50 protein-coding genes and 2 pseudogenes (2 of these 52 cut by a window edge) are annotated in these 57671 nt (G+C 71.9%); 20 read left to right on the top strand and 32 right to left on the bottom strand.

Features of this window, described 5'->3' with window-relative positions:
* Positions 1-421, top strand: partial view of an ABC transporter ATP-binding protein gene (locus HJD23_RS28515; protein ID WP_171112317.1) — the final stretch only. The gene continues 605 nt to the left of window position 1, outside the view; only the last 421 of its 1026 coding nucleotides appear in the window; the start codon falls outside the window, past its left edge; the stop codon is at positions 419-421.
* Entirely contained in the window at positions 418-1350 is a 933-nt protein-coding gene (locus HJD23_RS28510) for a dihydrodipicolinate synthase family protein (protein WP_171112319.1), read from the top strand. The genes HJD23_RS28515 and HJD23_RS28510 overlap by 4 nt, the downstream gene beginning before the upstream one ends.
* 10 nt (positions 1351-1360) lie before the next feature.
* Here HJD23_RS28510 and HJD23_RS28505 read toward each other — a convergent pair whose 3' ends face one another.
* From HJD23_RS28505 to leuA, 6 genes are all read right to left on the bottom strand, one after another.
* Positions 1361-2560, bottom strand: coding sequence for a sialidase family protein (locus HJD23_RS28505; RefSeq protein ID WP_171112321.1), 1200 nt, complete (start codon positions 2558-2560; stop codon positions 1361-1363).
* 57 nt (positions 2561-2617) lie between these two features.
* Positions 2618-3283, bottom strand: a complete 666-nt coding sequence (locus tag HJD23_RS28500) for a response regulator transcription factor (protein WP_171112323.1) — start codon at positions 3281-3283, stop codon at positions 2618-2620.
* A complete protein-coding gene (locus HJD23_RS28495) occupies positions 3280-4500 on the bottom strand; it encodes a histidine kinase (protein WP_180687283.1) in 1221 nt (406 codons plus the stop codon). Before HJD23_RS28495 ends, HJD23_RS28500 begins: the two co-directional genes overlap by 4 nt.
* Before the next feature lie 47 nt (positions 4501-4547).
* Positions 4548-6623 (bottom strand): MMPL family transporter, encoded by a 2076-nt coding sequence (locus HJD23_RS28490; protein WP_171112328.1) that lies wholly within the window; start codon positions 6621-6623, stop codon positions 4548-4550.
* A gap of 142 nt (positions 6624-6765) precedes the next feature.
* Positions 6766-7464: a TerB family tellurite resistance protein gene (locus HJD23_RS28485; protein WP_171112330.1), complete on the bottom strand. Its 699-nt coding sequence runs from the start codon at positions 7462-7464 to the stop codon at positions 6766-6768.
* A 172-nt stretch (positions 7465-7636) separates the two neighbouring features.
* Positions 7637-9358: a 2-isopropylmalate synthase gene (leuA, locus tag HJD23_RS28480; protein WP_171112332.1), complete on the bottom strand. Its 1722-nt coding sequence runs from the start codon at positions 9356-9358 to the stop codon at positions 7637-7639.
* Positions 9359-9702: 344 nt separating this feature from the next.
* Between leuA and HJD23_RS28475 the strand changes: the two genes are divergently transcribed.
* From HJD23_RS28475 to era, 11 genes are all read left to right on the top strand, one after another.
* Positions 9703-10755 (top strand): M4 family metallopeptidase, encoded by a 1053-nt coding sequence (locus tag HJD23_RS28475; RefSeq protein WP_171112334.1) that lies wholly within the window; start codon positions 9703-9705, stop codon positions 10753-10755.
* Positions 10756-10765: 10 nt separating this feature from the next.
* Entirely contained in the window at positions 10766-11032 is a 267-nt protein-coding gene (locus HJD23_RS28470) for a protealysin inhibitor emfourin (protein WP_171112336.1), read from the top strand.
* Positions 11033-11089: 57 nt separating this feature from the next.
* Positions 11090-12394: a GH1 family beta-glucosidase gene (locus HJD23_RS28465; RefSeq protein WP_171112338.1), complete on the top strand. Its 1305-nt coding sequence runs from the start codon at positions 11090-11092 to the stop codon at positions 12392-12394.
* Positions 12391-13638 carry an MFS transporter gene (locus tag HJD23_RS28460; protein ID WP_171112340.1) on the top strand — a complete coding sequence of 416 codons (1248 nt, stop codon included), beginning with the start codon at positions 12391-12393 and terminating at the stop codon, positions 13636-13638. The genes HJD23_RS28465 and HJD23_RS28460 overlap by 4 nt, the downstream gene beginning before the upstream one ends.
* Positions 13639-13773: 135 nt before the next feature.
* The gene (locus HJD23_RS28455) at positions 13774-14841 is read left to right on the top strand and encodes a PhoH family protein (RefSeq protein WP_171112342.1); all 1068 of its coding nucleotides are present in this window, start codon (positions 13774-13776) and stop codon (positions 14839-14841) included.
* A 15-nt stretch (positions 14842-14856) separates the two neighbouring features.
* Complete coding sequence (gene ybeY, locus HJD23_RS28450) at positions 14857-15354, top strand: rRNA maturation RNase YbeY (RefSeq protein WP_141310606.1); 498 nt, start codon at positions 14857-14859, stop codon at positions 15352-15354.
* On the top strand, positions 15351-16658 hold the full coding sequence (locus HJD23_RS28445; protein WP_171112344.1) for a hemolysin family protein: 1308 nt from the start codon (positions 15351-15353) through the stop codon (positions 16656-16658). The genes ybeY and HJD23_RS28445 overlap by 4 nt, the downstream gene beginning before the upstream one ends.
* A complete protein-coding gene (locus HJD23_RS28440; RefSeq protein WP_171112346.1) occupies positions 16655-17014 on the top strand; it encodes an MmcQ/YjbR family DNA-binding protein in 360 nt (119 codons plus the stop codon). Before HJD23_RS28445 ends, HJD23_RS28440 begins: the two co-directional genes overlap by 4 nt.
* Positions 17015-17084: 70 nt before the next feature.
* A complete protein-coding gene (locus HJD23_RS28435; RefSeq protein ID WP_171112348.1) occupies positions 17085-17438 on the top strand; it encodes a cytidine deaminase in 354 nt (117 codons plus the stop codon).
* A 256-nt stretch (positions 17439-17694) separates the two neighbouring features.
* Positions 17695-18171: a hypothetical protein gene (locus tag HJD23_RS28430; RefSeq protein ID WP_171112350.1), complete on the top strand. Its 477-nt coding sequence runs from the start codon at positions 17695-17697 to the stop codon at positions 18169-18171.
* 109 nt (positions 18172-18280) lie between these two features.
* A complete protein-coding gene (gene era, locus HJD23_RS28425) occupies positions 18281-19234 on the top strand; it encodes a GTPase Era (RefSeq protein ID WP_171112351.1) in 954 nt (317 codons plus the stop codon).
* A gap of 51 nt (positions 19235-19285) precedes the next feature.
* Here era and HJD23_RS28420 read toward each other — a convergent pair whose 3' ends face one another.
* Together HJD23_RS28420 and HJD23_RS28415 are read right to left on the bottom strand one after the other, a co-directional pair.
* A complete protein-coding gene (locus HJD23_RS28420) occupies positions 19286-20398 on the bottom strand; it encodes a PfkB family carbohydrate kinase (protein ID WP_171118566.1) in 1113 nt (370 codons plus the stop codon).
* Between the two features lie 429 nt (positions 20399-20827).
* Positions 20828-22138, bottom strand: a complete 1311-nt coding sequence (locus HJD23_RS28415) for a glucarate dehydratase family protein (RefSeq protein WP_171112353.1) — start codon at positions 22136-22138, stop codon at positions 20828-20830.
* A gap of 91 nt (positions 22139-22229) precedes the next feature.
* On the opposite strand from HJD23_RS28415, the pseudogene HJD23_RS28410 reads away from it, so the two are divergent.
* Both HJD23_RS28410 and HJD23_RS28405 read left to right on the top strand, forming a co-directional pair.
* Positions 22230-22638, top strand: a pseudogene (locus HJD23_RS28410) (IclR family transcriptional regulator C-terminal domain-containing protein).
* A gap of 185 nt (positions 22639-22823) precedes the next feature.
* Positions 22824-24008, top strand: a complete 1185-nt coding sequence (locus HJD23_RS28405) for an MFS transporter (RefSeq protein ID WP_171112355.1) — start codon at positions 22824-22826, stop codon at positions 24006-24008.
* Positions 24009-24023: 15 nt separating this feature from the next.
* Here the strand turns inward: HJD23_RS28405 and HJD23_RS28400 are convergent, their stop codons facing one another.
* The 5 genes and pseudogenes from HJD23_RS28400 to HJD23_RS28380 form a co-directional block, all read right to left on the bottom strand.
* Positions 24024-25013: an adenosine deaminase gene (locus HJD23_RS28400; RefSeq protein WP_171112357.1), complete on the bottom strand. Its 990-nt coding sequence runs from the start codon at positions 25011-25013 to the stop codon at positions 24024-24026.
* Positions 25014-25050: 37 nt separating this feature from the next.
* On the bottom strand, positions 25051-25956 hold the full coding sequence (locus HJD23_RS28395; protein WP_171112359.1) for a ribonuclease Z: 906 nt from the start codon (positions 25954-25956) through the stop codon (positions 25051-25053).
* A gap of 6 nt (positions 25957-25962) precedes the next feature.
* On the bottom strand, positions 25963-26316 hold the full coding sequence (locus HJD23_RS28390; protein ID WP_171112361.1) for a histidine triad nucleotide-binding protein: 354 nt from the start codon (positions 26314-26316) through the stop codon (positions 25963-25965).
* Between the two features lie 57 nt (positions 26317-26373).
* Entirely contained in the window at positions 26374-29571 is a 3198-nt protein-coding gene (locus HJD23_RS28385) for a S41 family peptidase (protein ID WP_171112363.1), read from the bottom strand.
* Between the two features lie 61 nt (positions 29572-29632).
* Positions 29633-30147 (bottom strand): annotated as a pseudogene (locus HJD23_RS28380) (hypothetical protein).
* A 115-nt stretch (positions 30148-30262) separates the two neighbouring features.
* Between HJD23_RS28380 and HJD23_RS28375 the strand changes: the two are divergent.
* A complete protein-coding gene (locus tag HJD23_RS28375; RefSeq protein ID WP_171112365.1) occupies positions 30263-31909 on the top strand; it encodes a hypothetical protein in 1647 nt (548 codons plus the stop codon).
* A 10-nt stretch (positions 31910-31919) separates the two neighbouring features.
* Complete coding sequence (locus tag HJD23_RS28370; RefSeq protein WP_171112367.1) at positions 31920-32315, top strand: hypothetical protein; 396 nt, start codon at positions 31920-31922, stop codon at positions 32313-32315.
* On the opposite strand, the gene HJD23_RS28365 is transcribed toward HJD23_RS28370, so the two are convergent.
* The 5 genes from HJD23_RS28365 to hrcA form a co-directional block, all read right to left on the bottom strand.
* Positions 32257-32649 (bottom strand): VOC family protein, encoded by a 393-nt coding sequence (locus HJD23_RS28365; protein ID WP_171118568.1) that lies wholly within the window; start codon positions 32647-32649, stop codon positions 32257-32259. The two genes, HJD23_RS28370 and HJD23_RS28365, sit on opposite strands and share 59 nt — an antisense overlap.
* Positions 32650-32669: 20 nt before the next feature.
* On the bottom strand, positions 32670-33419 hold the full coding sequence (locus HJD23_RS28360; protein WP_171112369.1) for a 16S rRNA (uracil(1498)-N(3))-methyltransferase: 750 nt from the start codon (positions 33417-33419) through the stop codon (positions 32670-32672).
* Positions 33419-34492, bottom strand: coding sequence for a nitronate monooxygenase (locus HJD23_RS28355; protein ID WP_171112371.1), 1074 nt, complete (start codon positions 34490-34492; stop codon positions 33419-33421). Before HJD23_RS28355 ends, HJD23_RS28360 begins: the two co-directional genes overlap by 1 nt.
* 213 nt (positions 34493-34705) lie before the next feature.
* Positions 34706-35845 carry a molecular chaperone DnaJ gene (gene dnaJ / locus HJD23_RS28350; RefSeq protein ID WP_141310637.1) on the bottom strand — a complete coding sequence of 380 codons (1140 nt, stop codon included), beginning with the start codon at positions 35843-35845 and terminating at the stop codon, positions 34706-34708.
* Positions 35846-36862, bottom strand: a complete 1017-nt coding sequence (hrcA, locus tag HJD23_RS28345) for a heat-inducible transcriptional repressor HrcA (RefSeq protein WP_171112373.1) — start codon at positions 36860-36862, stop codon at positions 35846-35848.
* A gap of 184 nt (positions 36863-37046) precedes the next feature.
* Between hrcA and HJD23_RS28340 the strand changes: the two genes are divergently transcribed.
* Together HJD23_RS28340 and HJD23_RS28335 are read left to right on the top strand one after the other, a co-directional pair.
* Positions 37047-37781 (top strand): MBL fold metallo-hydrolase, encoded by a 735-nt coding sequence (locus HJD23_RS28340; RefSeq protein ID WP_171112375.1) that lies wholly within the window; start codon positions 37047-37049, stop codon positions 37779-37781.
* 29 nt (positions 37782-37810) lie between these two features.
* Complete coding sequence (locus tag HJD23_RS28335; RefSeq protein WP_171112377.1) at positions 37811-38629, top strand: DUF3097 domain-containing protein; 819 nt, start codon at positions 37811-37813, stop codon at positions 38627-38629.
* Here HJD23_RS28335 and HJD23_RS28330 read toward each other — a convergent pair.
* The 5 genes from HJD23_RS28330 to lepA form a co-directional block, all read right to left on the bottom strand.
* Positions 38607-39197 (bottom strand): Uma2 family endonuclease, encoded by a 591-nt coding sequence (locus HJD23_RS28330; RefSeq protein WP_171112378.1) that lies wholly within the window; start codon positions 39195-39197, stop codon positions 38607-38609. The genes HJD23_RS28335 and HJD23_RS28330 overlap by 23 nt on opposite strands.
* Positions 39198-39302: 105 nt before the next feature.
* Positions 39303-40535, bottom strand: a complete 1233-nt coding sequence (gene hemW, locus HJD23_RS28325; protein ID WP_171112380.1) for a radical SAM family heme chaperone HemW — start codon at positions 40533-40535, stop codon at positions 39303-39305.
* 27 nt (positions 40536-40562) lie between these two features.
* Positions 40563-42839 carry a SpoIIE family protein phosphatase gene (locus HJD23_RS28320; RefSeq protein WP_240980836.1) on the bottom strand — a complete coding sequence of 759 codons (2277 nt, stop codon included), beginning with the start codon at positions 42837-42839 and terminating at the stop codon, positions 40563-40565.
* 223 nt (positions 42840-43062) lie between these two features.
* Positions 43063-44937 (bottom strand): AMP-dependent synthetase/ligase, encoded by a 1875-nt coding sequence (locus tag HJD23_RS28315; RefSeq protein ID WP_171112383.1) that lies wholly within the window; start codon positions 44935-44937, stop codon positions 43063-43065.
* A gap of 276 nt (positions 44938-45213) precedes the next feature.
* On the bottom strand, positions 45214-47082 hold the full coding sequence (lepA, locus tag HJD23_RS28310; protein ID WP_171112385.1) for a translation elongation factor 4: 1869 nt from the start codon (positions 47080-47082) through the stop codon (positions 45214-45216).
* A gap of 229 nt (positions 47083-47311) precedes the next feature.
* On the opposite strand from lepA, the gene rpsT reads away from it, so the two are divergent.
* Complete coding sequence (rpsT, locus tag HJD23_RS28305) at positions 47312-47578, top strand: 30S ribosomal protein S20 (RefSeq protein ID WP_171112387.1); 267 nt, start codon at positions 47312-47314, stop codon at positions 47576-47578.
* A 214-nt stretch (positions 47579-47792) separates the two neighbouring features.
* Here the strand turns inward: rpsT and HJD23_RS28300 are convergent, their stop codons facing one another.
* The 9 genes from HJD23_RS28300 to leuS form a co-directional block, all read right to left on the bottom strand.
* A complete protein-coding gene (locus HJD23_RS28300) occupies positions 47793-48188 on the bottom strand; it encodes a nuclear transport factor 2 family protein (RefSeq protein ID WP_171112389.1) in 396 nt (131 codons plus the stop codon).
* Between the two features lie 119 nt (positions 48189-48307).
* Positions 48308-49297 (bottom strand): DNA polymerase III subunit delta, encoded by a 990-nt coding sequence (gene holA, locus HJD23_RS28295; protein ID WP_206326251.1) that lies wholly within the window; start codon positions 49295-49297, stop codon positions 48308-48310.
* 74 nt (positions 49298-49371) lie between these two features.
* Entirely contained in the window at positions 49372-49617 is a 246-nt protein-coding gene (locus HJD23_RS28290) for a hypothetical protein (RefSeq protein WP_171112392.1), read from the bottom strand.
* A 43-nt stretch (positions 49618-49660) separates the two neighbouring features.
* Positions 49661-50512, bottom strand: a complete 852-nt coding sequence (locus HJD23_RS28285; protein ID WP_171112394.1) for an arylamine N-acetyltransferase — start codon at positions 50510-50512, stop codon at positions 49661-49663.
* Positions 50513-50516: 4 nt separating this feature from the next.
* Positions 50517-53015 (bottom strand): ComEC/Rec2 family competence protein, encoded by a 2499-nt coding sequence (locus tag HJD23_RS28280; RefSeq protein WP_171134087.1) that lies wholly within the window; start codon positions 53013-53015, stop codon positions 50517-50519.
* Entirely contained in the window at positions 53012-54055 is a 1044-nt protein-coding gene (locus tag HJD23_RS28275) for a ComEA family DNA-binding protein (RefSeq protein WP_171112396.1), read from the bottom strand. Before HJD23_RS28275 ends, HJD23_RS28280 begins: the two co-directional genes overlap by 4 nt.
* 189 nt (positions 54056-54244) lie before the next feature.
* The gene (locus HJD23_RS28270; protein WP_171112397.1) at positions 54245-55090 is read right to left on the bottom strand and encodes a DegV family protein; all 846 of its coding nucleotides are present in this window, start codon (positions 55088-55090) and stop codon (positions 54245-54247) included.
* A gap of 126 nt (positions 55091-55216) precedes the next feature.
* Positions 55217-55951 (bottom strand): hypothetical protein, encoded by a 735-nt coding sequence (locus HJD23_RS28265; RefSeq protein ID WP_171112399.1) that lies wholly within the window; start codon positions 55949-55951, stop codon positions 55217-55219.
* A 219-nt stretch (positions 55952-56170) separates the two neighbouring features.
* On the bottom strand, positions 56171-57671 hold the 3' portion of the coding sequence (gene leuS / locus HJD23_RS28260) for a leucine--tRNA ligase (RefSeq protein WP_171112401.1). Its footprint extends 1412 nt past the window's final position; only the last 1501 of its 2913 coding nucleotides appear in the window; its start codon lies off the right edge, out of view; its stop codon occupies positions 56171-56173.

The raw sequence follows: 57671 nt of genomic DNA, 5'->3' as shown, positions 1-57671 counted from the left end.
GCGGCTGGGGCTTGCGCTGGTGTTCGTCTCGCACGACATCCAGACGGTACGGCGGATGAGCGACCGGGTGATCACCATGTACCTCGGCCGGATCGTGGAGGTGGCCCCGGCCGACCGGGTGACCGACCGGGCCCGGCACCCGTACACCCGCGCCCTGTTCTCCGCGACGCCCGGCCTGCTCGACCCGATCGACCCGATCCCACTGGTCGGCCCCGTCCCGTCGGCGACTCGCCCGCCGAGCGGGTGCCCGTTCCGCACCCGCTGCTGGAAGGCCGACGGGGTGTGCGCGGAGTCGATGCCCGAATTTTCCGTTGCGTCCACTCCAGTGCATCGTTTCCGCTGCCATCATCCGGTGGGAGAGGAAGAGTCGACCCGTGAGCTCGTCGGCCAGGCTCAGGCACCACCCAAGGAGCCCGCATGAACCTCCCCACCCCGCTGACCGGTGTCGTCCCGCCCGTCTGCACGCCCCTGACACCGGACCGTGAGGTGGACGTCCGCTCGCTGCTCAGGCTGGTCGATCATCTGGTCGCCGGTGGTGTGCACGGGCTGTTCGTGCTCGGCTCGACCTCCGAGGCGGCCTTCCTCACCGACCGGCAGCGCGCCCTCGTCGTCGAGAGCGTGGCCGGTCACGTCGGCGGGCGGCTCCCGCTGGTCGCCGGGGCGATCGACATGACGACCCCGCGCGTGCTGGACCACGTCACGGCCGTCACCGGGGCGGGCGCGGACGCCGTCGTCGTCACCGCGCCCTTCTACGCCCGCACCCACCCCGCGGAGATCGCCCGCCACTACCGGCTCGTCGCCGCCGCCTCCCCGGTCCCCGTCCTGGCCTACGACATCCCGCCCGCCGTCCACACCAAGCTCCCCGCCGACCTGGTCCTGGAACTGGCCGCCGAGGGCGTGCTGGCCGGGCTGAAGGACTCCAGCGGGGACCTCGCGGGCTTCCGTCAGGTCATCACCGGCCTGCACGCGCACGGCGTCTCCGGCTTCAGCGTGCTGACCGGCTCCGAGACCGTCGTGGACGCGGCCCTCGCGCTGGGCGCGGACGGGGCGGTGCCCGGCCTGGCCAACGTCGACCCGCACGGCTACGTCCGGCTCGACCGCCTGTGCCGGGCCGGCGACTGGGCCCGCGCCCGCGCCGAACAGGAGCGGCTGTGCGCCCTGTTCGGCCTGGTCGGCGTCGGCGCCCCCACCCGGATGGGCGGCAGCTCCTCGGCGCTGGGCGCCTTCAAGGCGGCACTGCATCTGCGCGGGGTCATCGACTGCCCGGCAACGGCGGAGCCGCAGGTGCCGCTGTCGCCGGACGAGGTGGAGAAGGTGGGCAAGTTCCTCGCGGCGGCGGGGCTGCTCTGAAGCACGCCGGCTAGGACACGTCGGCGAGCGGGATCAGCCGGAACTCGATCCTCTCGTACGTCCCCGTCACCCCCGTCTCGTACAGCACGCCGAGCGTGTCCTTGCCGAGCTGCACCAGGTCGGAGTAGGCCGCCGGGTGCCGGGACAGCGTCAGCGCCTTGGTGAAGGTCCTCCCGGCGTCCGTGCTGCGCCAGATCGTCATGGCCTCGCGGGCGGTGGGCACGGAGGGCCCCGAGAAGAGCAACGGGGCAGTCCGATCACCGGGCTGGAGGACGCTCGCCTGGACGATGGGCACGTCGTTCAGGGTGGGCTGGACGGCGTAGGGGCGGGCGAGGGTGCGGCCGCCGTCGGTGGAGCGGCTGTCGAGGCGGTGGCCGGAGCTGGTGCCGTGCTGGTCGCGGGCGGAGAAGTAGAGCGTGCCGTCGGGGAGTTCGGCGGCCGTGCTCTCGTTGGCGTTGTCGTGGCCGTCGTAGGAGGCGTCCACGAAGCCCAGCCGCCAGGTGTTGCCGCCGTCGTCGCTGTAGACGGCGTGGGCGCCGTAGTACTTGGGTTCCTGCCCGGTGTCGGCGGAACCGGCGGGCGGGGCGGCGGAGTGGTTGGCGGGGACCAGCAGACGGCCGGCGTGCGGGCCGCGGGTGAGGGCGAGGGCGTGGCCGGGGCCGGTGGCGTACCAGCGCCAGCCGGTCCGCTTGACCGCCGCCGTGATCTCGCGCGGCTCGGTGAAGGTGCGTCCGTCGTCCTTGCTGCGCTGCACGAACACCCGGCGGCTCTGCTCCGGCGTCACCTCGCCCCGCATGATCTGCGCCTCCGTCACGGCGCCGCTGTTGGAGGTGGTGAGCAGCACGACGGTGCCGGTGCGCGGGTCGATCACGGGTGCCGGGTTGCCGCGGGTGTCCCCCTTCCCGGCGGCCACCACCGTGAGCGGGCCCCACGTGCAGCCGCCGTCGGTGGAGCGGCGTGCCACCACGTCGATGTCGCCGGAGTCGCCCGCGCCGCCGCGCCGCCCCTCGGCGAAGGCGAGGACGGTACCGGCGCCGGTGGTGACGGCCGCCGGGATGCGGTAGGTGGCGTAGCCGTCCGTCCCGGCGGTGTACGGCACGGAGGACGTGCAGCGGGCGGCGGAGGCGGGCGGGCCGGAGGTGAGCTGGCCGAGCGCCAGCGGGGCGAGGGTGGCGGCGGCGGTCAGCAAGGCGCGTCCGGGACGTCTCATCGGGCGGTTCCCTCAGGGTCGGTGACGGTGCGTCAGTCATCGGTGACCGACTGTCCGTCACATCGTCCCCGGAGTCACCAGCCCGCTCTCGTACGCCACGATCACCAGTTGCGCCCGGTCCCGTGCCCCCAGCTTGCCCATGATGCGGCTGACGTGGGTCTTCGCGGTGAGCGGGCTGAGTCCCAGCGACTCCGCGATCTCGGTGTTGTTCAGGCCGCGCGCGACCAGCGTGAGCACCTCGCGCTCACGCTCGGACAGGCATTCGGGTCCGGCCGCCGGAGGAGCCGAGGGGCTGCGCAGCAGACGGGCGATCAGCCGGGCCGTCGGGCCGGGCGACAGCAGTGCCTCACCGGCGGCCACCGTGCGGATGGCGGCGAGGAGTTCGGCCGGACGGGTGTCCTTCACCAGGAACCCGGAGGCGCCCGCGCGCAGCGCCTCCACGATGTTCTCGTCGGTGTCGTAGGTGGTCAGGACCAGTACCTTCACCCCGGCCAGATCCTCGTCGGCGGCGATCAGCCGGGTGGCCTCGATGCCGTCCAGGTCGGGCATGCGGATGTCCATCACGACCAGGTCGGCGCGGGCGCTGCGGGCCAGTTCCACCGCCTCCCGTCCGGTGCCCGCCTGGCCGACGACCTCCATGTCCCGGGCCGACTCGACGAGCATGGCGAACGCGGCCCGTACGAGGGTCTGGTCGTCGGCGAGCAGTACACGGATGGCGCTCATCGGGCTCCTTCGCTTCCCAGGGGCAGTACGGCGGTCACCTCGTAGCCGCCCGCGCGGCCCGGCCCGGCGTCCAGCGTGCCGCCCACGCTGCGGGCCCGTTCCCGCATGCCGACGAGACCGAAGCCGGGCGTGCCGGTGCCGACGCCGGTCCCGTCGTCGGTGACGTCGACGCGGAGAGCACCCTCACCCTCGTACACCCGCACGCGTACGGTGACGTCGTCGCGCCCGCTGTGCCGTACGGCGTTGGTGAGCGCCTCCTGCACGATCCGGTAGGCGGCCGCCCCGACGGCGGGCGGCACCTGATCGGCCCGCACCGTCAGCTCCACGTTCGCCCCGGCGCCGCGCGCGGTGTCCGCGAGGTCCTTCAGGCCGTGCAGGTCGGGCAGCGGGCCGCGCGCCTCGGCCGGGGTGTGCTCGCGCAGCACCTCCAGGGTGGTGCGCAGTTCACCGCGGGCCGTGCGGCAGGTCTCGGCGATGTCGTCGAGGGCCTTGGCGACGGCGGCGCGGTCGAGGCGTTCGGGGTCGGCGGTCAGCACGTGCGCGGCGACGGAGGTCTGCACACCGATCAGGGTGATGCTGTGCGCGAGCAGGTCGTGCAGGTCGCGGGCGATACGCAGGCGTTCCTCGGCGACCCGGCGGCGGGCCTCCTCCTCGCGCGTGCGCTCCGCGCGTTCGGCGCGTTCGACGATGGCGGCGACGTACTGGCGGTAGTACCGGACGTCGACGCCGAGGAAGAGGACGGCGATCACCCAGCCGGAGATGCGCAGCAGTTCGAGGGCCTGCTTGGTGTCGACGCTGAGCATCACCGCCATGGAGATGCCGAGCACGGCGGCGCCGGTGAGCAGCGTGCGCAGCGGGCGGCTGGTGGCGGCGACCGTGTAGAGGGCGACGTAAGCGGCCGGGGTCGGGGCGGCATGGTTGAAGTCCAGGGCGTGGTACGGCCCGACCAGCGCGACCACCGCGGCCAGCACCGGCATCGGGTGGCGCCGCCGCCACACCAGGGGGACCTGAGCGGCGAGCAGCAGCGTCCAGCCGAGCACGTCGGGCCGTCGGCCCTCGTCGGTGACCAGGGCCACGACCACGGCGTGGGCGGTGGTGGCGAGGGCGAGCAGGGCGTCGTTGCGGATGGCGTGCGGGGCGGTGAGCGGATCACGGTTGACCGCCGCCATGATCCGCTCGCCCAGGCGGGGCTTGTGAGGTGCGGGCACGGGCCTCATCTTCCGGGAGGAGGGCACCCCTCCGGCAGGGAAAGGCGCCCCACGGCTCATACGGGTTCCGGCTGCCGCTGCGGCCGTACCGGTTCCCCGGGTGCCTTGGACAGCCGTCCCGGCCACCACACCTTCCGGCCCAGCGCCACGCTCGCGCTGGTCACCAGGTAGGTGCGGACGAGGAAGGTGTCCAGCAGCACCCCCACGGAGATGACGAAGCCCAGCTCGACGAGAGCCACCAGCCCCATGTTCAGCAGCACCCCGAAGGTCGCGGCGAGCACGAGCCCGGCGGAGGCGATCACGCCGCCGGTGGTGCGCAGCGCGGTGAGCGCGGCGGTGACCGGTTCGGCGCCGCGCATGGCCTCCTCGCGCATCCGGTGCAGGAGGAAGATGCCGTAGTCGACGCCGAGGGCGACCAGGAACACGAAGGACAGCAGCCCCAGCCCCGGATCGGTGCCCTGGAAGCCGAACAGCGGCTCGAACACCAGCCCGCCGATGCCGAGCGTGGCGCCCCACACCGCGACCACGGCGGCCACCAGGATCAGCGGCGCGACCAGGGACCGCAGCAGCGCGATGAGGATGAGCAGCACGGAGACCAGCACGATCGGCACGACGACCGCGGTGTCCCGGGCGTTGGTCTCCTTCAGGTCGAGCTGCTGGGCGCTGGGTCCGCCGACGTAGGAGCCGTCGAGCCGGTCGCGCAGTGCCTCGATGGTCCGGGTCTCCCCCGGCGTCTGGGGAGCGTCCTCGGCGATGACGACGACCTCCGTCCAGCCGTCTCCGGTACGCCCCTTCTCCGCGCTGTCGACGCCGTCGGTGCCGCGCGCGGCGGCGAGGGTGGCGTCGGCGCGGTCGGCCGGGGTGAGCACGGTGATGGGCTGGCTGGAGCGCTCCGGGTAGGCCTCGGCCAGCGTCTGCAGGGCGGCGACCGACTCGGGCTTGTCGACGAAGGAGTCCTCCTGCTTGAGCGTGCCGGGCAGGTTGAGGGCGCCCAGCGCGAGCGCGCCGAGCAGCACGGCACCGCCGGCCAGCACGGTCACCGGGCGCCGCCCCGCGGAGCTGCCCATCGCGGCGAACAGCGACCGGCGGACTTTGGGCGTGGAGCCGTACGCCGGGACGAGCGGCCAGAAGACGCGGCGGCCCAGCAGGACGAGGAGCGCGGGCAGCAGGGTCAGCATGGCCGTGAGGGCGCACAGCACACCCACTGTCCCCAGCGGCCCCATCCCCCGGTTGGAGTTGAGGTCGGCGGCGAGCAGGCACAGCAGCCCTGCTGCGACCGTCCCGGAGGAGGCGAGCACGGCGGGTCCGCAGCCGCGCAGCGCGGCCCGCATGGCGTCGTACGGCCGCTCGATCCGGCGCAGTTCCTCGCGGTAGCGGGAGATGATCAGCAGGGCGTAGTCGGTGCCCGCGCCGAAGACGAGGATCGTCATGATGCCGGTGCTCTGCCCGGACACCTGCGTCCCGAAGGCCTCGTGCAGCCCGTAGGCGACGCCCAGCGACAGATAGTCGGCGAGCCCGGCGACGACGAGCGGCACCAGCCACAGCACCGGGCTGCGGTAGATGAGGATCAGCAGGACGGCGACGACGGCGACGGTGGTGTAGAGCAGCGGCCCGCCGAGCTGGTCGTACACCTTGCTCGCGTCCGTGGTCATCGCGCTGGGCCCGCCCACCTGGACGGTCAACCCGCCCTCGCTGTGGGCGACTTCGCGCACGGCGTCCACGAAGGCGTCGCGTTTCTCCTCGTCGTCGCCTGGTTCGTTGGTGGCGACGGGATACATGAGGGTGGTCCCGTCCTTCGACGGCACGCCCTGCGGCTCACCGGCCAGCTCATGCTCCCCGGCGATCCGCGCGACCTGCTCCCCCGCCGTCTGTCGGTCGGCGGCGGTGAGCCCGGCGTCCCGGTGGTAGACGAGCACCAGTTCGGTGGTCTCGCCGCCCGGCAGCCGGTCCTGGATCTCGGCGACCTGCGTGGAGTCGGCACTCGCCGGCAGATAGTCGGTGATGCGGTCGCGCTGTACGTCCCCCAGCTTCGCCGCGAACGGCGAGGCCACCGCCAGCACGCCGACCCACAGCGCGAGCAGCAGCCACGGCACCGCGCGGCGCCGCGTTCGTATCGTTTCTCCGGCCCCCATGGACAGGGCCCTCCCTCCGGCACGGATGACTGGATGCGGCTTCCAGACTTCCGGCGCGAGGGCGGGAACACGTCGCGCGCGAGGGCGAGTTCGGCGGTACTGCCGGAGATGACCCGACGGCCGTATTACTCCCCGGGGAGTATCAGGACGGTGTCCGGGCGGCGGCCGTCAGCAGGCGGGTCACCTCGTCCGAGGTGATGGTGAGGGCGGCGCCCACGGTGGCGAGCACCTCGCGTTCGGCGGCGGTGTAGGGGCCGTCGGCGAGGGCGATGCGGGCGCCCTGGAGGAGGATCGACTCACGGCCGCCCGGGGCGAGGTGCGGGGCGAGCGGGTCGAGGGCCTCGTGCAGCTCTATGGCCAGACCCGGGCCGCAGGGTGCGCCGAGGACCCGGCCGGTGTCCGCGGCCAGCGCCTCGACGAGGGCGTTGAGCTGCTCCTCCGTGCAGTCCTCGAAGCCGGCCGCGCGGACCGTGCCGGCGGCCGCGGTGAGCGACGGGCGGGTCCGGGTGCCGCCCGCCGCCAGCACCGCGAGGGCGACGGTGTGCACGGCGTCGCGGAGCATCGCGGAGAAACGGGTGGTGGTGGGGTGGTCCAGGACGTCGGTGCCGAAGTGGCGGCGACAGGCCGCGCATTCCACGACCGGGCCGGTGTCGCCGCGTGGCAGCACGGGCAGGCCGAGCAGGGTGAAGCGGCGGCGCCCGGTCAGCCGCTGGTAGTTGCGGTCGCCACCGCAGCCCGGGCAGAAGAACTCGCCGTCGCCGACGGCCGTCCACGCGGTACGGGTGCCCAGAACGCGCGAACGCCTGGTGGCACGGCCGTTTCGTCCCGGGACTGGCAGCACGTCGCACCTCCGTAACCCCACGGCAACATCGCCGCGCTGGCGTGATGTTAGCCACATCCGTGAGGTGGAGTAAGTACCCCGGACGAGACCTCTCCGTGACCTGGCTGGTAACCGACGGGGCCCCGCCCGCCGGAAATCGGCGGACGGGACCCGAAACGCCCGGTCAGAGGGGTCAGCGGGCCGCCCGGTTGACGGCCGAGACGACCGCCTTCAGCGACGCACGTGTCGTGTTCGCATCGATACCGATCCCCCACAGGACCTTGTCGTCGATCGCGCATTCGATGTACGAGGCGGCCTGCGCGGACGCGCCCTCGCTCATCGTGTGCTCCTGGTAGTCCAGCAGCCGGATGTCGATCCCGATGCCCTGCAGCGCGTGGAAGAACGCGGAGATCGGGCCGTTGCCGGTACCGATCAGCGTCACCTCGGCGCCGTCGACCTCGGCCTCGGCGGTCAGCGTGTCCACGCCGTCCTTGTCGGTGGTGGACTGGCCGTTCTTCAGCTGGATCCGGCCCCAGGGGTTGTCCGGGTTCGGCAGGTACTCGTCCTCGAAGATCGCCCAGATGTCCTTCGGCGTGACCTCGCCGCCCTCGGCGTCCGTCTTCGCCTGGATGATTTTGGAGAACTCGATCTGCATCCGGCGCGGCAGGTCCAGCTTGTGCTCGTTCTTCAGCACATACGCCACGCCGCCCTTGCCGGACTGCGAGTTCACGCGGATGACCGCCTCGTAGGACCGGCCGACGTCCTTCGGGTCGATCGGCAGGTACGGCACCGCCCACTCGATGTCGTCGACGGTGACGCCCTTGGCCTTGGCCTCGGCCTCCATGGCGTCGAAGCCCTTCTTGATGGCGTCCTGGTGGGAGCCGGAGAAGGACGTGTAGACCAGGTCGCCCACGTACGGGTGGCGCGGGTGGACCTCCATCTGGTTGCAGTACTCCCACGTACGACGGATCTCGTCGATGTCGGAGAAGTCGATCTGCGGGTCGACGCCCTGCGAGAACAGGTTCATGCCCAGGGTGACCAGGTCGACGTTGCCGGTGCGCTCGCCCTGCCCGAACAGACAGCCCTCGACGCGGTCGGCACCGGCCATCAGCGCCAGCTCGGCCGCGGCGACGGCCGTACCGCGGTCGTTGTGCGGGTGGACCGACAGGCAGACGTACTCGCGGCGGGACAGGTTGCGGCCCATCCACTCGAAGCGGTCCGCGTGCGTGGAGGGCGTGGAGCGCTCGACGGTGGCCGGCAGGTTGAGGATGATCTCGCGGCCCGGACCGGGCTGCCAGACGTCCATGACCGCCTCACAGACCTCCAGCGCGAAGTCCAGCTCGGTGTCGGTGAAGATCTCCGGCGAGTACTGGTAGCCGAACTCGGTCTCCGGCCCCAGCAGCTTCTCGGCGTACTCCATCACCAGCCGCGTCCCGTCGACGGCGATCTGCTTGATGTCGTCCTTGGAGCCGCGGAAGACGACCCGGCGGAAGACCGGCGCGGTCGCGTTGTACAGGTGGACGGTGGCGCGGCGGGCGCCCTTCAGCGACTCGACGGTCCGCTCGATCAGGTCCTCACGGGCCTGGGTGAGGACGGAGATCGTCACGTCCTCCGGGATCGCGCCCTCTTCCTCGATGATCGACCGCACGAAGTCGAAGTCGGTCTGACCGGAGGCCGGGAAGCCGACCTCGATCTCCTTGTAGCCCATCTTCACCAGCAGGTCGAACATCGCCCGCTTGCGTACCGGTGACATGGGGTCGATCAGGGCCTGGTTGCCGTCGCGCAGGTCGGTGGAGAGCCAGCGGGGGGCGGCGGTGATGCGGTTCTCCGGCCAGGTGCGGTCCGGGATGTCGACCTGCTCGTAGCGGCCGTACTTGTGGATCGGCATGGAACTGGGCTGCTGGCGATGTGCCATGGTGGCGTGGGCTCCTCGAAAAATCCGGTCGGATCCGGGGTCCGGAAGGACGGCCGACGACGCAACGCCGAGCTCCGCGGGGAGGGAGTCGGCCTCGACTACAGGCCCTCGCCGCGGCAGCTAAGAAGAAGCAGCCCAAAACGCATGATGCAGAGCATGCTAGCCGAGCCACTAGCGGATGCGCGGTTCCGTATCAGTATGCGGGATTCACAGATACCTCAGGGGCGCGGGGCCGTGTCGATGAATAACACAGTGCAACCACCCACGACCCACACATCCACACATTTCACCAATCAAGGTTGCGGATAGTGACAGGTCTCTGACTCAGTGCCAAGGTGCGAAGCATGACTCCCGTCTTCTGCACGATCGTCCCCCCGCACATCCTCGACAAGCTCGCCCAGTCCGAGGACCCCGCCCTCTCCGGCCCCGCCCGCCAGACCCTCCAGCGCGACGCCTACGAACGCACCCACCGCCGCCTCACCACAGTCCTCGGCGCCCCAGTCACCCCACCGTCCCCAGCCGCCGCAGGCACCCCGCACCGCACGATCTACGACGCCCAGCACAGGACGAGCCTGCCCGGCAAGAAGGTCCGCGGCGAGGGCGACGACCCCGGCAAGAACGCCACGGTCAACCGCGCCTACGCGGGCCTCGGCGCCACCTTCGACCTGTTCCTCAAGGCCTACGGCCGCGACTCGATCGACGGCGGCGGCCTCCCCCTCGACGCGACCGTGCACTACGACGAGCAGTACAACAACGCCTTCTGGAACGGCGAGCAGATGGTCTTCGGCGACGGGGACGGCGAGATCTTCCTCGACTTCACCATCCCCATCGACGTCATCGGCCACGAACTCGCCCACGGCGTCACCCAGTACACGGCCAACCTCACCTACTTCGGCCAGCCCGGCGCGCTCAACGAGCACGTCTCCGACGTCTTCGGCTCGCTGATCAAGCAGTACACGCTCGGCCAGACCGCCGCCGAGGCCGACTGGCTGATCGGCGCCGGCCTGCTCGCCCCGCGCGTGAGCGGAGTGGCGCTGCGCTCGATGAAGGCCCCGGGGACGGCGTACGACGACGATGTGCTCGGCAAGGACCCGCAGCCCGCGACGATGGAGGACTATGTGCGCACCGGCCGCGACAACGGCGGCGTCCACATCAACTCCGGCATCCCCAACCACGCCTTCCACCTCGCCGCCACCGCCCTCGGCGGACACGCCTGGGAGCGGGCCGGGCAGGTCTGGTACGACGTGCTGACCGGCGGCGAGCTGAAGGAGGACGCCATGTTCGCCGAGTTCGCCACGCTGACCGTCTCCGCCGCGAAGGCACGGTTCGGAGACGGCAGCGACGAGCTCCGTGCGGTGGCGAAGGCCTGGGAGCAGGTCGGGGTGCGGACCCTGTAGACAGGAACCCATGCGTATTCAGGTGCGGCGCACGGGCGGATTCGCGGGCATCGAGCGGCACGCCGAGGTGGACACCTCGGGGCGGCCCGACGCGCACGAGTGGCATGCCCTGGCCGAGCAGGCGCTCGCGGCGGGCCGGGGCACGCCACCCGTCGGCGTTCCGGACGGCTTCAGCTACCGGATCACCGTGGACGGCCGAACGGTGTACTGCGCGGACCCCCGGCTGACCGACGAACAGCGCAGGCTGATCTCCAGGGTGCTGAAGGAAGGAGCGTAACTCCCGGTTCACGCCAGGGCGTTGACTTCCGTTACCGGCGGTACGGATGATCCGCGCATGGCGACGAACCCCATACCCCAGTTCCCGGCCGGCTTCCTGTGGGGCGTCTCGACGTCCGCGCACCAGATCGAGGGCGCGGCGGAGATGCGCGAACCGTCCGTGTGGGACGCCTTCACGGCCGAGCCGGGACGGGTGAAGGACGGCTCCACCGCGGCGGTGGCCTGCGACCACTACCACCGCTACCGCGAGGACGTGGCGCTCCTGGCCGACCTGGGCGTGGACGCGTACCGCTTCTCGATCTCCTGGCCGCGCGTGCGCTCGCCCGAGGGACTCGACTTCTACGACCGCCTGGTGGACGAGCTGTGCGCGGCGGGCGTGCGGCCGGTCCCGACGCTCTTCCACTGGGACCTGCCGGTGGGCCTGGACTGGCTGGAGCGGGACACCGCGTCGCGGTTCGCGGAGTACGTGGCGGTGGTCGCGGAGCGGCTCGGCGACCGTGTCGGCAAGTGGATCACCCTCAACGAGCCCGCCGAACACACCCTCCTCGGCCACGCGCTCGGCGTGCACGCGCCGGGCAGGCAGTTGCTGTTCGACGCGTTGCCGGTCGCCCACCACCAGCTCCTGGCGCACGGACTGGCGGTACGGGCGCTGCGCGCGGCCGACGCGACGGACATCGGGATCGCCAACTCGCACGGCCCGACCTGGCCGGCGTCCAGGGAGAGCGCCGATGTGGAGGCGGCGGACTTCTACGACGTCCTGCTGAACCGGCTGTTCGCGGACCCGCTGCTGCTCGGTGAGTATCCGTCGGGGATCGGCGAGTTGATGCCGGGGGATGTGGCGTCCGACCTGAAGGTGATCGCGGAGCCGGTCGACTGGTACGGGATCAACTACTACGCGCCGACGCGGGTGGGCGCCCCGGAGGGCACGGAGATCGACTTCGGCGGGATCCGGATGCCGGCCGAACTGCCCTTCTCGGTACGGGAGATCGAGGGCGTGCCGGTGACGGACTTCGGCTGGCCGGTGGTGCCGGAGGGACTGACCGAGCTGCTCACCGGCTTCCGGGACCGGTACGGCGAACGGCTGCCGCCGGTGGTGATCACCGAGAACGGGTGCTCGTACGAGGGGCTCGACGACCAGGAGCGGATCGCCTACCTGGACGGCCATGTGCGGGCGCTGCACGCCGCGTTGACGGCGGGCGTGGATGTGCGCGGGTACTTCGTGTGGTCGTTGCTGGACAACTTCGAGTGGGCGGAGGGGTACGCGCGGCGGTTCGGGCTGGTGCATGTGGACTACGAGACGCTTCGGCGCACGCCGAAGGCCTCGTACCGCTGGTTCCGGGACGTGCTGCGGGCACAGAGATGAAGGTGGAGTCGGCTGCTCTCGCCGAGCCTGCCGCACGGGTCGGCCGCGGCTGGACGGCGTCGCTCGCGCTGGCCAACGGGGCGATCTGGGTGGGCTGGTACGGCCCGTTGCAGATCCTGCTCGCGATGCAGGCGGAGGACTTCGCACCCGGCGCCGGGATGTCCAAGGAGACGCTGCTGGCCTGGGTGACGGGCGTGGGCGCGGCCGTGTCGCTGGTGGCGAACCCGGTGTGGGGCGCGCTGTCCGACCGGACGACGTCCCGGCTGGGCCGCCGTACGCCGTGGATCGTGGCGGGAGCTGTGGGCGGCGCGCTGTCGTTGCTGGTGCTCGCGGGGGCGGGTGGGCTGTGGGCGATGGTGGCGGGCTGGTGCCTGGTGCAGCTGACGCTGAACGCGGCGTTCGCGGCGGTGACGGCGGCGGTGCCGGACCGGGTACCGCGGCTGCAACGCGGTGCGGTGGGCGGCTGGCTGGGGGCGGCGCAGATCCTGGGCGTGGTCGGCGGGACGGGGCTGGCGACGGTGGCGGGCGGCGTCGGGGCCGGGTATGTGGCGTGCGCGGTGTTCGTGGTGGCGGGGGTGCTGCCGTATGTCCTGACCTTCCCCGATCTGCGGCTGACGGTCGGGGACCGGCCGCCGTGGTCCTGGCGAGGCTTCCTCGCGGGCTTCTGGCTGAGCCCACGCCGCCACCCCGACCTGGGCTGGGCCTGGCTGACCCGCTTCCTGATCAACCTCAGCAACGCGCTCGTGCTCCTCTACCTCCTCTACTACCTGCGCGACCGGTTGCACCACGAGGACCCGGAGGCCGGGGTGCTGATCCTGACGGCGGTGAACGGTGTAACGCTGCTGGCCACGGTCGTCGTCGCCGGGGTGTGGTCGGACCGGGCCGGGCGGCGCAAGCCGTTCGTGATCTGGTCGGGCGTGCTGATGGCGGCGGCCACGGCACTGCTGTCGGGCTGGCAGACCTGGCCGGGCGCGATCGTCGCGGCGGCGCTGCTCGGCGTGGGCTTCGGGGTGTTCACATCCGTCGACTTCGCCCTGATGACGGACGTATTGCCGAAGGCCCTGGACCGCGGAAAGGACCTGGGCGTGATCAACGTGGCCAACGCACTGCCACAGGTCACGGCCCCGGTACTGGCGGCCCCGATCGTGACGTACCTGGGCGGCTACCGGGTGCTGTATCTGGTGGCCGCCGTGATCGGGCTGGCGGGGGCGGTGCTGGTGGGGCGGATAAGAGGGGTGAGTTAGACCCTGTGTGCGGCACAGCGCATCGAAAAGGCCTACGGCGATGTCAGCCCCCCGGCGTACCCTGGAAACCGCCAGGCCGCCCTTGTGGCAGGCGAGTCGCATCAAGGAGGACATGCAGGCCTTAAGCGCCGGCCCATGACTCAGACACCCACAGCTCACACCCCCGCGCAGGGGCAGGCACGAGTGCAGTTCACCGTTCCGGCGGCCCACCCCATGGTGACCGTGCTGGGTTCCGGCGACTCCCTCCTGCGCGTGATCGAGAAGGCCTTCCCGGGGGTCGACATCCACGTCCGGGGCAACGAGATCAGCGCGGTCGGCGACTCGGCTGAGGTCGCCCTCGTCTCGCGCCTGTTCGACGAGATGATGCTGGTGCTCCGCACCGGGCAACCGATGACGGAGGACGCAGTGGAACGCTCGATCGCCATGCTCCGGGCGACTGAGACCGGCGAGGGGCCGCAGGAGACCCCGGCCCAGGTGCTCACCCAGAACATCCTGTCCTCACGCGGCCGCACGATCCGCCCCAAGACCCTCAACCAGAAGCGGTACGTCGACGCGATCGACAAGCACACGATCGTCTTCGGCATCGGCCCCGCCGGCACCGGCAAGACCTACCTGGCCATGGCCAAGGCGGTGCAGGCCCTGCAGTCCAAGCAGGTCAACCGCATCATCCTGACCCGGCCGGCGGTGGAGGCGGGCGAGCGGCTCGGATTCCTCCCGGGCACGCTCTACGAGAAGATCGACCCCTACCTGCGCCCTCTGTACGACGCGCTGCACGACATGATCGACCCGGATTCGATTCCGCGGTTGATGGCGGCGGGGACCATTGAGGTGGCGCCGCTGGCATACATGAGGGGCCGGACCCTCAATGACGCCTTCATCATCCTGGACGAGGCCCAGAACACCAGCCCCGAGCAGATGAAGATGTTCCTCACCCGGCTCGGCTTCGACTCGAAGATCGTCATCACCGGTGACGTGACCCAGGTCGACCTCCCGGACGGCACCAAGTCCGGTCTGCGGCAGGTACGGGAGATCCTGGAGGGCGTGGAGGACGTCCACTTCTCCCTGCTCTCCTCCCACGACGTCGTACGGCACAAGCTGGTCGGCCGTATCGTCGACGCGTACGAGAAGTACGACAACAAGCACGGCACCCAGAACGGCACGCACAAGGGCCGGGGCGGCAAGGCCGCGCACAAGGGGAAGTAGAGAACAAGCAAGGACATGTCGATCGACGTCAACAACGAGTCCGGAACCGAGGTCGACGAGCAGGCGATCCTCGACATCGCCCGCTACGCGCTCGCACGGATGCGCATCCACCCGCTCTCCGAGCTCTCGGTGATCGTCGTGGACGCCGACGCCATGGAGCAACTGCACATCCAGTGGATGGACCTGCCGGGTCCGACCGATGTCATGTCGTTCCCGATGGACGAGCTGCGCCCGCCGTCGAAGGACGACGACGAGCCCCCGCACGGGCTGCTCGGCGACATCGTGCTGTGCCCGGAGGTCGCCGCCAAGCAGGGCGCCGAGGCCCCGACGCAGCACTCCATGGACGAGGAGCTCCAGCTGCTCACCGTCCACGGAGTGCTGCACCTGCTCGGGTACGACCACGAGGAGCCGGACGAGAAGGCCGAAATGTTCGGTCTGCAGGCCGCCATCGTGGACGGCTGGCGTGCAGAGAAGGGTCTCACCGGTCCCTCCCCGGCCCCGACCGTGTCATGAGCATCCCGCTGATCACCGGCGCCGTCGCGCTGGTCGTCGTCGCCTGGCTCGCGGCCTGCGCGGAGGCGGGCCTCGCCCGTGTCTCCAGCTTCCGCGCCGATGAGGCCGTACGCTCCGGCCGGCGCGGCAGCGCCAAGCTCGCCCAGGTCGCCGCCGACCCCACCCGCTATCTCAACGTGGCGCTGCTGGTCCGCGTCGCCTGCGAGATGGCCGCGGCCGCGCTGATCACGTACGCCTCCCTGAACCAATTCGACAGCACCACCGAGGCGCTGCTGATCGCGATCGCGGTCATGGTCCTCGTCTCGTATGTCGCCGTAGGCGTCTCTCCGCGCACCATCGGCCGCCAGCACCCCCTCAACACGGCCACCGCGGCGGCGTACGTACTGGTCCCGCTCGCCCGGATCATGGGCCCGGTCCCGTCCCTGCTGATCCTCATCGGCAACGCCCTCACCCCGGGCAAGGGCTTCCGGCGCGGCCCCTTCGCGTCCGAGGCGGAGCTGCGCGCGCTGGTCGACCTGGCCGAGGCGGAGTCCCTCATCGAGGACGAGGAGCGCCGTATGGTGCACTCGGTCTTCGAGCTGGGCGACACCCTCGTACGGGAGGTGATGGTCCCGCGCACCGACCTGGTCGTCATCGAGCGCTTCAAGACCATCCGCCAGGCCCTCACCCTCGCGCTCAGGTCCGGTTTCTCGCGGATTCCGGTCACCGGTGAGAGCGAGGACGACATCGTCGGGATCGTGTATCTGAAGGACCTGGTCCGCAAGACGCACATCAGCCGGGACGCCGAGACGGAGCTGGTGTCGACGGCCATGCGGCCGGCGTTCTTCGTGCCGGACACCAAGAACGCCGGTGACCTGCTGCGCGAGATGCAGAAGCAGCGCAACCACGTCGCCGTCGTCATCGACGAGTACGGCGGCACGGCCGGGATCGTCACCATCGAGGACATCCTGGAGGAGATCGTCGGCGAGATCACCGACGAGTACGACCGCGAGCTGCCGCCCGTGGAGTCCCTCGGCGAGGACCGTTACCGGGTCACCGCCCGCCTCGACATCGGCGACCTCGGCGAGCTGTACGGGCTGGAGTCCTACGACGACGAGGACGTGGAGACGGTCGGGGGGCTGCTGGCCAAGGCGCTGGGCCGGGTGCCCATCGCCGGGGCGTCCTCCGTGGTCGAGCTGCCGGACAGCCGGGAGCTGCGGCTGACCGCCGAGGCCGCCGCCGGGCGCCGGAACAAGATCGTGACCGTGCTGGTGGAGCCGGTGGCCCCGGTGGCTTCGCCTCAGGAGGAGGCGAAGCCGGAGTGACGCCCCAGGAGCTGCGCGCGTTCTGCCTGTCCTTCAACGCGGCGGTCGAGGACTTCCCGTTCGGGCCGGAGGCCTCGGTGTTCAAGGTGCGGGGCAAGATGTTCGCCCTGAGCATCCTGGACGCCCGCCCGCTCACGGTGAACCTCAAGTGCGACCCGGAGGACGCGGTACGCCTGCGCGCGGACCACCCCGGCCTGATCGCCCCGGGCTGGCACATGAACAAGCGGCACTGGAACACCGTCACGGTGGACGGCTCGCTCCCCGCGCGCCTGGTCCGGGAGCTGATCGAGGACTCCTACGACCTGGTGGTGGCCGGCCTGCCCCGCGCCGACCGGCTTCGCCTGGACCGCCCCTGAACCGGGCCGCCCGGCTAGGGCCCGCGACGCCGGTGTGATCCATACGACAGGCCCTACGTATGCTCGGGGCATGACCGACACCAACGCGCTTGATCCCGAGGACCGCAAGATCGTCACCCTGGCCCGCTCGGCCCGGGCCCGCAATGGTGTGCCCGAGGGGGCTGCCGTACGGGACGAGACGGGGCGTACGTATGTCGCCGGGACCGTCGACCTGGACTCGCTGAAGCTCAGCGCCCTGCGGACGGCAGTGGCCATGGCGGTGGCGTCGGGGGCGAAGTCGCTGGAGGCGGCGGCGGTGGTGACCGAGGCCGAGGAGGCGTCGGCCGAGGACCGGGCGGCGGTACGGGATCTTGGTGGGCCGCGGACGCCGGTGCTGGTGGCCGGGCCGAACGGCGTGGTGCGGCTGACTGTTTCCGCTGGTTGAGGTGGTGGTGCTGGGGGCTGCCGCCCCCAGGTCCCCGGGCGCTGACCGGCGCCCGAAACGAGCCGGTCGTTGAAGGCCGGAATTACCCTTGCCGTCGCTTGTCTCACATTGCATCAATGGGACCGTAAGTTCCGACGGACCGTCAGATCCTGGGTTCGCGCAGCGCGTCCGCACCCCGCTGCCCGACGGGGCGGTCCCTCGGTCTCCCGTCCATCCCCACATGGCATTCCCCACACGGGAAGGGAACCCCACCCCTATGAGAGGCAAGCGCTTTGCAACCGGTGCGGCACTGACCGTCGGGGCCCTCGCGGTCACCGGCGTCGTTCTCGCGCCCGCAGCCGTGGCCGTCGCGCCGACGTCGGCGACCCTCACCGCCGACTGCGGCTTCTTCGGCGGCGGCCAGGCCACCCTCACCGCCACCCAGAACGGCACGGCGGCCACCCTGACCCTCACGTCCTCCGAGATCACCGCCCCCATCGGTCTCGGCGCGGACTCGATCGCTTCCACGCTCACCATGGTCAAGGGCAGCGGCGGCACCGCCGTCTTCAGCGGCACGGAGAACCCGGCGATGTCCGCCGGCGATCCCGTCACCGTGGGCCCGCTCAACGGCACCGTGGCCTCCGGTGACAGCCTGGAGGCCTTCGGCGGCTCGTTGCGGATGACCGTCTTCGGCATCACCATCACCTGCACGGCGACGGGCCCGCAGTCACCCGGCCCGTTCGTGTTCGACTGAGCCATCGGGTGGGCGCGGCCCCGGGCGCACAGGGTGCCGGGGCCGCGCTCGCCGGTCCGCCCGGTATCGCGGTACGGCAGGGCTTCGGCGATCAGGGAGAATGGGCGCCATGAGCGTTCGTACCCCGTCATCCGAGCAGCCCGCCGAGAGTGTTCACCGGGCCGGCTTCGCCTGCTTCGTGGGCCGCCCCAACGCGGGCAAGTCCACCCTTACGAACGCACTGGTCGGGCAGAAGGTCGCGATCACCGCGAACCAGCCGCAGACCACGCGGCACACGGTACGGGGCATCGTGCACCGGCCCGACGCCCAGCTGATCCTGGTGGACACACCGGGCCTGCACAAGCCGCGCACGCTGCTCGGTGAGCGGCTGAACGACGTGGTGCGCACCACCTGGGCCGAGGTGGACGTGATCGGCTTCTGCCTTCCCGCGAACGAGAAGATCGGCCCCGGTGACCGGTTCATCGCCAAGGAACTCGCCGGGATCAAGAAGACACCGAAGGTCGCGGTCGTCACGAAGACCGACCTGGTCGACAGCAAGGCGCTCGCGGAGCAGCTGATCGCGATCGACCGGCTCGGCAAGGAGCTGGGCATCGAGTGGGCGGAGATCGTGCCGGTGTCGGCGGTGGGGGACAAGCAGGTGAGCCTGCTGGCGGACCTCCTCGTCCCGCTGCTCCCGGAGGGCCCGGCCCTCTACCCCGAGGGCGATCTGACCGACGAGCCCGAGCAGGTCATGATCGCGGAGCTGATCCGGGAGGCCGCGCTGGAGGGCGTACGCGACGAGTTGCCGCACTCCATCGCCGTCGTCGTCGAGGAGATGCTCCCGCGCGAGGACCGCCCCGCCGACAAGCCGCTCCTCGACATCCACGCCAACGTCTACATCGAACGCCCCAGCCAGAAGGGCATCATCATCGGCCCCAAGGGCAAGCGCCTGAAGGAGGTCGGCATCAAGTCCCGCCGCCAGATCGAGGCGCTGCTGGGGACGCCGGTCTTCCTGGACCTGCACGTGAAGGTGGCGAAGGACTGGCAGCGGGATCCGAAGCAGCTGCGCAAACTGGGGTTCTGAGAGGACTGGAGCCGCCTCCGCCGCCCCGGGCCTCTGTCAGGGGCGGCGGAGTCAGGCGTAGCGGCGGAAGCCGATCGTCGGGACCGCGCGGCGCAGGGGCCAGGGGCGGGCCGTGGCGGGGACGAGGTCTTCCAGGAAGGCGTACCGGCGCAGGGCCGCGGGGTCCTGGTCGTCGTACGCCTGGACCTTGCGCCACCAGGCGCCGATCTCGGACCAGCCGGGGGCCGAGAGGGAGCCGCCGAATTCCTGGACGGACAGGGCGGCCGTGAGGCCCGCGAAGGCGAGGCGGTCGGCGAGGGGCCAGCCGGCCAGGGTGCCGGTGACGAAGCCGGCCACGAAGACGTCTCCCGCGCCGGTGGGGTCCAGGGCCTCGACCGCGATCGCCGGGACCTCGGCGCTCTCGCCGGTGCGCCGGTCCACGGCGTAGGCGCCCTCCGCACCGAGGGTGACCACGGCGAGCGGTACGTGTTCGGTGAGGGCGTGCGCGGCGGCGCGGGGGCAGGTGGTGCCGGTGTAGCGCATCGCCTCCTCGGCGTTGGGCAGGAACGCCTCGCAGTGCCGGAGGTCGGCGAGGGCGGCCAGGTCCCACGCGCCGGTGTCGTCCCAGCCGACGTCGGCGAAGACGCGGGTGCCCTTGCTCGCGGCCTGCGCGATCCAGGGGGCGCGTTTGCCGGGGACGAGTGAGGCGACGGCGGCACGCGCGCGTGGGGGGCAGTCGGGGGCGGGTTCCTCTGGGGGCGGCTCGTGGCCGTGGGAGACCATCGTGCGCTCGCCCTCGTACGCCATCGAGACGGTGACCGGCGAGTGCCAGCCGCGCACCGTGCGTGAGGGGGTGAGGTCGATGCCCTCGCCCTGCTCCAGGGCGTCCCAGCAGTAGTCGCCGTAGTGGTCGTCGCCGAAGGCCGCCGCGAGGGACGTCTTCAGACCGAGCCGGGACAGCGCGGTCGCCATGTTGGCGACGCCGCCGGGGCTGGACCCCATCCCGCGCGCCCAGGACTCGGTGCCGCGCACCGGGGCGGAGTCGAGCCCGGTGAAGATGATGTCGAGGAAGACGGTGCCGGTGAGATAGACGTCCCAGGGCGGCTCGCCCTGCCCGCGCAGGGCGGCCAGGGGGTCGACGTGGGCATGGCAGTACCGACCCTCGCGGATGGCCGGTACCGCCATCGCGGTGGGCTGCGGCCCCTCTCCGGTGGACGCGGTCACAGTGCGCTCTCCCTGACGTGGTGCTGGTCTGGCCAGTGTGCACCACGTCACTGACAACGGTTGCGCGGTCAGGGGGAGGAGGCTGCGTCGGGTGTGCGGGGGCCTGGTGTTGGGCGTGCGCGGGGCGGCGTGCGGCCTGCGGCGGGGCTTGGGGGGGGCGGCGGGCTGGCGCGGGCGGGCGGCCGTCAGACCGGGTGCGGGCCCCGGGTGGGACGTGCGCGAGGCCGCGTGCCCTGCGAGGCGCCGACCTTCACTCCGGGGACGGGCCCCGGCGTCACCAGCGGGGCACGGCGGGGGTTGACCGGCAGGGCATGACGGGGTCTACCAGCGGGGCACGGCGAGGACTACCGGCAGGGCACGGCGGGGACTACCAGCGGGGCACCGCGGGGACTACCAGCGGGGCATGGCAGGGCTGACCCACTCCGGGTCGGCGATCCGCATCGCGGCCGCGTCGTCGCGGTCGCGCAGTGTGCCGTCGTCGTCCAGCCAGCGCCGGTGCAGCAGGGCGAGCCGGACCTGGTCGAGTTCGACGCCCAGGCCGGGGGCGTCGGGGACCCGCACGGAACCGTTCTCGAAGACCAGCCGCTCGGTGAGCACGTCCTCGGACTGCCAGGGGTAGTGGGAGTCACAGGCGTGGTGGAGGTTGGGGACGGTGGCCGCCACGTGGGTCATCGCGGCCAGGCTGATCCCCAGGTGGGTGTTGGAGTGCATGGACACCCCGACGCCGAAGGTCCGGCAGATGGCGGCGAGTTGCTGGGTGTTGCGCAGCCCGCCCCAGTAGTGGTGGTCGGAGAGGACGACCTGGACGGCGCCCCGTGTGAACGCCTCCCTGATCTCGGCGAACGTCGTCACGCACATGTTGGTGGCGAGCGGGACGCCGGTCCGCTCGGCGACCTCGGCCATGGCGGGCGTGCCGAGCGCCGGGTCCTCCAGGTACTCCAGGACGGCACCGAGTTCCTGGGCCACCTTGACCGACGTCCCCACGGACCAGGCCCCGTTGGGGTCGAGCCGCAGCGGATGCCCGGGAAAGGCCCGCGCCAGCGCCCGTACGGCCGCGATCTCCTCGTCGGGCGGGAACACCCCGCCCTTGAGCTTGCACGACGAGAACCCGTACCGCTCCTTGAACTTCCGCGCCTGGTCCACGACCCCGGCGGGGTCGAGGGCGGCACCCCAGTCGTCCTGCTCGGACCGGACCCCGGCCGGGTGCTCGGCCCACTTGTAGAACAGGTACGCGCTGTACTCCACCGCGTCCCGCACCTTGCCCCCGAGCAGCGCGTGCACGGGCAGTCCGAGCGACTTGCCCAGCGCGTCGAGAAAAGCCACCTCGAAGCCGGAGACGACGGACAGCCGCAACTTGTCCGCGGTCTGCACACCGCGCAGCCCACCGACGTCCACGGCCTCGGAGACCCGCGAGGCGTCCACGGCCACCTCGTCGGCGACGGCGAAGAGGCCGTTCAGATCACTGACCTGCCGCCCCTTCAGCTTCTCCGCGAAGGGCCGTGCCAGCTCCAGGTACTTGGTGTCCCCGTAGGTCTCCCCGACCCCGGTCACGCCGTCCGCCGTCACCACCTCCACGATCAGCCGGGGCGTGTACGGCTGGTGGACGCCCTGCGTGTTCAGCAGCGGCGGGTCGGCGACCAGGATGGGGGTCAGTCGTACGTCCGTGACGGTGAGGCTCACGCCATCCCCCCATGTAGACATTATCCATGTATGAGGACAAAGATTAGATAGGCGAACAGCGGCCGTCAATGATTCGCGCACAGCAGGGCACACCCCCAGGGAGCACACAGAGTTGCTGGAGTTGCTGGCCGCGCGCGGCGACCGTCCGGTACGGCTGCAAGAGCTGGAGGCGTCGGAGGCGCTCGGCGAGACCATCCCCATGGGCCGGCTGGACGGCCGGGACGTGGCGTATCTGGCGACCCGCGAGTCGCACGAGTACCTGCGGACCATCAGCCGGGTCGGGCGCCGACTGCCCGCCCACGTGGGCGCCCTGGGCAAGGCCCTGCTCGCCGAACGCCCCGACACCGACCTGCCCGACAGCCCGTACGAGGCGCTCACCCCCAACACCCACACCACGCGCGCGCCCCTCGCCGCCGACCTCGCCGAGGTGCGCTCACGCGGCTACTCGGTGGACCGCGAGGAGCAGGGCGAAGATCGAGGCGACGGCGCCCGCGGCGGGCGGGGCCGTGCACTGGCGTTAGCCGCTCGGGAGGCGCTCGTTTACCCGACTTGGCCAGCCCCAAACAGAAGGTGACCCAGATCACCCAATCTGGCCTCCCGTCGCCCTCCCCCCGCTTGATACAAATTGCCCGCGCGTTCCTGTCCGTCGACGGTCGTCGCCCAATCCCCTTTTTTGTGCCGTCCTTCCGCATGCCCTGGAACGCCCGTGTTCGCCCCCCGCACCATTCCCTGGTCCCTCGTCGCCCTTTTCACGGCCGGGTACCTCGCCCCGTACCTCCTCCCGACCGTCGTCGGCAGGCTGGACGCCGGGCTCCCCGTCTCCGCCACCCAGGCCGGGGCCATCGGCAGTGCCCTCCTGCTCAGTTCGGCGACGGCCGGGTTTCTCCTGGCCTCCCGCGTCGACCGGATCGGCCCGCGCACCCTGGCCCGCGTCGGTCTCGCCCTCGCCGTGCTCGGTTACGGCGGCGCCACCCTCACCACCACCGTCCCCGCGGTCGTCGCCGGTGCGATGGTCGGCGGCTTCGGGTCGGGTACGGCCACCGCGGTCGCCGCCACCGGGATCGCCGCCCAGATCGACCCGCACCGCGTCACCACGCTCGGGCTGCTCAGCGTCTCCGCCCTCGCCGGCGTGGTCTATCTGACGGTCCCGCACCTCGGCCCCGGCCACGGCCTCCCGCTGGCCGCGATCGCCCTCACCGCGCTCGCCGTCTGGCCGCTGACCGCCCGCCTCCCGGTCCGTACGGCCGCCCGCCACATCCGCCGGGAGTCCACTTCCCTCCCCCACCCCCGCGCGGGCCTGATCCTGGCCGCCACTCTGCTGTGCTGGTCCCTCGCCCAGAACTCGCTCTGGGGCGTCAGCGGCCGCATCGGCCTCACCCAGGCCCACTTGTCCGAGGCCACGGTTGGCGTGGTCTTCGCGGTGGCGCTCGGGGCGGGGCTGCTGGGGGTCGTCGGGGCGGGCGCGCTGGGCCCACGGCTCGGCCGGGCGCTGCCGATCGGGGCGGGCACGGTGCTCATCGCCGCGTGCATCGCGCTGAGCGCCTCCGCGACCGACCTGGCGACCTTCGCGACCGGCGAGATCGCGTGGAACCTGCTCTACCCGATCGTCCTGTCGTACGTCATCGGTCTCGCCGCCTCTTTGGACCCGCGTGGCCGCTGGGCGGTACTCGTCGGTTCCGCGTCCTCCCTGGGCACGGCCGCGGGGCCGCTGGCCGGGAGCCTGCTGTCGGCGCAGGCCGGTTTCCCGGCGATGGGCGCGGTGCTGGCCGTCGGGCTGCTGGTGATCGCCGTGCCGATGACGGCGGTCGCGCTGGGCGCGGGCAGGCGCTCGCTTCCGGTGGTGGAGATCCCGGTGGAGACACCTGCCTACGACAAGGCGACGGCCGCGTAAGCACCCCACGAGCACCTAGAACTCGTACGCCTCCACCTCCGCGAGGCACCGCGCCCGCCGCTCCTCGTCGTGCTCCAGGAACGACGCGAGGAAGGAGTTGCGGGCCAGCTCACGCAGCCGCTCCTCGCTCAGGCCCAGCGCCGAGCGCACCGCGTCGAAGTTGTCGCCCACGTACCCGCCGAAGTAGGCCGGGTCGTCGGAGTTGACCGTGCACAGCAGCCCGGCGTCGAGCATGGCGGGCAGCGGGTGGTCGGCGAGGACGTCGACGGCGCGCAGCCGGACGTTGGACAGCGGGCACAGCGTCAGCGGGATCCGCTCCCGCACCAGCCGCTCCACCAGCGCCGGGTCCTCCATGCAGCGCAGCCCGTGGTCGACGCGCTCGACGCCGAGCACGTCGAGGGCCTCGGCGATGTACTCCGGCGGCCCCTCCTCCCCGGCGTGCGCCACCCGCCGCAGCCCGAGGGCGGCGGCGGCCTCGTACACCTCGCGGAACTTCACCGGCGGATGCCCGACCTCGGCGGAGTCCAGCCCGACCCCGGTGATCCGGTCCAGAAACGGCTTGGCCGCGTCCAGCGTCGCCATCGCCGACCCGGCGGACTCGTCCCGCAGGAAGCACATGATCAGCTGGGTGGACACGCCGTGCTCGCGCTCGCTGTGCTCCAGCGCCCGCCACAGGCCCTCGACCACCGTGTCCATCCCGACGCCCCGGGCGAGGTGCGCCTGCGGGTCGAAGAAGATCTCCGCGTGCCGCACGCCCTGCGCGGCGGCCCGGGCGAGGTAGGCGTTCGCGAGGTCCGCGAAGTCCCGCTCGGTGCGCAGCACGGCCATGAGCTCGTAGTACAGGTTCAGGAAGGACTGCAGGTCCTCGAACTGGTACGCCTTGCGCAGCTCGTCGGTGTCCGCGTAGGGCAGCCGCACTCCGTTGCGCCCGGCGAGCTCGAAAGCGAGCTCCGGCTCCAGGGTGCCTTCGATGTGGAGGTGCAGTTCGGCTTTCGGGAGGGGCATCAGTTCATCGTACGACCGTTTCACCGACGCTTCTGTTTCACCGACGCTTCGGAAGCGGCACTCTCAGTAGGTCGTGCGCCACGCTCAGCTCACCCTCGAACCCGGCGGCCCGCGCCTGCCGCTCGAACTCCTCCGGCTCCGAGTAGCGCTGGCTGAAGTGAGTGAGCACGAGATGCCGTACGCCGCTCTCCCCGGCCACCCGCGCCGCCTGACCGGCCGTCAGGTGACCGTGTTCCACGGCGAGTTCCTCGTCCTCGTCGAGGAACGTCGACTCGATGACGAGCATGTCGCAGCCCTCGGCGAGCGCGTACACGCCGTCGCACAGCCGGGTGTCCATGACGAACGCGAACCGCTGCCCGCGCCGCACCTCGCTGACCTCTTCGAGGGCGACCCCGCCGAGCGTGCCCTCCCGCTGGATCCGGCCCACGTCGGGGCCCTCGATGCCGTGCGCGGCGAGCCGCTCGGGCAGCATGCGGCGCCCGTCGGGCTCGACGAGGCGATAGCCGTAGGACTCGACGGGGTGGGAGAGCTTGCGGGCCTCAAGCGTGTAGGTCCCCGACGAGGCGAGCACGCCGTCGCGGTCCACCGGGGACTCGGTGAGCTGCACGGTCTCGCGGTAGGCGGTGGCGTACCGCAGCCGGTTGAAGAAGCGCTGCCCGGAGCGGGGGTAGTGCGCGGTGACCGGGTGGGGCACCTGGTCGAGGTTGATGCGCTGGATGACTCCGGCCAGGCCCAGCGAGTGGTCCCCGTGGAAGTGCGTGACGCAGATCCGGTCGATGTCGTGGGCGGCGACCCCGGCGCGCAGCATCTGGCGCTGGGTGCCCTCGCCGGGGTCGAACAGGATGCCCTCGCCGTCCCAGCGCAGCAGGTAGCCGTTGTGGTTGCGGTGCCGGGTGGGGACCTGGCTGGCGGTGCCGAGGATCACCAGTTCACGTACGGACACGATGGCTTACCCGGGCGGCCATTCCATGCCGCGGCCGCCCAGGACGTGGGCGTGCGTGTGCCAGACGGTCTGGCCGGCGCCCGGGCCCTTGTTGAAGACGACGCGGTAGCTCTCCAGCTTGTCCTCGTCGGCGACCGCCTGGGTCTCGCGCAGCACGTCCGCGGCGATCTCGGGCGCACCGGCGGCGAGCGCGGCGGCGTCCCGGTAGTGCGCCTTGGGGATCACCAGGACGTGGGTGGGCGCCTGGGGGTTGATGTCCCGGAACGCGACGGTCGTCTCGGTCTCCCGCACGATCGTCGCCGGGATCTGCCCCGCGACGATCTTGCAGAACAGACAGTCGTCCTGCGGCTCCCCGGCCATACGTGTGCCTCCTCACGCCAGCTGATCAGATACGAGGGCATGGTATCGACACAGGGCTCAGTCCAGGCTCGGCGGTGTTTTCGCCGCGCTCTCCTCCAGTGCCTCCAACGCCAGCCTTATCGCCTCGTCCAGCTGGACGTCCCGGCCCGCCGCGTAGTCCTGCGGGCGTTGTACGACCTCCACGTCCGGGTCCACGCCGTGGTTCTCCACGCCCCAGCCGTAACCGTCCAGCCAGAAGGCGTACTTCGGCTGGGTGACCAGCGTGCCGTCGACCAGGCGGTAGCGGCTGTCGATGCCGATCACGCCGCCCCATGTCCGCACCCCGACCACCGGACCGAGCCCGAGTGCCTTGATCGCCGCGTTGACGATGTCGCCGTCCGACCCGGAGAACTCGTTGGCGACGGCGACGACCGGCCCGCGCGGCGCGTCCTGCGGATAGCTGTACGGGCGCATGCCGCGCGGCACCGCCCAGCCGACGATCCGCCGGGCCAGCTTCTCCACCACCAGCTGGGAGGTGTGCCCGCCCCGGTTCTCCCGGAGGTCCACGACGAGCCCCTCCCGGCCCACCTCCACCCGCAGGTCCCGGTGGATCTGTGCCCAGCCGGGCGCCTGCATGTCCGGCACATGGAGATAGCCGAGCCGCCCGCCGGACCGCTCGTGCACATACGCCCGCCGGTCCGCGACCCACGCGTGGTAGCGCAGCGGCTCCTCGTCCGCGATGGGTACGACCACCGCGTGCCGGACCTCGCCCCCGCCGGACGGCGAGACGGTCAGCTCGACCGGCTTGTCCGCCGTACCGACCAGCAGCGGCCCCGGCCCGGTCACCGGGTCCACCGCCCGTCCGGCCACCGCCACGATCGCGTCCCCGGCGCGCACCGCGACCCCGGGGGCGGCCAGGGGTGAGCGGGCGTCGGGGTCGGAGGTCTCCGAGGGCAGGACGCCGTCGATGCGCCAACTGCCGTCCGGGTGCCGGGAGATGTCCGCGCCGAGCAGTCCCTGCCGGGCGCCGCCTCCGTGGCCGCCGCGCGGAATGACGTAGGCGTGCGAGGTGCCCAGCTCACCCTGCACCTCCCACAGGAGGTCCACCAGGTCGTCGTGGGTGGCGACCCGGTCGAGGACCGGCCGGTAGCGGTCGAGGACGGCGTCCCAGTCGACGCCGTTCATGTCCGGGCGCCAGAAGTGGTCGCGCATGATGCGGCCGGTCTCGTCGTACATCTGCCGCCACTCGGCCGCCGGGTCGACCGTCTGGCGGACGCGGGTGAGGTCGACGGTGACGTTGGTGTCGCTGTCGTCGTCGCCGGAGGCGCGCCGGTCGCTCGGTACGACCTTCAGGCGGTCGCTCGTCCAGAGCAGCACCCGCTTGCCGTCCCCACTGACCTCGAAGTGGTCGGCGTCGGCCGCGAGGTGCTCCAGGCGCTGCTGGGCGAGGTCGTAGCGCTCCAGCTCGGTCTTGGGGTCGGGGTCGTCCGGGGTGGCCCGGGAGGAGCCGAGGACGCCCTCGACGGGGTGCCGCAGCCACAGCACACCGTCCTTCGCCGCGCGCAGGTTGGAGTAGCGCCCGGCCTCGACGGGGAACGGCACGATCCGGTCGGCGAGCCCTTCGAGGTCGATCCGCGTGGTCGGCGTGCCCTCGCTGTCGGGGGTCTCGTCCTTGTCCGGCGTCTCGAAGGGACGGCCGTGCCGCTGCGGGCCGAACGGGGACGGCGTGGTCGCGGCCAGCGTGATCAGGTGCGGCCGGTCGCCGACCACGAAGGCCAGGTCGAAGACGTGCTCGTCGTAGACCGGGTCGAAGGAGCGGTTGGACAGGAACGCCAGGTGCTTGCCGTCGGCGGTGAAGGCGGGGGCGTAGTCCTGGAAGCGCAGCGGGGTCGCCTCGGTGACCGACAGGTCGGTGGTGTTGGCGAGCTTCAGCTGGCACAGCGGGCGCGGGCCGGGGTGGGACCAGGCGAGCCAGGCCGAGTCGGGCGAGAAGACCAGCCCGCGTACGTCGCCGTGCTCGCTGCGGTCGACCTCGCGCACCTCGCCGGTCTCCCGTTCGACGAGCAGCAGCCGTCCGTCGTGCGAGGCGACGGCGGCGCGGCTGCCGTCGGGGGCCATGGCGAGCCCGAGGACCCGGCCGAGCCGGCCGGCGGCGAGCCGGCGCGGGATCGAGCCGGGTGTCAGCCCGGTGGCGGGCGCGAACTCCAGGGCGTCCTCGCCCTCGGCGTCCGTCACCCACACCACCCACTCCTCGCCCTCCGAGCGGAAGGCGCGGGGCAGCCGGGCGCGGACGCCGGGTTCGGCGGCCAGCGCGCGGGCCGGGCCGGAGCGGTGGGTGACCCAGTGCACGCCGCCGCGCACGGCGACCGCGCTGCCGCGCGCGGTGTGGTCGGGGGACGCCGACCCGAACCAGCGGGAGGCGTTCACCGGGTACGGCTGCCGGTCGGTGCGCTGCCCGCCGAGCCGGATGTCGAGGCGGCGCGGCTCGGCCCCGTCGAGGTCGTCCAGCAGCCACAGTTCACCGACGCTGGAGTACACGACGCGGGTGCCGTCGCTCGCCGCGTGCCGGGCGTAGAAGCCGTCGAGAGGGGTGTGCCGCCGCAGGTCGGAGCCGTCGGCGAGGGAGGAGTACAGCGCGCCGGTGCCCTCGTGGTCGGACAGGAAGGCGATCCGGTCGCCGACCCAGGCCGGGTGCTCGATGTTCCCGTCGAGGTCCGCGTGCAGGCGTACGAACTCGCCGGTGTCGTCGCGGTCGATCCACAGCTTGCCCGCCGTACCGCCCCGGTACCGCTTCCAGGCTGCCGCCTCGCGGCCCATCGTCGCGGACAGCAGCACGGTGCGCGGGCCGTAGGCGACCCCGCCGACGGGGCCGTACGGCAGCCTGGCCGGGGGTCCGCCGTCGAGCGGGACGGCGTGCGCCCAGGTGCGGCGGAGGGTGGCCTGGCCGTGGGTGGTGAGGGCGAGGACCTGCCCGTCGGGGGTCCAGCCGCGCACCCGGGTCGTCCAACTGCCCCAGTACGTCAGGCGCTGGGCGGGACCGCCGTCGACGGGCGCGATGTGCACCTCGGGGGCGCCGTCGCGGGTGGAGGTCCAGGCGACGGTCGTGCCGTCGGGCGAGATACGCGGCTGGGTCACCGGCACGTTGTCGGCGCTGACCCGCCAGGCACGCCCGCCGTCGAGGGGCGCGAGCCAGACGTCGTCCTCGGCGGTGAAGGCCACCAACTCGCCCTGGACGTGCGGAAACCGGAGATACGCGGGCACTGCGGACTGTGTCACCAGCTCACCCTACGCAGGCCAGGGGCCCGCGCACAGGGCTTTGGATCACTTGCCGCACCCGCTATTTGCCTTCCGGCCGGCACGTGGGGGCGCTCTGGCAGTAGACGGTCCTGGTGACGGTCACCGTGGTGGTGGGGCCACCGCCGGGCGGGTTGGTGGCGGGCGGGGCGGAGGTGGCGTCGCAGTCGCCGAGGCCGCTGACCCGGAACCACTCCTTGCCGTCGATCTTCGCGGTGAGGTCGCCGCGCACGCAGGCGCCGTCGACCGCGCGGGTCACCTTGCCGGTGACGGTGATGTCCTTGCCGTCGGAGGTCTGCCCCTCGCAGTCGACGTCGGCGACGGTGCTGACGCTCGCGGACGGTGCCGACCCGCTCCGCTCGCCGAAGTCGGCGGTGCAGCTGAGCCACCGCACATCGGCCTTCTGCCGCTCCAGTTCCCGGGTCACCAGTTCGTCGGTCGTGAGGGCCACGGTCACCGAACTCATGGCCCCGGCTCGCAGGCCACCAGCCCGCTCACGCCGGCCACGACGACCGCCGCCGCACCGGCCGCCCGCCGCCCGCGAGGGCGGCCGCGCATCCACCGCAATGCCCCCATGGACGGCAGCCTGCCACCGCCCCGGCCGCCGCGGTAGGGCGTATACGGCCACTCGGTACGCTCACACGTCACCCAACCGCCGTTCTCCGGAGGAACGTTGCCACCCCGTGTCCGCGTCCGCAGGAACCTCCCGCTGCCGGCCCCGCGCGCAGCCGAGGGCGGCGCCGACGAGGCCGGGCCGGTGACCGACCCGGCCGCCGCGGTCCCGGCCCCGCCGCGGCGCCGCCGGGTGCGGATGCTCGTCGATGTCGTCGACCATCCCGACGAAGTCGCCTACGTCACGGGCCTGTTCGAGGAGCGGGGCTGGTCCGTGCGGCCCGCGGAGGCCGAGGAGCGGGCGCGGGCCGGGGAGGCGCAGCGGACGGCGCTGGTCGTGGAGGTACGGCTGTACGGGGCGCGGTTCGGGGCGGTCCGTACGGCGGTGGCGGAGGTGGAACGGCTGGCCCGGCAGGCGGAGTTGGGCGCGTGGGTGCGGGACGCGGCGCTGGTGGAGCACGAACGTCCGCCCAGGACGACGTACCACATGCACCGCGTCCCGACCGTCGGCGGCGCACCGGCCCGGCTGTGGACCTGGCTGGGCGGCCTGGACGAGCAGCGGGCGGTGACGGTGGCGGCGGGGCCGGACTCGCGGGAGGCGGCGGAGGCGGAACTGGCGGCCCGCCCTCTGGGCGGACGGGACTTCAGCCCCGGTCGGCACGGCCTGCGCGTCCCCGGTCACTCGGACGCGAATCCGCCGCGCGACCAGACGCCGCAGGCGCGGCGGGTGCGGCTGGCCTGGATGACGGCGGGCGCTGTGGGCATTGTGCTCGCGGTCGTCTGCGGGATGTACGTGGTGTGGGCCGATGGCGCGTGGAAGCTGGTGCCCGTGCTGCTGAGCACGGCGGGCGCGTTGCCGCTGGGCCGGATGGCCAAGGAGACGCGGGACCGGGGCAGGCCCGCGCAGTGGGCGGCGGGTGTGGCGGGGACCAGTGCGCTGGCGGGGTTCGGGGCGTTGGCCGGGCGGGATGTCACGCCGGGTGATCTGTGGGTGGGGGTGCTGCTGCTGGGGGCGGCCGCGTTCGCCGGGACCGGGGTGGTCCTCGCGGTGCGCCGGACGTTCTTCACCCGGCACGCGGCGTGGCTGGTGCCGTTGTCGGTGCCGGTGGTGTGGTCGATGGTCGGGTGGCTGGGCGGCCGGATGCACGACGCGTACCTCGACCGCTTCGGCATCCGCGCGGCCACCGTGCCCACGCCGACGCTCGGCAGGTATCTGGCCGCCGCCGAGCCGATGGCGCTCGCGCTGGGCAGCGTGCTGTTCTTCGTGGCGGTCCTGGGCTGGCTGCGCCACTTCCACCTGGGCCGCGACGGCGGCTTCCGCCTCTTCGCCGTCGTCATCTCGACCCTGCTGGCCGTCGCCTACGCCCTGACGGCCATCGCCCTGGGCGCCGACCGCGCGACCGGCGCGGCGGACCGGGCGGCGCTGCGGACGGCGACCCTGGGCACGAACCCACCCGGCTACTTCGGCCTGCGCGGCCGCCTGGTCTGCGTCCGTCCCGTGGAGCGCACCCCACCGGTCCCCGTCGAGAACGGCCCCGTCCCCACCACTCACCCGGTCCTCTCCTTCGGCTCCACCGGCGACTGGATCTGGCTCTGGGACCCGTCCCGCAGGGGCAGGGACACGGCGAAGTCCTTCGCGGTCCGCCGTGAGGACGTCCAGCTGCTGCCGGCGAAAAATACCGCGCCGAAGCGGTGCACTTCGTCCTAGCGTTGGGGAAATGCGCACCGACCGCAGGCTCCGGACACTCGTCGTCGACGACCGCACCACCTACCTCTGGTCCCTCCGCCACAGCCACCGGCACGGCGAGCCCTGCCGCGAAGTGCTGAACGTGTACCGCGACCGGCTGGCGACGCGGATCGTCTTCGAGGCCGGTGACGGGCGGTACGTCGCCGACGGCTACTGGTTCTCCGGCTGCGTGACCGACGGCCACGGCAACCTGCTCAACCTGCACGAGCCCGGCGTCGTGCGCGCGCTCGTCGACGAGGCGACCCGGCGTGGACTGCTGTGGGAGGCGGGTGACGTGGACGGCTGGGAGCTGTTCCCGGCGGTCGTGGTCAGGTGCGCAGCAACTGCCACTCCTGGAGTTCCACCAGGTTGCCCTCCGGGTCCTTGAGGTGGGCGACGCGTATGCGGTCCGTCATGGGGGCCGGGCCGTGCAGGAGGACCGCGCCGCGTTGCGTGATGCGTTCGCAGTAGGTGTCCAGGTCGTTCACGCGCAGGACGACCAGGGAGCGGTGGCCCGTCGCGGTGTCGTTCAGTTCGCCGAGCAGTTCGGCCATCGTCGAGCGGTCCTGGAGCGCGATGCCCGCCGAGCCCGTGGTGGGGCTGAACTTCTCGTACGGGCCCTGCGTGGCGCCGGACTGCGGCTTGAGGCCGAGGACGTCGGCGTAGAAGCGGTAGCAGGCCGCGAAGTCGCCGACCAGGAGCCTGACTTGGGCGAGTTCCATGACGTCCTCCGGCACGGGGATCAGGACCAGCGTCCGGTACGGCCGAGCAGCAGGGCCGCCGCCGCGGTACCGGCCGTCGAGGTGCGCAACACGGTCGGCCCGAGCCGGTAGGCCCGCGCCCCGGCGTCCGCGAACAGCGCCAACTCCTCCGGGGAGACGCCGCCTTCGGGGCCGACGACCAGCACGATCTCGCCCTCGGTGGGCAGTTCGGCCGCGGCCAGCGGCTCCTCGCCGCTCTCGTGCAGTACGGCGGCGAAGCCGGCCCCGGCGAGCAGCGCGGCGACCTGCTTGCTCGTCGCCGTGTCCGCGACCTCGGGGAAGCGCACGCGCCGGGACTGCTTGCCGGCCTCGCGGGCGGTGGCCCGCCACTTGGCGAGGGCCTTGGTGCCGCGCTCGCCCTTCCACTGCGTGATGCAGCGGGCCGCCGCCCACGGCACGATCGCGTCGACCCCGACCTCGGTCATGGTCTCCACGGCCAGCTCGCCCCGGTCGCCCTTGGGCAGCGCCTGGACGACCGTGATGCGCGGTTCCGGCACCGGCTCCTCGGCCACCGAGTCCATGTGGACGATCAGCCGGTCCTTGCCCTCGGTGCCGACGACCACGCACTCCGCCCAGCGCCCGGCCCCGTCGGTGAGGATCACGTCCTCGCCGGGCCGCAGCCGCTTCACGGAGACCGCGTGCCGCCCCTCGGGGCCGTCGAGGACGTACCGCCCGCCGTCGCCCGCGTCGACGTGCTCGAGGTTCTCCACGACGAACACCGGCGCGGTCATCAGGCACCGCCCCAGGAGGACAACGCTGTCCTGGCCGCCTCCAGCTCGCTCGCGAGCACCTCCACCAGCTGCCCGGCGGGCAGCTCACGCGCCATCCGGTGCCCCTGCCCCGCCCACAGCGCCATGCCCTGCGCGTCGCCCGCCTTCGCGGCGGCCTTGCGGATCGGGGAGGTGAGGTGGTGGATCTCGGGGTAGGCGGCGGGGGCGTACGGGCCGTGCTCGCGCATGAAACGGTTGACCAGGCCACGGGCCGGGCGGCCGGAGAAGGCGCGGGTCAGTTCCGTACGGACGAAGAGCGGGTTGGTCAGGGCCTGCTTGTGCACGGCGTTGGCGCCGGACTCGGGCGTGGCGAGGAACGCCGTGCCGAGCTGCGCCGCGCCGGCGCCGGCCGCGAGGGCGGCGGCGATCTGGCTGCCGCGCATGATGCCGCCGGCGGCGACGAGCGGCAGGCCGACCGCCTCGCGGATCTGGCCCAGCAGGGAGAGCAGCCCGATGGCCGCGCCGTCGTTCTCGGGGATGTCCCGGTGGGTGCCCTGGTGGCCGCCGGCCTCGACGCCCTGCACGATCACACCGTCGGCGCCCGCCCGCTCGACGGCGCGGGCCTCGTCGGGGGTGGTGGCGGTGACCAGGGTGAGGGTGCCGGCCCGGCGCAGCGCGTCGAGGGCGTCGGGGGACGGGACGCCGAAGTGGAACGAGACCACCGGCACCGGGTTGTCGAGCAGCACCGCGAGTTTGGCGTCGTAGCCGTCGTCCCGGCCGCTGTCGGGGTCGCCGAGCTCGGCCTCGTACCAGGCGGCCTCGCCGGCCAGCTGCTGGGCGTAGACGTCGACAGCGGCGGGCTCGGCATACTCGGGCTGCGGCATGAACAGGTTCACGCCGAAGGGGCGGCCGGTCAGCCCCCGCAACTGCTTGATCTCCTGGTACATGCCGTCGGCCGTTTTGTAACCGGCCGCGAGGAATCCGAGCCCACCGGCCTCGGACACGGCCGCGGCGAGCCGGGGCACGGAGACGCCGCCCGCCATGGGGGCCTGCACGATCGGAAGCGGAAAGAGATCGGTCAGTGCGGAGGACATGACGGCATGTTGTCACGTCCTCCGAACAAGTCCGAATCCGGCCTGACGTCTGGCATAGGCCAGAGGCATGCCATGGCTCTTCGTGGGACTCAGCGCCCGTTGAACGCATCCTTCAGCCGCGAGAACAGCCCCTGCTGCCCCGGCTGACTGTGCCTGCCCGGGGGACAACCCCCGGACCCCCGGCCGCCCTCAACCCTCGCGCAGCTCCAGCTGTCAGCGCCCGTTGAACGCGTCCTTCAACCGCGAGAACAACCCCTGCTGCCCGGGCTGGAACTGCCCCTGCGGTCGCTCCTCGCCGCGCAGCTTGGCCAGTTCCCTCAGGAGGCGTTCCTGCTCGACGTCCAGCTTGGTCGGGGTCTGGACCTCGACGTGGACGACGAGGTCGCCGCGGCCGCCGCCGCGCAGGTGTGTGACTCCCCGGCCGTGCAGCGGGATCGACTGGCCCGACTGGGTGCCCGGGCGGATGTCGACCTCCTCCAGGCCGTCCAGCGTCTCCAGCGGCACCTTCGTGCCGAGGGCCGCCGCCGTCATCGGGATCGTGACCGTGCAGTGCAGGTCGTCGCCGCGCCGCTGGAAGGTCGGGTGCGGCAGCTCGTGGATCTCCACGTACAGGTCGCCCGCCGGACCGCCGCCCGGGCCGACCTCGCCCTCACCGGCGAGCTGGATGCGGGTGCCGTTGTCGACACCGGCCGGGATCTTCACCGTCAGCGTGCGGCGGGAACGGACGCGGCCGTCGCCCGCGCACTCCGGGCACGGGTTGGGCACCACGGTGCCGAAGCCCTGGCACTGCGGGCAGGGGCGCGAGGTCATGACCTGGCCCAGGAAGGACCGCGTGACCTGCGAGACCTCACCACGACCCCGGCACATGTCACACGTCTGCGCCGAGGTCCCCGGCGCCGCGCCCTCCCCGCTGCACGTGGAGCAGACGATGGCCGTGTCGACCTGGATGTCCTTCGTCGTGCCGAAGGCCGCCTCGTCGAGCTCGACCTCGATCCGGATCATCGCGTCCTGGCCCCGGCGGGTGCGCGAGCGCGGCCCGCGCTGCGACGCCGTACCGAAGAACGCGTCCATGATGTCCGAGAAGTTCCCGAAGCCACCCGCGCCGAAGCCGCCCGCACCGGCGCCGGCCCCGGCCTGCGACAGCGGGTCGCCGCCGAGGTCGTAGACCTGCTTCTTCTGCGGGTCGGAGAGCACCTCGTAAGCGGCGTTGATCTCCTTGAACCGCTCCTGCGTCTTCGGATCGGGGTTGACGTCCGGGTGCAGCTCGCGTGCGAGCCGCCGGAAGGCCTTCTTGATCTCTTCCTGCGACGCGTCGCGACGCACGCCGAGAACGGCGTAGTAGTCCGTGGCCACTTACGACTCCGCCAGGATCTGTCCGACGTACCGTGCCACTGCGCGTACCGCTCCCATCGTTCCCGGGTAATCCATGCGGGTCGGTCCGACCACGCCGAGCTTGGCGACTGCCTCGCCGCCCGAACCGTAGCCCACCGACACCACCGACGTGGAGTTGAGTCCCTCATGGGCGTTCTCGTGCCCGATGCGCACGGTCATGCCCGAATCCTTCGCCTCGCCCAGCAACTTGAGGAGCACGACCTGCTCCTCCAGTGCCTCCAGCACCGGCCGGATGGTGAGGGGGAAGTCATGTCCGAAGCGGGTGAGATTGGCCGTACCGCCGATCACCAGCCGCTCCTCCGTCTCTTCGACGAGCGTCTCCAGCAGGGTGGAGAGCACCGTCTGGACCGTGCCGCGGTCCTCGGCCTCGAAGGCCTCCGGCAGATCCTGCACCAACTGCGGCACATCCGCGAAGCGGCGGCCCGCGACCCGGCTGTTCAGCCGCGCCCGCAGATCCGCCAGCGACGACTCGCCGAACGGCGCCGGGCAGTCGACCATCCGCTGCTCCACCCGCCCGGTGTCCGTGATCAGCACCAGCATCACGCGCGCGGGTGCAAGCGACAGCAGCTCCACATGCCGCACGGTGGACCGGGTGAGCGACGGGTACTGCACGACGGCGACCTGCCGCGTGAGCTGCGCCAGCAGCCGTACGGTCCGGGTCACCACGTCGTCCAGGTCGACGGCGCCGTCGAGGAAGTTCTGGATCGCGCGCCGCTCCGGCGCGGTCAGCGGCTTGACCTCGGCCAGCTTGTCGACGAAGAGCCGGTAGCCCTTGTCCGTCGGGATGCGCCCGGCGCTGGTGTGCGGCTGGGCGATGTATCCCTCGTCCTCCAGGGCAGCCATGTCGTTGCGGACGGTCGCCGGGGAGACGCCGAGGCTGTGCCGCTCGGTGAGCGCCTTGGAACCGACCGGCTCCTCGGTGCCGACGTAGTCCTGGACGATCGCGCGCAGCACCTGAAGCCTTCGTTCACTGAGCATCCGCGCACACCTCCAGCACTCGTCCCCTTGGCGCTCCCCCTGGCACTCGACGCCCCCGAGTGCCAGCCTTACCGGCCCAGTGTACGGCCGTCGGGTACGCCCCGGGCAAGGCCGGTCCTGCGAGGTCGTGCCGGGTGGGGCGTACGGCAGGCGGGAATATGGCAACAGGGCCTAGCGTCGCCGTATGAGCGTCACTTGGGAAGAGGTGGGCTGGGAGCGGCTGGCGGCCGGTGTCGGGCGTTGTCGCCTCCCTGGCTGGGACTGCACGGTGGGGCTGGTGGTCGGGCACGGTGCGGCGTTGCTGATCGACGCGGGGTCGAGCCTCGCGGAGGGGGCGCGGCTGCGGGCGCAGGCGGAGGTGCTCGCCGGTCATCGTGTGACCCATCTCGCGCTCACCCATCCCCACTTCGACCACGTCCTCGGCGCGGCCGCCTTCGCCGGGGCGGAGGTGTTCGGCGCGGTCGGCATCGACGCCGTGCTCGGCGGCCGGCGCGGCCGTGAGGAACTCCGCGCGGACGCCGTCCACCACGGCCTGGACGCCGCGGCGGCCCAGGAGGCGGCCGACACCCTGGTCCCGCCCCGCCACCACGTCTCCGGCGAGTGGACCCTCGACCTGGGCCCCGGCCGCCAGGTCCTGCTGGCGAACGTGGGCCCGGCACACACGGCGTACGACCTCGCGGTCCTCGTGCCGGGTGAGCCCGAGGTGGTCTTCTGCGGCGACCTGGTCGAGGAGTCCGGCGAACCGCAGGCGGGCCCGGACGCGGTGCCGTCGCACTGGCCGGCCGCGCTGGCCCGGTTGGTGAGCTTCGGCGGCGAGGACGCGCTGTACGTGCCCGGTCACGGAGCGGTGGTGGACGCGGCGTTCGTGCGGCGCCAGCGGGACGCCCTGGCCGCCCGTTTCGGCGTGTCGCCCGGATGACGTAACGACCTCTCCATATCGTCGTTCGAATGCGCCAGTACTCTCCGGACCTGACCCCGCCGTGGAAGAAGCCGAAGGAGCCCGTCCCGGAGGTCCCCGCGGAGCCCGGCCTGGTGGTCGAGGAGCCCGGCACCGGTTTCTGCGGCGCGGTGATCCGCTGCGAGGCGGGCACGGTGACCCTGGAGGACCGCTTCGGCAAGCACCGGGTGTTCCCGCTGGAGCCGCGGGGCTTTCTGCTGGAGGGCAAGGTGGTGACCCTCGTACGGCCGTCTGCTTCGGCTCCGGTACGTCCCACCCGTACGGCATCCGGCTCGGTCGCCGTCCCCGGCGCACGCGCGCGCGTGGCCCGCGCCGGCCGCATCTACGTCGAGGGCCGGCACGACGCCGAGCTCGTCGAGAAGGTCTGGGGCGACGACCTGCGTATCGAGGGCGTGGTCGTGGAGTACCTGGAGGGCGTGGACGACCTGCCCTCGATCGTGGCCGATTTCGCGCCGGGTCCGGATGCGCGCCTGGGTGTCCTGGTGGACCACCTGGTGCCGGGCACGAAGGAGTGGCGGATCGCTGAGGCGGTGACGAGCGAGTACGCGCTGGTGGTGGGCCATCCGTACGTCGACATCTGGCAGGCGGTGAAGCCGTCGTCGCTGGGGATCGCGGGGTGGCCGGAGGTGCCGAGGGGGCAGGACTGGAAGACGGGGGTGTGCCGGGCGCTGGGCTGGCCGTCGGAGAACACCGGGGCGGTGTGGCAGGCGATTCTGGGTCGGGTGGGGTCTTACAAGGATCTGGAGCCGGAGTTGTTGGGGCGGGTGGAGGAGCTGATCGACTTCGTCACGGGTAGCGGTGGGGCCTGACGTCGGGGAAGGTTCCGAACTCGCTGGTGTCCAGTTCGAGTCCCAGAGCCTCCAACGGGATCGGATCGCCGAATTTGATGATCTCCTGGCTGAGGTAGTCGGCGTCCTCACCCTGGCCCGCGGGCTTCGTCAGCAGGACGCAGTGCGCCATGATCGGGTCGAGGATGAGGTACACGGGGATCTTCCCGGCGGCGTAGATCGAGCGCTTGATCACGTAGTCCTGGTGGACGCTGGACTTGGAGACGACCTCCACGACCATCGTGACCAGCTTGGAGGGAAGCAGACGGCCCGAGTCGGGCAGGATGTCTCGCGCCACGACTACTAGGTCCGGTACCGGCTCGCTGGCCTCGTCCCGGATGTCCACGTCCTGGGTCTGAAGGCGAGACCAGCGCTGTCGCGGGATCTGGTCCTGCACATCGGCAACGATCAGGTTGTGCACGATGTCAGGGCTGGCCATCATCACGATTACCCCCCGGAGGAGCTCCACCTTGACGCCCTCAGGAGGCTCAAGTTCCTCGAAGATCTTCACCATGCCGGTGGTCATCGGTCGGTCGTCCACAGCGGTCATCTCCGCAGCCCTCCGGTTTTCCGCCACCGTGCAATTACGGGGGCAGCCTACGAATCAGGTTAGGGACCGAACCGGCGTTCCGCACCGATTCACCCGCCGGAGTGATCAGTCCACCAGGTCCCGCACGACAGCGTCTGCCAGCAACCGCCCCCGCAGGGTGAGCACCGCGCGCCCCTCCTCGTACGGCGTCTCCTGGAGGAGCCCGTCCGACAGGGCGCGGCGGGCGGCCTTGCGGCCCTGCTCCTGGAGCAGCGACAGCGGTACTCCCTCCCGCAGCCGCAGCTCCAGCAGGATGCGCTCCACCCGGCGGTCCTCGTCGGACAGCAGCTCACGGCCCGCGCCCGGGGACTTCCCCGCCGACAGGGCCGCCGCGTACGCACCGGGGTGCTTCACGTTCCACCACCGCACGCCCCCCACGTGGCTGTGCGCCCCCGGTCCCGCGCCCCACCAGTCGGCGCCCCGCCAGTACAGCTCGTTGTGCAGGCAGCGGGCGGCGTCCGAGGTGGCCCAGTTGGACACCTCGTACCATTCGAAACCGGCCCCGGACAGCCGCTCCTCCGCGATCAGGTACCGGTCGGCGTGCACGTCGTCGTCCGTCATCGGCACCTCGCCCCGGCGGATCCGGCGGGCCAGTTGGGTGCCCTCCTCGACGATCAGGGCGTACGCGCTGATGTGGTCCGGCCCGGCGCCCAGCGCCGCGTCCAGCGAGGCCCGCCAGTCGTCGTCGGACTCCCCCGGTGTGCCGTAGATCAGGTCCAGGTTGACGTGCTCGAACCCGGCCGCCCGGGCCTCCGCGACGCACGCCTCGGGCCGTCCGGGGGTGTGGGTCCGGTCCAGGACCTTCAGTACGTGCTGCTTCGCGCTCTGCATGCCGAACGACACCCGGTTGAAGCCGCCCTGGCGCAGGGCCGCGAGATACGCCGGATCGACCGACTCGGGATTCGCCTCCGTCGTGACCTCGGCGTCCGCCGCCAGCCCGAACTCCGCCCGGATCGCCCCCAGCATCCGTACGAGGTCACCGGCGGCCAGCAGGGTCGGCGTACCGCCGCCGACGAAGACCGTGCGGACCTCGCGCGGGTCGTCGCCGAGCACCTTGCGGGCCAGCCGGATCTCGTCGATCAGCGTGTCGGCGTAGTTGTCGCGGGAGGCGAGGACGCCGCCGGTGCCGCGCAGCTCGGTGGCGGTGTAGGTGTTGAAGTCGCAGTAGCCGCAGCGGGTCGCGCAGTACGGGACGTGCAGATAGAACCCGAGGGGGCGGTCGGCCGCCCCGGCGAGCGCGGACGCGGGCAGCGCGCCGTCGGCGGGGACGGGCTCGCCGTCGGGGAGTGCGGAAGGCATGTCCTCCATTGTCCCGCACCCCGTGGCCTACTCCGCCTGGAGCACCAGCAACGCCAGATCGTCCTCCGGTGGGCGCCCGCCGAACTCGTGCACCAGCCGCCTGATCCGTTCGGCGATCAGCTCGGCGTTCATCCCCGCGCAGCCCGCGAGCGCCGCCGCCAGCCCGTCCTCGTCGTCGAACTGGCGCGAGCCGCTGCGCCGCTCGGTGACTCCGTCCGTGACGCACAGCAGGGTGTCGCCGGGGCGCAGCTCGAAGCTCTCGCTGGTGTACGTCTCGTCCTCGACGACCCCGAGCAGGGTCTGTGGCCGCGCGGCCGTACGGACGTCGCCGTCGGGCCCGAGGAGCAGCGGCAGCGGATGCCCGGCGGAGGCGAGGGTGCAGCGGACGCCGCCGTCGAAGGGGGCGAGTTCGCCGTAGAGGAGGGAGAGGAAGCGGGTCTGCGGGCCCTCGCCGGGGCCGGCGGGGCCGACCAGGGCGCGGGCGGCGGCGTCGGCGGCCTCGGTGGCGTCGTCGAGGAGGAGCTGGTTGAGGCGGTCGAGGACGTCGGCGACGCGGTAGCCCTCGCGGGCGAGCAGCCGCAGCCAGGGGCGGGCCAGCCCAATGACGACGGCGGCCTCCGGTCCCTTGCCCTGGACGTCACCGACGGCGAAGCACCAGCGCCCGTCACCGGCCGGGAAGAGGTCGTAGAAGTCGCCGCTGGGCCCGCCCTTGTCGCAGGGCTCGTACACGAGGGCGCTGCGCACGCCGGGGATCTGCGCGACCGCACCGGGCAGCAGGCCGCGTTGGAGTACGGCGCTGATGGTGGCCTGCCGTGCGTACTGCCGGGCCGCCCCGATGGCCAACGCCACGCGCCGGCTCAGATCCTCGACGAGCCCGGTGATCTCGTCCGGAAACCCCTCGACCCCGGCCCGCCCGATCACGAGCGTCCCAAGCGGCCGCCCACCGGCGACGAGCCGGTACGAGAGGGCAGTCCCGGCGGTGGCGTCTTCGGCCGGGACGGAGGCGACGCAATCCTCGACGCCAGCGCCAGCGCCAGCGCACGGCTGCCGGGGACGCGAGTCCGCGGGGGATGGGGTGGTGGGGGTCGGGATGGCGGGGGTCGGTTTGCTGGGGGTCTGGATGCCGGGGGCCGGGTTGCTGGGGGCTGGGATGGCGGGGGCCCGGTAGCTGGGGGACGGGTAGCCGGGGGCCGGATAGCCGGGGGCCGGATAGCTGGGGGACGGGATGCCGGGGCCTGAACTGCCGGAGCCCGCGTTGCCGGGAGCCGGGATGCCGGGGCCTGGACTGCCGGAGCCCGCGTTGCCGCCGTCCGAGATCCCGTAACCCGGCACCCCGTCACCCGGATCCCCAGGCCAAGACTCCTCAGGCAGCGCATCCCCCGCACCGGCATCCCCAGGCCACGGATACGGCACCGGACCCGAGGGCGTTGTCCCTTCCTCCGCCCGTCGCGGTGGCTCTTTCTCCAGGCGGCGGCGCAGGTCCTCGATCCGGTCCTCGCTCGCGTGCCACACCCGTGCCAGTCGCGCCCCGTCGGCGCCACCGCCCTCGCTCCACCCGGCCCGGCCGCCCATGGCCTCGTCCTCCAGCCAGACCGCACACCAGTCGGCCAGCCGGGGCACGATCAGCTGGCCGGTGAGCGCGGCGACGAGGTCCTCGTCGAGCTGTCCGGCGAGCAGGTCGGAGGCCTCGGCGAGGAAGGACAGCGCGCCCCGGCCGAGCCAGTCCCGGTCGCGTTCGGCCCGCTGGGGCTCGGGTGCGAGCAACTCGGCGCCGAAAAAGCCCGTGCGCTCGGGCTCGTACCCCTCGGCGTCGGGACACACCTCGGCGGACACCCGAGCCCACACGGTCTTGGCGCCCCGCCGGTAGGTCACGCCCCAGGCCTCGGAGAGCGCGGCGACCAGCCGCAGCCCGCGCCCGTACTCAGGTGTCTCGTACGCCGCTTCGCTCTCCCCCTCCCGGGGCGGCCGCGAGGGATGGTGGTCGCAGACCTCCACGACGACGGCACCGGTCTCCGGCTCCAGCCGGCAGACCAGCTCGACATCGGTACCGGCGTGCACGACGGCGTTCGTGACCAGCTCGCTCAGGACGACCATGGCGTCATGGGCCAGCCGGTCGGTCAGCCGCTCGGCGCCGGGCAGCCCGAGCCCGGTCCACTCCTGGAACGCCGCGCGCAGCAGTCCCCGGGCGGCACCCGGCGCGAGGGGGCTTCCGTTCAGCGCGGCGCGCACCTGTGCGTCTGGGCGTACGGAGACCAGGGATACGGACTCCCGTTGCGCCGGAACTTGCGCCGGAACGGCCCCCATCTACAGCTCCCCGAGCGGCTCGGACGAATACGCCTCGATCAATGCCGACAGGGTGACAGACAGACCCCACGCATAAGCACGGAGTCACCGAAGTGGCCAAACTCGACCAGAAGACGTCAGTTAACGAACGCAGGGCGCGCCAACCAACCTAGGGGGCGCGGGGAACTGCGCGAACAACCACAGCCAATCCGCAGCCGCCCACGCTCCCGCGCCCCCACCTTCCTCAGTTCTCCCGCGTCCCCGCGTACATCTCGTCCAGCAGATGCTGGTACTCCCGCTCCACCACAGGCCGCTTCAGCTTCAGACTCGGCGTGATCTCGCCGTGCTCCACGTCCAAGTCCCGAGGCAGCAACCGGAACTTCTTGATCGTCTGCCACCGCTGAAGCCCGGCGTTCAGCTGCTGCACATACCCCTCGACCATCGCCACGGTCGCCGGCGCAGCCACCACCTCGGCGTACGACTTCCCGTCCAGCCCGTTCTCCTTCGCCCACTGCATGATCGACGCCTCGTCGAGCGCGATGAGCGCGGTGCAGAAGTTCCGGTCGGCCCCGTGCACCAGGATGTTGGACACGTACGGGCAGACCGACTTGAAGGCGCCCTCGACCTCGGTGGGCGCGATGTACTTGCCGCCCGAGGTCTTGAACAGGTCCTTCTTGCGGTCGGTGATCCGCAGATACCCGTCGGGCGACAGCTCCCCGATGTCCCCGGTGTGGAACCAGCCGTCCGGCTCCAGCACCTCCGCGGTCTTCTCGGGCAGCCCGTGGTACCCCTCCATGATCCCGGGCCCGCGCAGCAGAATCTCGCCGTCCTCCGCGATCCGCACCTCGGTTCCGGGCAGCGGCTTGCCGACCGTGCCGGTCCGGTACGCCTCACCGGGGTTGACGAAGGACGCCGCGGAGGACTCGGTCAGTCCGTATCCCTCCAGGATGTGGATGCCGGCGCCGGCGAAGAAGTACCCGATCTCGGGCGCCAGCGCCACCGACCCGGACACACACGCCCGCAGCTGCCCGCCGAAGGCGTCCCGCAGCTTGGAGTAGACGAGCGCGTCGGCCACCTTGTGCTTGGCGGCGAGCCCGAAGGGCGCGGAGTGGGTGCCGGTGCGCCGGAAGTTGTCCTGCGTGACCTTGGCGTACTCGCGCGCGACACCCGCCGCCCACTGGAAGATCTTGTACTTGGCGGGCCCACCGGCACGGGCCTTCGCGGCGACGCCGTTGTAGACCTTCTCGAAGATCCGCGGCACGGCCGCCATGTACGTCGGCTGCACCACCGGCAGATTCTCGATGATCTTGTCGACCCGGCCGTCGACGGCGGTGATGTGCCCGACCTCGATGTGCCCGGAGGTCAGCACCTTGCCGAAGACGTGCGCGAGCGGCAGCCACAGGTACTGCACGTCGTCCGGGCCGAGCAGCCCGGTCGCGGCGATCGCCTTCGCCATGTACGACCAGTTGTCGTGCGGCAGCCGGACACCCTTGGGCCGGCCGGTCGTACCGGAGGTGTAGATCAGGGTGGCCAGCTGGTCCTTGGTGATCGCGCCGACCCGGTCCTTGACCAGGGTGGGGTCCTTCTCCAGCCGGGCCGCGCCCCGGGACTCCAGCTCGGCGAGGCTGAGCACCCAGTCGCCGGTCTCCACGCCCTCCGCGTCGATGACGACGACATGCGTGAGGTCGGGCAGCTCGGCGCGCTTCTCCTGCGCCTTGGCCAGCTGCTCGGCGTTCTCCGCGATCAGCACGCGGCTGCCGGAGTCGGCGAGGATGTACGCCGACTCGTCGGCGTTGGTCTGCGGGTAGATCGTGGTGGTGGCCGCGCCCGCGCACATGATGCCGAGGTCGGCGAGGATCCACTCGATCCGGGTGGCGGAGGCCAGCGCGACCCGCTGCTCCGGCTGGACGCCCAGCTCGATCAGCCCGGCCGCGATCGCGTACACCCGCTCGGCGGCCTGGGCCCAGCTCAGCGACTTCCAGTCGTCCGGGCCCTGCCCCGAGGCCGGCGGGACCGGGTATCGGTAGGCGTCGGCGTCCGGGGTGGCCGAAACGCGCTCCAGGAAGAGCCCCGCGACGGACGGCGGACGGTTCTCGATCAAGGTCTGTGTGTCGCTCACGACATCCTCCGGGGCCCGCGACGGTGCGGCTGGCTCAGGGCGTCTAGCGCCTTCAGTGCGGCAGTGTTTCACTCGCGTGCTGTTGTTTAACTCGCGAGTAACTATCGAGCAGGCATCAGGGTAGAGGCCGACCGGCCACTGCGTAAGCCTCCGTGCTTTGTCACTTCCTCCAGAAGGACAGTCGTATGCACACGACAGGGGCCCGCCGTCCGGTACGGCAGGCCCCTGTTGCACCCGATTTGCGAGGTAACCTCTGGTAACCCCGGTAATCCGCGGTTACTTCTTGCTCTTGCTCGGCCCCGCGCTGTCATCACTGGACAGCACGGCGATGAAGGCCTCCTGCGGAACCTCCACGGAACCCACCATCTTCATCCGCTTCTTGCCTTCCTTCTGCTTCTCCAGCAGCTTCCGCTTACGGGAGATGTCACCGCCGTAGCACTTGGCGAGGACGTCCTTGCGGATGGCGCGGATGGTCTCGCGGGCGATCACCCGGGAGCCGATGGCGGCCTGCACCGGCACCTCGAAGTTCTGCCGCGGGATAAGCTCCTTGAGCTTGGCGACGAGCCGCACGCCGTACGCGTAGGCCTGGTCCTTGTGCGTGATCGCCGAGAAGGCGTCCACCTTGTCGCCGTGCAGCAGGATGTCGACCTTGACCAGCGAGCTGGACTGCTCGCCGGTGGGCTCGTAGTCGAGCGAGGCGTAACCACGGGTCTTGGACTTCAGCTGGTCGAAGAAGTCGAAGACGATCTCGGCGAGCGGAAGGGTGTAGCGGATCTCGACGCGGTCCTCGGACAGGTAGTCCATGCCGAGCAGGGTGCCGCGCCGGGTCTGGCACAGCTCCATGATCGCGCCGATGAACTCGGTGGGCGCGAGGATCGTCGCCCGTACGACCGGCTCGTACACCTCGGCGAGCTTGCCCTCGGGGAACTCGCTCGGGTTGGTGACCGTGTGCTCGGTGCCGTCCTCCATGATCACGCGGTAGACCACGTTGGGCGCGGTGGCGATCAGGTCGAGCCCGAACTCGCGCTCCAGCCGCTCACGGATCACGTCGAGGTGCAGCAGGCCCAGGAAGCCGACGCGGAAACCGAAGCCCAGGGCGGCGGAGGTCTCCGGCTCGTAGACGAGGGCGGCGTCGTTGAGCTGGAGCTTGTCGAGTGCCTCGCGCAGTTCCGGGTAGTCCGAGCCGTCCAGCGGATAGAGCCCGGAGAAGACCATGGGCTTGGGGTCCTTGTAACCGCCGAGCGGTTCCGTGGCGCCCTTGTGCTGACTGGTGACGGTGTCACCGACCTTGGACTGGCGGACATCCTTCACACCCGTGATCAGGTAGCCCACCTCGCCGACGCCGAGGCCGTCGGCGGGGAGCATCTCGGGCGAGTTGGTGCCGATCTCCAGCAGTTCGTGCGTGGCGCCGGTGGACATCATCCTGATGCGCTCGCGCTTGTTGAGCTGCCCGTCGATGACACGGACGTAGGTGACCACGCCCCGGTAGGAGTCGTAGACCGAGTCGAAGATCATGGCGCGCGCGGGGGCGTCTTTGACGCCGACCGGCGCCGGGATCTCGGCGACCACCTTGTCGAGCAGGGCCTCCACCCCGAGTCCGGTCTTCGCGGACACCTTCAGCACGTCGTCCGGCTCGCACCCGACGAGGTTGGCCAGCTCCTCGGCGAACTTCTCCGGCTGCGCGGCCGGCAGATCGATCTTGTTCAGTACGGGAATGATGGTGAGGTCGTTCTCCATCGCCAGGTACAGGTTGGCGAGGGTCTGGGCCTCGATGCCCTGGGCGGCGTCGACCAGGAGGATCGTCCCCTCGCAGGCGGCGAGCGACCGCGAGACCTCGTAGGTGAAGTCGACGTGCCCCGGGGTGTCGATCATGTTGAGGATGTGCGTGTTGCCCGGGTCATGAGTGGGAGCCCAGGGCAGGCGCACGGCCTGGGACTTGATCGTGATGCCGCGCTCGCGCTCGATGTCCATCCGGTCGAGGTACTGAGCACGCATCTGCCGCTGCTCGACCACACCGGTCAGCTGGAGCATCCGGTCGGCGAGCGTGGACTTGCCGTGGTCGATGTGCGCGATGATGCAGAAATTGCGGATCAGAGCCGGGTCGGTACGGCTCGGCTCGGGCACATGGTTAGGGGTCGCGGGCACGCAGGGTCCTGTCTCTTGAGGCGCCTTATGCCTCGGGTCGGATCGTTACGTAGCCTCCATGGTCCCACGGGCGGCGACCGGGGACCGGTTTGGGCCACCTGGAGCGCCACTGGTAGCCTGGGTGGCTGCGTCTCATGCCCTCTCAGCGCGAGACGCTTCTTCAAGAAATCACCTGGCACGGGCCCCGGAATCCCTCTGGCCCCGTGCCTGAACCTGAAAAGGCTCATTCGTGGCGAACATCAAGTCCCAGATCAAGCGGATCAAGACCAACGAGAAGGCTCGGCTGCGCAACAAGGCCGTCAAGTCCTCCCTGAAGACCGCGATCCGCAAGGCCCGCGAGGCTGCTGCCGCGGGTGACGCCGAGAAGGCCACCGAGTACCAGCGCGCCGCTGCGCGTCAGCTCGACAAGGCCGTCTCCAAGGGCGTCATCCACAAGAACCAGGCCGCCAACAAGAAGTCGGCGCTGGCTGCGAAGGTCGCGTCCCTCAAGGGCTGAACCTCCTGTCTGGTCTGATCGGATCCGGCCCGCCGGATCCAGCCGCCGGAAGGACCCAGAGCGGGCCCTCTCTCATCCGCTCCCGACCGGCACCCCGAGTCCGTACGCGGCCTGCGTTCGCCACGCGGGTACGGGCTCAGCAGCTTGAACCGAAGGCCCCGGCACCCCGCTCTTCCCCAGGGCGGCCGCCGGGGCCTTCGGCATGGCCCGGGGGTCACGACCAGAAGTCGTTGCTCCCGTCGATGTCCTCGATGCACTCGTCGATGTCGGACATCTTCTCCCCGACGATCCGGAAGACGAGAGCTCCGGTCTCGTCGAGGTGCTTGCCGTTCCGATCGGCCTGGAAGCGGTGCACGGAGACCGCATGCCCGCGACCGTCGACCAGGACATTGCGCAGATCGACCTGAATCGTCCCGTTGGTCTCCTCGAAGAGCCGCCGGTACATGTCGATGACCGCGTCCTGCCCCTTGAAGTCCCCCGCGAGCGGATGACTACCGGGAACGTGATGCGTGCAGTCCCCGGTCATCAGTCCCCGCAGAGCATCCATGTCACCCCGTGTGAAGGCCTCGTAGCCCTTGCGGACGAGAGCTGCGTGCGGGTGTTCAGCCATGCCGTATCGCCACCTTTCGTCATACCGGGCGATGGGCGGATACCGCTGATGCCTCTGACACCGACAATTCTCCTCTGGCGAGGGGCCGGTCACACCTCGAAGCGGGGTCGGTGGCCGGGCTACCCGCGCCCCCGCGACCGAGCCGCCCGCGCAATCGTCACGACCGCCTTCTCCAGGGCGTACCCGGCATCGTCCCCGCCGCCCTTCACCCCGGCGTCGGCCTCGGCGACCGCCCGCAACGCCACCGCCACCCCCTCCGGCGTCCACCCCCGCATCTGTTGCCGCACCCGGTCGATCTTCCACGGCGGCATCCCCAGCTCCCGCGCCAGATCAGCGGGCCGCCCGCCTCGCGCGGCCGACAGCTTCCCGATCGCCCGCACGCCCTGCGCCAGCGCGCTGGTGATCAGCACCGGCGCCACCCCGGTCGCGAGCGACCACCGCAGCGCCTCCAGCGCCTCCGCCGCCCGCCCCTCGACCGCCCGGTCGGCGACCGTGAAGCTCGACGCCTCGGCCCGCCCGGTGTAGTACCGCCCGACGACCGCCTCGTCGATGGTGCTCTCGACGTCCGCGCACAGCTGGGACACGGCGGACGCCAGCTCCCGCAGATCGCTGCCGATGGCGTCGCACAGCGCCTGGCAGGCCTCCGGCGTGGCCGACCGCCCCAGCGCGCGGAACTCGCCCCGGACGAACGCCAGCCGATCCGCCGGCTTGGTCATCTTCGGGCACGCCACCTCCCGCGCCCCCGCCTTGCGCGCGGCATCCAGCAGGCCCTTGCCCTTGGCCCCGCCCGCGTGCAGCAGCACGAGCGTGATCTCCTCGGCGGGCGCCCCGAGATACGCCTTGACGTCCTTGATCGTGTCGGCCGACAGATCCTGCGCATTGCGCACGACCACGACCTTGCGCTCCGCGAACAGCGACGGGCTGGTCAACTCCGCGAGCGTGCCCGGCTGCAGCTGGTCCGGCGTCAGGTCACGCACGTCCGTGTCGGCGTCGGCGGCCCTGGCGGCGGCCACCACCTCCTGCACGGCACGGTCGAGCAGGAGGTCCTCCTGGCCCACGGCAAGCGTCACCGGGGCGAGAGGGTCGTCTTGAGCAGTCTTCCTGGCCATCTCGCACAGCATCCCACGCGCCACTGACAACGACCCCCGTCAGCCTCCGGCCCGCCTGCCCGGACGGATCGGGCCTACGGATCCTCCCGCCACCCCTCCCACTCCGCCACGAACTCGTCCAGCTCCCCCGCATCCAGCCGCCCGTCCTCGTCCCGCAGCACGACCAGCCACTGCGCGTCCTCGGCGTCGTCCTCACCGGCCAGCGCGTCCCGCACCAGCTGCGGCTCCTCCCGCAGCCCGAACCGCTCCCCGAGGGCCTCCGCCACCTCCTCCGCGGCATCACGGTCGGGCAGCACCAGCACATGTCGTACATCACTCACGGCAGTCATTCTCCGGCACCGCCCCGGCCCGCGAACAAGCAGGTCAGCCCGCCCCTCCGCCGGTCCCTCGCACGATCGGCACCCGGTCCAGCGCGATCCCGAACCGCTCCCGGTACACCTCCAGCACCTCCTCGTCCGCCGCCAGCTCCCGCTCGTCCCGCGTCCCGTCGGCGGCCGTCGCCTTCAGCTTCCGCCCGCTGAGCGTGATCCGTCCGCCGTCCTCCGTGAGCCGGGAGCACACCAGCGACTGCACGAAGTGCGACTCCGGCGAGGTGCTGTGCCACCAGGCCCCGGTCACGAAGTCCCCGAGCACCCGCGGCCGCAGCTCCAGCCGGTACACGGGCCTGCCGTCCCTGACCACGTCCAGGTCCGGAACCCCGGCCCCGCCACCGGCCGCGGGAGCCCCCCGCATGCCCGCCGCGTCCGGCCCTGCCTCGGCGATCCGGAACACGCCCCCGGGATCGACCTGTTCGCGCCGCTCCTCGAAGGCCAGCGGAAAGTGGCTGAACGCGCCGAAGCCGACGTCGGCGAGCCACTCCCCCGCGTCCACCGTCCGCACCCGCAACGCGAGATGGTCGTAAGGGATCCCGGGACGACCGCCCTCCCCGTACACCCGCGCCGCCAGCAGCGAGACGTCGTATCCCAGCGCGGCGAGCAGGGCGCCGAAGGACCCGTTCAGTTCGTAGCAGAACCCGCCGCGCCGGGCGCCCACCACCTTGTCCAGCAGCCGCTTCTCCTCCAGCACGATCGGCTCACCGAGGTGGATCGACAGGTTCTCGAAGGGGATCACCTGCAGATGGCGCAGTTGCAGTTCACGCAGGACGTCGATGGTGGGCCACGCCGGGTGCGGGACTCCCAGGCGGCGGAGGTAGGCATCAACCTGTGCGGAGTTCATGCCTTCAGTCTCGCGCCACGCGCAAGCCCCCGCCCGCACCGACGACAGCCAGCGCCCCGTCCACATCCGTCCGCAGCACCCTCGCGCCCCCCTCCCGCAGCGCCGCGACCGTACTGGGCGCCGGATGCCCGTACGGGTTGTCCGCACCACACGAGATCAGCGCCAGCCGCGGCGCGGCCCGGCGTATCAGCCCCGGGTCCTGGTAGGCGGAGCCGTGATGGGCCACTTTCAGCACGTCCACGCCGCCCACCAACGCCGCCGCCGGTGTCCGCAACAGTGCCTGCTGGGCCGGGGGTTCGAGGTCCCCGAGCAGCAGCATGCGCAGCCCCGCCGAGCGTACGAGCATCGCGACGCTGGCGTCGTTCGGGCCCTCCGGCTCCGGCGCCGGTCTGGGCGGCGGCCACAGCACCTGCCAGGACAGGTCCCCGGTGCGCCGCTCCTCCCCGGCGAGAGCACGCGTGACCGGAATCCCCCGGGCGACCGCCTCTCTGCGGACGAACTCCGCCTGGTCCACCGGCTCTTCGAACCCGGTCGTCTCGATCGCCCCCACCGCACGTCCCCGCAGTACGCCGGGCAGCCCGGCGACGTGGTCGGCGTGGAAGTGGGTGAGGACCACCAGGGGGATGCTGGTGATGCCGAGGTCGCGCAGGCACTGGTCGACCAGCTTCGCGTCGGGTCCGGCGTCGACGACGACCCCGGTGCCCGGGCCCGCCGCGAGGACGGTCGCGTCGCCCTGTCCCACGTCGCACAGCGCCATCCGCCACCCCGGCGGCGGCCAGCCCGTGACGACTCTAGCCAGCGGCGGCGGCTGCACCACCGCCAGCACCAGCAGCACCCCGCAGCCCGCGCACAGCCACGGGTGCCGCAGCAGCCGCCGGCCGGCGACCACGACGGCCACCGTGACGAGGGCGAGCAGCGCCGCCCCGCCCCAGCCACCCGGCCAGTCCACACCGGCGCCGGGCATTGCCGCCCCGGTCCGGGCGACCTGCGCGATCCACCCGGCCGGCCAACTCGCGCACCACGCCAGCCCCTTGGCCACCGGCATCGCCACCGGCGCCACCGTCAGCGCCGCGAAGCCCAGCACCGTCGCAGGCGCGACCGCGAACTCCACGAGCAGATTGCACGGCACCGCCACCAGACTCACCCGCGCCGACAACACCGCCACCACCGGCGCGCACAGCGCCTGCGCCGCCCCCGCCGCGGCCAGCGCCTCCGCCAGACGCGGCGGCACCCCGCGCCCGCGCAACGCGCTGCTCCAGCGGGGCGCGAGGGTGAGCAGCGCCCCCGTGGCCAGGACGGAGAGCAGGAAGCCGTAGCTGCGGGCCAGCCACGGGTCGTAGAGCACCAGCAGCAGCACCGCCGTCGCCAGCGCCGGAATCAGCGACTTCCGGCGTCCGGTCGCGAGGGCCAGCAGTGCGACGGCACCGCAGGCCGCGGCCCGCAGCACGCTCGGGTCCGGTCTGCACACGACCACGAACGCCAGCGTGAGCGCTCCGCCGAGGACCGCCGTCGTCCGCAGCGAGATGCCGATCCGGGGTGCGAGGCCACGCCGCTCACTGCGCTGCGCCAGGCCGGGCGGCCCCAGCAGCAGGGCGAGGATGATCGTGAGGTTGCTCCCGGACACGGCGAGCGTGTGGGCGAGGTCGGTCTCCTTGAACGCCTCGTCCAGGTCCGGCGGGATCCGCGAGGTGTCCCCGACGACCAGTCCCGGCAGCAGGGCCCGCGCGTCCGCCGGCAGCCCGTCGGTGGCCTCCCGCAGGCCCGCCCGTAACCGTCCCGCGAACCGCTGCGCCCCCGACGGCTCCTCCACCACCTGCGGTCCCGCCCGGTCCCGCACCCGCACCACGGCCGCGATCCGGTCGCCGCCCACCATCGGGGGCGCGAGCCGTCCGGTCACCCTGACCCGGGTGGAGGGCAGCAGCCCGAGCCACTCCCGTCGCCCGGCCGCCCCCGCGTCGACGATCACCAGCACGGGCGTCCTCGTCACGGCCCTCGTCCCGGACGCCTGCTGGACGCTCCGCACCTCCCCCTTCGCCAGCACGGAGACCGGTGCCAGGTGGTTTCCGGTGACCCGTGGCCGCGTGAGTCTGGGGTCGGCGGTGATTTCCAGTTCGGCGGTCACCGTGGCGAACCGCTCCGCCAGCCCCGGCACCGGTCCCCGCCGCAGATCGGCCCCGTGCAGCCCGGCCGAGGCGGCGGCCGCCGCGACGCAGAGCAGCACGGCGGCGACCGCGGCACGCGACCCGGCGCCTCCTGCCGCGCGAACAGTAGCGAGCAGCAGCCCGCACCCCACGACCAGGCAGACCACGACCACGCCGGTCAGCAGCCCCGGCGAGGCCTCCGGCGCCAGCGCAGCCGTTGCCCAGGCGGCCAGCGCGGGTGGTACGAGCCGCAGGTCCACCGGTCCTTCCTGCCTCGGGTGGGCGGCTCCGAGCGGGCTCCCGGCAGTCATGTGCACGGCATGGCGCGCGTCCGAGCGCGAGGCGTCCTGGGTGCGCCTCATGGCCGTACGAGGTTCCGCAGGTCGGCGAAGCGCCGTTCACCGATGCCGTTGACCTCGCGCAGCTCGTCCACCGAGCGGAAACCGCCGTGCTGAGTGCGGTAGTCGATGATGTGCCGCGCCAGCACGGGACCGACCCCGGGGAGGGTGTCGAGCTGCTCGACCGTGGCGGTGTTGAGGGAGACGGGAGCTGCGGGCGCGCCGCCCGCCCCGCCGACCGGGACACCCCCGGCCGGAGCCGGGACCGCGGCGGGCGCGGGACCCCCGACGACCACCTGTTCTCCGTCCACCAGGAACCGGGCCCGGTTCAGACCGTCGATGTTCGTGCCCGGCCGCACCCCACCGGCCGCCTTCAGCGCGTCGGCGACCCGCGATCCGGCCGGCAGACGGTGAATCCCGGGCTCGCGCACCTTCCCACTGACGTCCACCACGATCTCGGCGACCGGCGTGCCGGTGGCGGCACCGGGCGGACCGGTCGCCGCGCCCGATGCAACCGACGGCTCGCCCTCCTGCTCGCCGAGCGGCGCCACCGCCCGGACCACCTCAGGTGCCTGCACGGACTGCGTCCGCCCGGCCCAGAAGTGCTGCACGGCGAACCCCGCGACGACGACGAGCAGCACGGTGAGCGCCACCACGCTTCTCCGCTCCAGTCCGCACCGCGCCTGCAACCACACCGGCATCCGCTCCCGCAGAGCCAGCGCGGCCCGCTCCCGCCGACGGCCCGCACCGTCAGGTACGACTGCCGGCTCGTCCCCTGCCGACTCTTCCCCTGCCGACTCTTCCTCTGCCGGCTCTTCCTCTGCCGGCTCTTCCTCACCGGCGTCCTCCGGTGGCCCCGCCCCCGACTCCCGCCACTCCTCGGCGCGTTCGCCGAAGAGCACCTCCGCACGGCGCCGGAGTTCTTCTGCCGAGGCGTGCCGGTGCCGGGCCCGGCCGAGAGACGGAGGGCGGCGATGGCGGTGTGCGCTACGGCCGTCGGAGGCAGGTCCGCGGCCGGGGCCACTCGTTACGGATGCTGCGCGTGTGCGTGATCGAAGTGCCATGCGACGAGGATGCGGCAGCCCGCCACCCTCGCGATGATCTTGCTCAATTCCCGGGGACTACCGCCGAGTTGTGGAAAACTCCGCCACTCACACGGGTGAAACCGGAAGGAGACGGAACTCAAAGGTGCCCCAGCCCAAAGGCGCGCCACCCCGAAGCCACGGCACCTCAAGGACAAGGCCCCGGCCCCCTCACCGCGCCGAAACCACAACCCCCAACAACCCAGGCCCGGTATGCGCCCCGATCACGGCCCCCACCTCACTCACATGCAGGTCCGCCAGCCCCGGCACCCGCCCCCGCACCCGCTCCGCCAGCGCCGACGCCCGGTCCGCCGCGGCCAGATGGTGTACCGCGATGTCCACCGGGGCGCCGCCCGCCCGGTCGGCCACGATCTCCTCCAACCGGGCGATCGCCCTCGATGCCGTCCGGACCTTCTCCAGGAGTTCGATACGGCCACCGTCCAGCTGCAGCAACGGCTTCACGGCGAGTGCGGACCCCAGGAACGCCTGCGCGGTCCCGATCCGTCCGCCGCGCCGCAGATAGTCGAGGGTGTCGACATAGAAGTAGGCCGATGTGCCGGAGGCACGTTTCTCGGCGGCCGTGACCGCCTCGTCCACCGTGCCGCCGGTCTGCGCCACCTCGGCCGCGGCCAGCGCGCAGAAACCGAGCGCCATCGCGATCATCCCGGTGTCCACCACCCGTACCGGCACCGGCGCTTCGCGCGCCGCGAGGACCGCCGCGTCGTACGTGCCCGACAACTCGGCCGACAGATGCAGGGAGACGATGCCGGTGGCGCCGGACTCGGCGACCTTGCGGTAGGTCTCGGCGAACAGCTGGGGGCTGGGGCGCGAGGTGGTGACGGGGCGTCGCTTCTGCAGCGCCTGGGCCAGCGAACGGGTCGAGATCTCGGTGCCCTCTTCGAGCGCGCGGTCGCCGAGGACCACGGTCAGGGGTACCGCTGTGATGCCATGATGCTCCATCGTCCGGGGCGGCAGGTAGGCCGTTGAATCGGTGACGATCGCGACATGGCGGGACATGAGCTGGAGGTTACCTGCCGTAGTGCCCGGGCGGCAGCCCGGGCCTCTCACCCGTGCGGAACATGCGCAAGGACGCCACACGGAACCCGCGCGCAACGTGCGGACAACCGGGCCGGCGCCGCATGCTCAGGTGGTGCTCTCGGGGCGGGGCTTCTTCTGCCAGGGGTACGTCGGACGCGGCCCCGGCGGGGTGATGGCGGGCCGCGTCGGCTCCTCGGCCGTGCGTGACTGCGGGGTGTCCGGCCAGGTCTGCTGTGTGTTCGGGGCGTCGGCGGGCGGGGCCTCGGGCCATGGCGGCGGGGTCGCGGCGGAGTCCGAGGTCGTCCAGTGCCGCAGCGCCCCGGTCTCCACGTCGATCTGGGCGCTCAGCGCGTCCAGGTCGTCGTCCGCGAAACGCCCGGCCCGGTCGCGGGCCGCCCAGCGCAGCGACTCCGCCGACCCTGTGATGCGCTCGGTGCGGTCACGCAGCTCGGGCAGCCGCCCGGCGAGCGTCGCCCGGTCCGGCTCGGACTCCAGGCGCCTGAGCTCGGCGTCCAGTTCGTGCCCGTGCGCGCTGAGCCGCTGGAACAGGCCGAGCGCCTCCTTCAGGGACTCGTCCTCGGCCACGCCCGCGTGCAGCGTGTCCTGCGTGGCGCGCATCGAGGTGCGCAGCTTCAGCCGCAGCTGGGCGATCTCGCCGACGGGGCCGGGCTGGGTGAAGGACTTGGCGCGCAGCGTGTGGTCCTCGACGGTGCGGCGGGCCTGCGTGATCGTGCGGTCCACGCCCCGCTTGGCGGCGCCGACCACCTTGACCGTGGCGTAGGCGCCCAGCACCAGGAAGAGCACGAAGAGCAGGGCGAACACCATGATCACTGCTTCCACGACGCTCCTCCTCCGAACCGGCCGCGGCACACCCCGCGCCGCTCTTCAACGGTAAACGCAACGGGCAGGCCCGGAGTTCCAGAAGAACCCCGAACCTGCCCGCAGATCACCTGGAACCGACCCGTAGGGGACGCCCCCGAGCCAGGACCACACACCCCACACACCCCCGACACCGCACCGGAAGGCCCCCAGCACGGCATCAGAAGGCCACAAGGACACCTACGCCGGAACGATATTCACCAGCTTCGGCGCCCGGACGATCACCTTCCGGATCCCGCCCCCACCCAGCGCCGCCACCACCTTCTCATCGGCCAGCGCCACCTTCTCCAGCTCCTCCTCGGAGATCGACGGCGACACCTCCAGCCGCGCCTTGACCTTGCCCTTGACCTGCACCACACAGGTCACGGTCTCGTCCACGACGTACGCCGGGTCGGCGACGGGGAAGTCCTGGTGGACCACCGAGCCGGTGTGCCCCAGGCGCCGCCACAGCTCCTCGGCGATGTGCGGCGCCAGCGGCGCGACCATCAGGACCAGCGCCTCGGCGACCGGCCGCGGCACCGGCCCGCCCGCCTTGGTCAGGTGGTTGTTCAGCTCGGTCACCTTGGCGATCGCGGTGTTGAACCGCATGCCCTCCAGGTCCCCGCGCACGCCGTCGATCGCCTTGTGCAGCGCCCGCAGCGTCTCCTCGTCGATGTCGGCGGGCTCGGCGTCGACCACCGTCACCGCACCGGTGGCCTCGTCGACGATGTTGCGCCACAGCCGCTGCAGCAGCCGGAACTGGCCCACCACCGCGCGCGTGTCCCACGGCCGGGAGACATCCAGCGGACCCATCGCCATCTCGTACAGCCGCAGTGTGTCCGCCCCGTACTCGGCGCAGATCTCGTCCGGAGTCACCGCGTTCTTCAGGGACTTGCCCATCTTGCCCAGCAGCCGGCTGACCTGCTCGCCCTGGTAGTAGTACGCGCCGTCGCGCTCCTCCACCTCGGCGGCCGGCACCGCGATGCCGCGGCTGTCCCGGTAGACGTAGGCCTGGATCATGCCCTGGTTGAACAGCCGGTGGAACGGCTCGGCGGACGACACGTGCCCCAGGTCGTACAGCACCTTGGACCAGAAGCGCGCGTACAGCAGGTGCAGCACGGCGTGCTCGGCGCCGCCGACGTACAGGTCGACGCCGCCGTGCGGCATGCCCTCGCGCGGGCCCATCCAGTACCGCTCGATCTCCGGGTCGACCAGCTGCTCGGAGTTGTGCGGGTCCAGGTAGCGCAGCTCGTACCAGCAGGAACCGGCCCAGTTGGGCATGGTGTTGGTCTCGCGGCGGTACTTCTTCGGGCCGTCGCCCAGGTCCAGCGTGACGTTGACCCATTCCTCGTTGCGCGACAGCGGCGTCTCGGGCTGGGTGTCGGCGTCGTCCGGGTCGAAGGTGCGCGGCGAGTAGTCCTCGACCTCCGGCAGCTCCAGCGGCAGCATCGACTCGGGCAGGGCGTGGGCGATGCCCTCCTCGTCGTACACGATCGGGAACGGCTCGCCCCAGTACCGCTGCCGGCTGAACAGCCAGTCGCGCAGCCGGAAGTTGACGGTGCCCTCGCCGATGCCCTTGCGCTCCAGCCACTCGGTGATGCGCGCCTTGGCCTCGACGACGCCCAGGCCGTCCAGGGAGACGTCCTCACCGGAGGAGTTGACGATCTTCGCGTGGTACGACACGAAGGCGTCGTCCCAGGTC

The organism is Streptomyces sp. Z423-1 (assembly GCF_013009255.1).
GTDB classification, from domain to species: Bacteria; Actinomycetota; Actinomycetes; order Streptomycetales; family Streptomycetaceae; genus Streptomyces; species Streptomyces gossypiisoli.
The sequence above is the reverse complement of the archived record's forward strand: the minus strand, read 5'-3'. Positions and strand labels throughout refer to the sequence as shown.

Bases quoted from the DNA above. Each gene is read 5' to 3' on its own strand.
- HJD23_RS28510 (WP_171112319.1), top strand. From the start codon at position 418: ATGAACCTCCCCACCCCGCTGACCGGTGTCGTCCCGCCCGTCTGCACG.
- HJD23_RS28505 (WP_171112321.1), bottom strand. From the start codon at position 2,560: ATGAGACGTCCCGGACGCGCCTTGCTGACCGCCGCCGCCACCCTCGCC.
- HJD23_RS28500 (WP_171112323.1), bottom strand. From the start codon at position 3,283: ATGAGCGCCATCCGTGTACTGCTCGCCGACGACCAGACCCTCGTACGG.
- HJD23_RS28495 (WP_180687283.1), bottom strand. From the start codon at position 4,500: ATGAGGCCCGTGCCCGCACCTCACAAGCCCCGCCTGGGCGAGCGGATC.
- HJD23_RS28490 (WP_171112328.1), bottom strand. From the start codon at position 6,623: ATGGGGGCCGGAGAAACGATACGAACGCGGCGCCGCGCGGTGCCGTGG.
- leuA (WP_171112332.1), bottom strand. From the start codon at position 9,358: ATGGCACATCGCCAGCAGCCCAGTTCCATGCCGATCCACAAGTACGGC.
- HJD23_RS28475 (WP_171112334.1), top strand. From the start codon at position 9,703: ATGACTCCCGTCTTCTGCACGATCGTCCCCCCGCACATCCTCGACAAG.
- HJD23_RS28470 (WP_171112336.1), top strand. From the start codon at position 10,766: ATGCGTATTCAGGTGCGGCGCACGGGCGGATTCGCGGGCATCGAGCGG.
- HJD23_RS28465 (WP_171112338.1), top strand. From the start codon at position 11,090: ATGGCGACGAACCCCATACCCCAGTTCCCGGCCGGCTTCCTGTGGGGC.
- HJD23_RS28460 (WP_171112340.1), top strand. From the start codon at position 12,391: ATGAAGGTGGAGTCGGCTGCTCTCGCCGAGCCTGCCGCACGGGTCGGC.
- HJD23_RS28455 (WP_171112342.1), top strand. From the start codon at position 13,774: ATGACTCAGACACCCACAGCTCACACCCCCGCGCAGGGGCAGGCACGA.
- ybeY (WP_141310606.1), top strand. From the start codon at position 14,857: ATGTCGATCGACGTCAACAACGAGTCCGGAACCGAGGTCGACGAGCAG.
- HJD23_RS28445 (WP_171112344.1), top strand. From the start codon at position 15,351: ATGAGCATCCCGCTGATCACCGGCGCCGTCGCGCTGGTCGTCGTCGCC.
- HJD23_RS28435 (WP_171112348.1), top strand. From the start codon at position 17,085: ATGACCGACACCAACGCGCTTGATCCCGAGGACCGCAAGATCGTCACC.
- HJD23_RS28430 (WP_171112350.1), top strand. From the start codon at position 17,695: ATGAGAGGCAAGCGCTTTGCAACCGGTGCGGCACTGACCGTCGGGGCC.
- era (WP_171112351.1), top strand. From the start codon at position 18,281: ATGAGCGTTCGTACCCCGTCATCCGAGCAGCCCGCCGAGAGTGTTCAC.
- HJD23_RS28420 (WP_171118566.1), bottom strand. From the start codon at position 20,398: ATGGCGGTACCGGCCATCCGCGAGGGTCGGTACTGCCATGCCCACGTC.
- HJD23_RS28415 (WP_171112353.1), bottom strand. From the start codon at position 22,138: ATGTCTACATGGGGGGATGGCGTGAGCCTCACCGTCACGGACGTACGA.
- HJD23_RS28400 (WP_171112357.1), bottom strand. From the start codon at position 25,013: ATGCCCCTCCCGAAAGCCGAACTGCACCTCCACATCGAAGGCACCCTG.
- HJD23_RS28390 (WP_171112361.1), bottom strand. From the start codon at position 26,316: ATGGCCGGGGAGCCGCAGGACGACTGTCTGTTCTGCAAGATCGTCGCG.
- HJD23_RS28370 (WP_171112367.1), top strand. From the start codon at position 31,920: ATGCGCACCGACCGCAGGCTCCGGACACTCGTCGTCGACGACCGCACC.
- HJD23_RS28365 (WP_171118568.1), bottom strand. From the start codon at position 32,649: ATGGAACTCGCCCAAGTCAGGCTCCTGGTCGGCGACTTCGCGGCCTGC.
- HJD23_RS28360 (WP_171112369.1), bottom strand. From the start codon at position 33,419: ATGACCGCGCCGGTGTTCGTCGTGGAGAACCTCGAGCACGTCGACGCG.
- HJD23_RS28355 (WP_171112371.1), bottom strand. From the start codon at position 34,492: ATGTCCTCCGCACTGACCGATCTCTTTCCGCTTCCGATCGTGCAGGCC.
- hrcA (WP_171112373.1), bottom strand. From the start codon at position 36,862: ATGCTCAGTGAACGAAGGCTTCAGGTGCTGCGCGCGATCGTCCAGGAC.
- HJD23_RS28340 (WP_171112375.1), top strand. From the start codon at position 37,047: ATGAGCGTCACTTGGGAAGAGGTGGGCTGGGAGCGGCTGGCGGCCGGT.
- HJD23_RS28335 (WP_171112377.1), top strand. From the start codon at position 37,811: ATGCGCCAGTACTCTCCGGACCTGACCCCGCCGTGGAAGAAGCCGAAG.
- HJD23_RS28330 (WP_171112378.1), bottom strand. From the start codon at position 39,197: ATGACCGCTGTGGACGACCGACCGATGACCACCGGCATGGTGAAGATC.
- hemW (WP_171112380.1), bottom strand. From the start codon at position 40,535: ATGCCTTCCGCACTCCCCGACGGCGAGCCCGTCCCCGCCGACGGCGCG.
- HJD23_RS28320 (WP_240980836.1), bottom strand. From the start codon at position 42,839: ATGGGGGCCGTTCCGGCGCAAGTTCCGGCGCAACGGGAGTCCGTATCC.
- HJD23_RS28300 (WP_171112389.1), bottom strand. From the start codon at position 48,188: ATGGCTGAACACCCGCACGCAGCTCTCGTCCGCAAGGGCTACGAGGCC.
- holA (WP_206326251.1), bottom strand. From the start codon at position 49,297: ATGGCCAGGAAGACTGCTCAAGACGACCCTCTCGCCCCGGTGACGCTT.
- HJD23_RS28285 (WP_171112394.1), bottom strand. From the start codon at position 50,512: ATGAACTCCGCACAGGTTGATGCCTACCTCCGCCGCCTGGGAGTCCCG.
- HJD23_RS28280 (WP_171134087.1), bottom strand. From the start codon at position 53,015: ATGAGGCGCACCCAGGACGCCTCGCGCTCGGACGCGCGCCATGCCGTG.
- HJD23_RS28275 (WP_171112396.1), bottom strand. From the start codon at position 54,055: ATGGCACTTCGATCACGCACACGCGCAGCATCCGTAACGAGTGGCCCC.
- HJD23_RS28270 (WP_171112397.1), bottom strand. From the start codon at position 55,090: ATGTCCCGCCATGTCGCGATCGTCACCGATTCAACGGCCTACCTGCCG.